The organism is Variovorax sp. Root411, assembly GCF_001425205.1.
Lineage (GTDB): Bacteria > Pseudomonadota > Gammaproteobacteria > Burkholderiales > Burkholderiaceae_C > Variovorax.
On the sequence record NZ_LMDW01000001.1, the window covers coordinates 786,026 to 841,444 of the forward strand.

The window sequence follows — 55,419 nt, forward strand, 5'->3', positions numbered from 1 at the left end:
GACGACCAGCAGCAGCAACTGCCACTGCATGCGGCGCGTGCCGAGCAGGCGGCGGCTGCGCCGGCCCGCCTCGCTCAGCAGCGCGAGCAGGTGCTCGAAGATGGCCTGGCCGTCGAAGCGATGCAGCAGCGGCGTGTGTGCGAGGCCGCCGTCCGCGCGCCGGCGGCGCTGCAGCAGGTACAGCGCTGCGCCCCCAGCCAACGCCACGAAGCTCATCGCGAGCGGCAGGTTGAAACCGTGCCACACGGCCAGGCTGTACTCGGGCAGCGTGCCGCCCACCACGGGCGTCGCGGCCGCCGCCAGCAGCGGGCCGATGGACCAGGCCGGTGCCACGCCCACGACCAGGCACAGCAGCACCAGCAGTTCGACCGGCACGCGCATCCAGTGCGGCGGCTCATGCGGCTGCCTGGGCACGTCGGGGCCGCAGGGCGGGCCGAAGAACACGTCGAACACGAAGCGGGCGGAGTAGGCCACGGTGAAGACGCCCGCGACGGTGGCGATGATCGGCAGGCTCCAGTCGATCCATGGCGTGGACTGGATGAACACCGTCTCGGCGAAGAACATCTCCTTCGACAGGAATCCGTTGAGCAGCGGCACGCCGGCCATCGAGGCGCTGGCGATGATGGCCAGCGTGCCGGTGATCGGCATCAGCCGCAGCAGGCCGCTGAGCTTGCGGATGTCGCGCGTGCCGCTTTCGTGGTCGATGATGCCGGCCGCCATGAACAGCGATGCCTTGAAGGTCGCGTGGTTCATGACGTGGAACACCGCAGCCACTGCCGCCAAAGGACTGTTCAGGCCCAGCAGCAGCGTGATGAGCCCGAGGTGCGAGATGGTCGAGTAGGCCAGCAGTGCCTTCAGGTCGCGCTGGAACATGGCGATGAAGCCGCCGAGCAGCAGCGTGACCGCGCCCGCGCCGCCCACCATCCAGAACCATTGCTCGGTGCCCGAGAGCACGGGCCACAGCCGCGCCATGAGGAACACGCCGAGCTTCACCATGGTGGCCGAGTGCAGGTAGGCCGAGACCGGCGTGGGCGCGGCCATGGCGCGCGGCAGCCAGAAGTGGAACGGGAACTGCGCGCTCTTGGTGAAGGCGCCGAGCAGCACCAGCACCAGCACGGCCGGGTAGAGCGCATGCGCGCGGATGAGGTCGCCCGAGGCCAGCACCACGTCCAGCTCGTAGCTGCCGACGATGCGGCCCAGCACCAGCACGCCGGCCAGCAGGCACAGCCCGCCCGCGCCGGTGACGGTGAGCGCCATGCGCGCGCCGCGCCGCGCGTCGCGGCGGTGGTGCCAGTAGCCGATCAGCAGGAACGAGAACAGGCTGGTGAGCTCCCAGAACAGCACCATCTGGACCATGTTGCCCGAGAGCACCACGCCCATCATTGCGCCCATGAACGCGAGGAAGAACGAGAAGAAGCGCGGCACCGGGTCGGAGGCCGACATGTAGTAGCGCGCATAGAGCACCACCAGCGCGCCGATGCCCAGTACCAGCATGCAGAACAGCCAGGCGAAGCCGTCCATGCGGAACACGAGGTTGAGGCCGAGGGCCGGCAGCCATTCGATCTCTTGCCGCAGCACGTTGCCATGTGCGACCCGCGGAAAGAGCCATGCGGTCTGTATCGCGCAGCCCAATGCGACGAGACCCGCGAGGGTCGACTCCCTGTTGCGCGCGTTGGATGGCATCAACGCGGCCAGCACGCTGGCAATGAAGGGGAGTGCGACGAGAAAGACCAGGGGCATTGGGGTCGATTCTATCGATCGACCCTTTGGGAAGCTCTATCTATAACCGCAAGACATAAGGCGCTTTTTGCCCTCTTCAAGCCGAGAAGATCCGCACGGTGCGGATGCCGAGCCAGGTGAAGAAGAGCGAGCCGCCCAGGTGGGCCGAGGCCGTCACCATGGCCACGCCCAGCCGGCCTTCGAGCAGCATGGTGGTGACCTCGACCGAGAAGCTCGAGAAGGTGGTGAGGCCGCCGAGGAAGCCGGTGATCAGCGCGAGCCGCCAGACCGGATCCAGGTCTGGCAGCAGCTGGAAGGTGGCAACGGCCACGCCGATGAGGTAGCCGCCGATCAGGTTGGCAGCCAGCGTGCCCCAGGGCATGAGGCCGCCCATGCCCAACCAGAGGGCAAGGCCCCAGCGGGCCAGGGCGCCGATCGAGGCGCCGATGCAGATGGCAAGAATCGGGAGAAGAAGCATGCGTTTATTGTCGGCGCGTTCCTTGCCGTATCAGGGCGCCATCTGCTGCGGCAGCCAGGTCACCAGTTGCGGCACGAAGTAGATGATCAGCACTGCCGCAACCATCAGGAAGAACATCGGCAGCGTGACGCGCGCGATGTAGAGCAGGTCCTTGCCGGTCATGCCTTGCAGCACGAACAGGTTGAAGCCCACGGGTGGTGTGATCTGCGCCATCTCGACCACCAGCACGACGAAGATGCCGAACCAGACCGGATCGATGCCGGCCGCCGTAACGGTCGGCATGATCACGCCCATGGTCAGCACCACCATCGAGATGCCGTCGAGGAAGCAGCCCAGCACGATGTAGAAGGCAGCGAGCGCCAGGATGAGCTGGAACTTCGACAGGCCCAGCGAGCCAATCCATTCGGCCAGGTGCCGCGGCAGGCCGATGTAGCCCATGGCCAGCGTGAGGAAGGCCGCGCCCGCGAGGATCAGCGCCATCATGCAGTACAGCCGCGTGGCTCCCAGCAGTGCTTCCCTGAAGCTTTGCCAGGTGAGCGAGCCCTGCGCGCCAGAGATGATCATCGCGCCGACCACGCCCACGGCCGCAGCTTCGGTCGCGGTGGCGATGCCCGCATAGATGGAGCCGAGCACCGACAGGATGAGCAGGGCCACCGGGATCAGCGACATCGAGGCCTTGAGCTTTTGCATGAAGGGCAGCTTCGCGTCGGCCGGCGGGACGCGGTCGGGATGGCGCAGCGCCCAGAACACGATGTAGCCGGAGAACAGCAAGGCGAGCAGGATGCCCGGGATGACGCCCGCGATGAACAGCCGCGCGATCGACACGTCCGCGCTCACTCCGTAGACGATCATGATGATCGACGGCGGAATCAAGAGGCCGAGCGTGCCCGCGCCGGCCAGCGTGCCGATGACCATGTCGTCGGGGTAGCCGCGGCGCTTGAGCTCCGGCAGGCTCATCTTGCCGATGGTGGCGCAGGTGGCCGCGCTCGACCCGGAAACCGCGGCAAACACTGCGCACCCCACCACGTTGGTGTGCAGCAGCCGGCCCGGCAGGCTTTGCATCCAGGGTGCGAGGCCCTTGAACATGTCCTGCGAGAGCCGGGTGCGAAACAGGATCTCGCCCATCCACACGAACAGCGGCAGCGCGGTGAGCGTCCAGCTCGAGGCCGATCCCCAGATGGTCACGGCCATGGCGTCACCGGCGGAGCGCGACGAGAAGATCTGCATGGCGATCCATGCCACGCCCGAGAGGGTGAGACCGATCCAGACGCCGCTGCCGAGGATGAGGAACAGCGCGGCGATCAGGAAGCCCGCGACGGCGATGTCACTCATGGCGAAGAGCCTCCGTCTCGACAGTCTTGGCGGGCCGGCCGCGCCACTCGATCACGAACTCGTCCAGCGAAGCGATGGCGAAGACGATGGCGCCGAGTGCCATCGACAGCTGCGGTATCCACAGTGGTGTGGCGTCGTTGCCGGTGGAGATGTCATGGTAGCCGAGCGACTGCCAGGCCAGGCGCACGCTGTACCAGGCAAAGAGCAGCGCGAGCAGCGCCGCAGCGCCCATGGCCCAGCGTTCGAGCCAGCGCTGCGCCGCGGGCGGCAGGTTCTGCAGCACCAGCGTCACGCGGATGTGCTCTGCGCGCTTGAGCGTGTGCGCCAGCGCCATGAATCCCGCGCCGGCCATCAGGTAGCCGGCGTAGGCATCGATGCCGGGAATGTTGAAGTGAAGCTGGCGGCCGAGGATGGACAGGAGCACCATCGCCAGCAGGCCGACCATGAAAAGCGCCGCCAATGCGGCGGCGCTCATATAGAGAAGATCAAGCGTCTTGCGCATCGGATGCAGTTCGAGTCCGCCTCACATCTTCTTGTAGGCATCGACGACGGCCTGGCCCTCGGCACCGGCCTTCTCGGTCCACTCCTTGAGCATGGTGTCGCCGACCTTCTTCATGTCGGCCTTGAGTTGCGCCGAGGGAACATGCACCGTCATGCCGTTCTTCTTGAGCAGGTCCAGGTATTCGACGTTCTTTTTCTTCGACAGGTCCCATCCGCGCTTCTCGGCGTCGGCCGCGGCCTTGAGCACCGCGTCCTGCGTGGGCTTGTCGAGTGCATCGAAGGCCTTTTTGTTCATGAGCACCGCGTTCTTTGGCAGCCAGGCCTGGGTGTCGTAGAAGTTCTTGATGTATTCGTAGGTCTTTGTGTCGTAGCCGGTCGACCCCGAGGACATGTACGACTCGATCACGCCGGTGGCCATGGCCTGCGAGAGCTCGGCCTGCTGCACCGTGACGGGCTGTGCGCCGACGAGTTCCCCGATGCGCGCGGTGGCGGGGCTGTAGGCACGCCACTTCACCCCCTTCAGGTCGGCGGCCGATGCGATTTCCTTCTTCACGAAGATGCCTTGCGGCGGCCAGGCGACCGTGTAGAGCAGCACGATGCCTTGCTCCGCCAGCTTCTTCTCGAGCACCGGCTTCTGTGCCTGGTAGAGCTTCCAGGCGGCGTCGTAGCTGTCGGCCAGGAACGGGATGCCGTCGGCGCCGAACAGCTGCCACTCGTTCTGATAGTTCACGAGGAGGATCTCGCCGAGCTGCGCCTGGCCACCTTGCACTGCGCGCTTGATCTCGGGTGCCTTGAACAGCGAGGCGTTGGCGTGCACCGTGATCTTGAGCTTGCCGCCGCTGCCCTTGTCCACGTCGCTCGCGAACTGGGTGATGTTCTCTGTGTGGAAGTTGCTCGCCGGGTAGGCGGTGGGCAGGTCCCATTTGGTCTGCGCGAAGACTGCGGCGCCAAGGGTCAGACCTGCGAGGGCAATGCCGAACTTGTGATTCATGAGCTCTCCGGAACGTATGAAAGTGAAAACGAAAACGAGCATACGAGCAAAATCCGGACCATCCCTGAGGCATTTCCCTGCCTTGGTGCATGCATGAAAAAGCCGCCCACAGGCGGCTTGCTTGCTATAGGGCCGGGTAGGAAATCAGGGTTTGGCGGCCTTGGCTACCTTGCCCGTCTTGCCCTCCTTGGGAGCGGCAGGCGCCGCACCACCGAAGGCCTGGCCATTGACCGTCAGGCCTTCGGCCGACAGCTTGGCGGCCTTCTTTTCCTTGACGCCCTTCACGCGCTGCATGAGGTCGGGCCAGTCCTTGAACTCGCCTTCCTTGCGCGCGTCGAGAATGCGCTTGGACATGGAGGGGCCGACGCCCTTGACGCCGTCGAGATCGGCGGCCGTGCCCTTGTTGACATCGACGGCGGCGAACGAAACGGCCGCGAACAGCATGGCCGTGGCGGCCAGGATTTTCTTGAACATGATGAGAACTCCCTTTGTCTTGTTGATATGACTGACAGCCGGCAAGAGCGCCGGCCCAGGCTCAACGAGGCACAAAAGCAGGGCGTTGACGCGTGGAAGCCGCACCGGCCGCCACGTGACCATTGTTCAAAAATGTGATCAGAGTTCTTCGACGCGGCGCGGCGGATAGCTGTCCCAGGCCTGGCAGCCGGGGCAGTGCCAGAAGTACTGGTGCGCCTCGAAGCCGCAGGCGGCGCAGCGATAGCGCATGAGCGGCCGGGTTGCCTGGTCGAGAGCGCGTTGCACCTGCGGGTGGAACTGCTGATGCTCGAAGTGTTCGCCCGCGAGCCAGCGCGAGGCAGCGACCAGTGAGGGCTGCTGTGCAAGATGTGCGATGTAGCCGTCGCGCGGCGTGGGGTTGGGCTCTTCGGTGGTGGCGGTCGGTGTGCCGCCGAGCGCCATCAGTGCTTCGAGCACGTCGATCGACGGCGACTCCACGTAGCGGCGTTGCAGCAGCGCAAGCGCTTCGCCCTGGCGGTGCGCGGCCACGGCGGCCTGCTGCAGTGCGGCGGCATAGAGCGGCAGCGCCAGCGGTGCCGTGTCGCTCAGGGCCACGAGCGTGTCGAAGGCCGCGGCCGCTTCGCCTTTGCGCAGCTGCAGGTTGGCCGTGTCGATGGCGGGCCGCGGCGCTTGCGGCGCAAGTTCAACGGCCTGCGCGAGCAGCTTCGCCGCGCTGGACAGGTCGCCTGCCGCCACGCGCTCGGTCGCCTGCTCGCAGAGGTGATGCGCGCGGCGCGTGCTGTAGCTGGCCTGGTCGGACTCGTCGAGTTTCTGCGCCACGTCGGCGGCTTGCGCCCATTCGCGCGAGCGTTCGTAGATGGCCAGCAAAGACAGCAGCGCCTCGTTCTCGTAGCGCGTGCCTTCGAGCTTCTGCAGCGCGGCTTCGGCGCGGTCGAGCAGGCCGGCGCGCAGGAAGTCCTGCGCCAATGCGTGCTGCGCGCGTTCGCGGTCGCTGCGGCTCAGGTCGCCGCGGCCCAGCAGGTGCTCGTGCACGCGCACCGCGCGCTGGTACTCGCCGCGGCGGCGGAACAGGTTGCCGAGTGCGAAATGCAGCTCCTGCGTGTCGGGGTCGTTCTGCACGGCCTCGATGAAGGCGTCGATGGCCTGGTCCTGCTGCTCGTTGAGCAGGAAGTTGAGGCCGCGAAAGTAGGCCTTTGGTGCCTGGCGGTTCTCGAGCTTGAGTTGCCGGATGTCGAAGCGCGATGCGAGCCAGCCCAGCACGAAGGCGACGGGCAGGCTGATCAGCAGCCAGCTGGGATCAAAGTCCATGTTGACGTACGGCGGGAAGGTCGGTGGCGGAGATGGATGGCGCCGATGCGGGAGTGCTCGTGGCGATCGACGGCGCGGATGGCTGGGCCTCGGAGGCAGCGGGCAGTTGCGCCGCGGCGGTGCGATGCTTCCACCAGCCCGGCAGCATGCCGAGCGCGCCCACCACAAGCCCACCGGCGAAGGCCGCAAGCACGACGAGCACCAACGGCGCGCGCCAGTAGGTGCCGAAGAAGAAATAGACGGTCGCGTCGTGCTGGTTGTTCAGCGCGAAAGCAAAGAGCGTAAAAAAAATGGCTGCCTTGAGCAGCCACAGGAGGTATTTCATGCACGTTCCCGTTGGCGGGACGATTCTACGTTTGCAACCGTCGGGACGGACCGCCGGTCAGGCCTTGCGGCCCTTGGCTTCCTTGCCGGCGTCGAGCTCCGCGGTGCGGGCATCCACGGCCTCGCGCAGCGCCTTGCCGGGCTTGAAGTGCGGCACACGTTTCTCGGGAATCTGCACGCTCTCGCCCGAACGCGGGTTGCGGCCGATACGCGGCGGACGCCGGTTGACCGAGAAGCTGCCGAAGCCGCGGATCTCGATGCGGTGCCCGCGCACCAGCGCGTCGCTCATCGCGTCGAGGATGGTCTTGACGGCGTATTCGGCATCGCGGTGCGTGAGCTGGGCAAAGCGCGCTGCGAGTTCTTCGACGAGGTCTGAGCGGGTCATAGGCCGAACATAAACGAAAAACGTGGACGAAAAAAAAGACAGAGCGGCCCCACGGCCTGCTCTGTCTTCGGACTCAGCTTACTTGCTGTCGTTGTTGTCGAGCTTGGCGCGCAGCAGGGCGCCCAGGCTCGTCGTGCCCGCGTTTTCGCGTGCCGACTGCTGGCTCAGGCTGGCCATGGCGCCTTGTTCGTCGACCATGTCCTTCTGCTTGATCGACAGCTGGATGTTGCGGGTCTTGCGATCCACATTCACGACGATGGCAGTGACTTCGTCGCCTTCCTTCAGCACGTTGCGGGCATCTTCGACGCGGTCGCGCGAGATTTCCGAAGCACGCAGGTAGCCGATGATGTCTTCGCCGAGGTCGATTTCAGCGCCGCGGGCGTCCACGGTCTTGACCTTGCCGGTCACGATCTGACCCTTGTCGTTCACGGTGGTGAACGTGGTGAACGGATCGCTGTCGAGCTGCTTGATACCCAGGCTGATGCGTTCGCGGTCGACGTCCACAGCCAGCACGAGCGCTTCGACTTCCTGGCCCTTCTTGTAGTTGCGAACGGCGGTTTCGCCGGCTTCGTTCCACGAGAGGTCCGAGAGGTGAACCAGGCCGTCGATGCCGGCAGCCAGACCCACGAACACGCCGAAGTCGGTGATCGACTTGATCGGGCCCTTGACGCGGTCGCCACGCTTCGTGTTTTGCGCGAACTCTTGCCACGGGTTGGCCTTGCACTGCTTCATGCCCAGGCTGATGCGGCGCTTGTCTTCGTCGATCTCGAGGACCATGACTTCGACTTCGTCGCCCAGCGAGACGATCTTGTTCGGAGCGATGTTCTTGTTGGTCCAGTCCATTTCGGAGACGTGCACCAGGCCTTCGATGCCGGGTTCGAGTTCGACGAACGCGCCGTAGTCGGCAATGTTCGTGACCTTGCCGAACAGGCGGGTCGATTGCGGGTAGCGGCGCGAAACGCCCATCCACGGGTCGTCACCCATCTGCTTGAGACCCAGCGAGACACGGTTCTTTTCGGTGTCGAACTTGAGGATCTTGGCGGTGATTTCCTGGCCGGCCTGAACGACTTCGCTCGGGTGGCGAACACGGCGCCATGCCATGTCGGTGATGTGCAGCAGGCCGTCGATGCCGCCGAGGTCCACGAACGCACCGTATTCGGTGATGTTCTTGACCACGCCGCGCACGACTGCGCCTTCCTTCAGCGTTTCCATCAGCTTGGCGCGTTCTTCGCCCATGCTGGCTTCGACTACGGCACGGCGCGACAGCACGACGTTGTTGCGCTTGCGGTCGAGCTTGATGACCTTGAATTCGAGGGTCTTGTTCTCGTACGGGGTCAGGTCCTTGATCGGACGCGTGTCGATCAGCGAGCCCGGCAGGAATGCGCGGATGCCGTTGACGAGCACGGTCAGGCCGCCCTTGACCTTGCCGCTGGTGGTGCCGGTGACGAAGTCGCCCGATTCCAGGGCCTTCTCCAGGGCGAGCCACGAAGCCAGACGCTTGGCGGTGTCGCGCGAGAGGATGGTGTCGCCGTAGCCGTTTTCAACGCTGCCGATGGCAACGGAAACGAAATCGCCGGCCTGGACTTCGAGTTCGCCCTTGTCGTTCTTGAACTCTTCGATCGGCACGTACGCTTCGGACTTCAGGCCGGCGTTGACCACGACGTGGTTGTGTTCGACACGCACGACTTCGGCCGTGATGACCTCGCCGGTGCGCATTTCGGAACGCTTCAGGGACTCTTCGAATAGGTCGGCAAAAGATTCAGACATTTATGGTTCCTTCCGTCAGGCAGGGTTGGCAGGCGCTCTTGCGAGATTGCGTGCGGCTGCTGTGGGTCTGGAGACGGCGGTTTTGTGGGCTGGTGCCCGGGTTGGTTGAACAACCAGAAGGCCGGTGCGCTGTCGCGCGAGAAGAGCCTGCTGGAGCGGTATGCGCCCCCCGGAACACCCGGTTGGCGCGAGCCTTTCAAGCGGACTTGAACGGCTGTACTTGCTGCCACCAGTTCAATACCGTATCGATCGATTGCTCGATGGACAGCTGGGAGTTGTCGAGGTGGCGGGCATCCTGCGCCGGCTTCAGCGGAGCGACGCTGCGGGAAGAGTCCCGGGCGTCACGTGCTTCCAAGTCGGAGCGAAGACTGTCGAGTGTAGCCGAAATCCCCTTTGAAATCAACTGCTTATGGCGCCGTTCGGCACGCTGGGCGGCGCCGGCCGTGAGGAACACCTTGAGCGCCGCGTCGGGGAAGATCACGGTGCCCATGTCGCGTCCGTCGGCCACCAGCCCGGGCAGGCGGCGGAAGCGATGCTGCAGGTCTTGCAGCGCCTCGCGCACGGCGGGCAACGCGGAGACACGCGAGGCGTCCATGCCGGCGGCTTCGGTGCGGATGTCGTCGCTCACGTCTTCCCCGGCCAGCAGCACCTTCCCCTCGGTGAACTGCAGGGGCAGCGCGGCGGCGAGGGTGGCAATCTGCGGTTCGTTTGCGGTATTGGCGTCCAGGCCGGCGCGGCGCATGGCGAGGCCGGTCACGCGGTACAGCGAGCCCGAATCGAGGTAGTGGTAGCCCAGCAGGCGCGCTACCTCGGCCGCCAGCGTGCCCTTGCCGGAGGCGGTCGGGCCGTCGATGCAGATCACCGGCACCTCGGCGGCCTCGGCGACCGAGAACAAGGTCTCGAAGTAATCGGGGAAGGTCTTGGCGACGCAATGCGGATCGAGGATGCGCACCGGCACGCCGGCCGGGTTGAACGCCGCCAGCGAGAAGCACATGGCCACACGATGGTCATCGTAGGTGCGGATACTTGCCGGGCGCCAGCCGGCCTGCGCGAGTGGATGCACGCGGATGAAGTCGGGGCCGGCCTCGACTGCGGCGCCAAGCTTCTTCAGCTCGTTGGCCATGGCATCGATGCGGTCGGTTTCCTTCACGCGCCAACTCGCGATGTTGCGCAGCGTGCTCGGGCCGTCGGCGTAGAGCGCCATCACGGCCAACGTCATCGCGGCGTCGGGGATGTGGTTGGCGTCGAGGTCGATGGCCTTGAGCGGCCACGCCCCGCGGCGTACTTCGAGCCAGTTCGGGCCGCTGTCGACCAGCGCGCCCATCTGGCGGGCGGCGTCGATGAAGCGGATGTCGCCCTGGATCGAATCGGCTCCCACGCCCTCGATCCGGATGCCGTCCTTGCCGGATACGCCCGTCGCGATGGCGCCCAGAGCTATGAAATAGCTGGCGGAGGAGGCGTCGGCCTCGACGTGGATGTCGCCCGGCGAGCTGTAGCTGCTGCCGGCGGGAATGGTGAAGCGCTCCCAGCCGTCGCGCTGCACGTGGATGCCGAAGCGCGCCAGCAGGTTCAGCGTGATCTCGATGTAGGGCTTGGAGATCAGCTCGCCGATCACCTCGATCACGATGTCATTGGCCGCCGCCAGCGGCAGCGCCAGCAACAGGGCAGTGAGGAACTGGCTGGACACGTCGCCGCGCACGCGGATCGGCGCGTCGAGCGCGAGTTCGCCGTGCGGCACGGGGTGGATACGCAGCGGTGGATAGCCCGGATTGCCGAGGTAGTCGATGCGGCAGCCAAGCTGGGTCAGTGCGTCGACGAGGTCGCCGATCGGGCGCTCGTGCATGCGCGGCACGCCGCTGAGCTCGAACTCGCCGCCCAGCAGTGACAGCGCCGCGGTCAGCGGGCGCATCGCGGTGCCGGCATTGCCGAGGAACAGCGGCAGCAGCGTTTCGTTGGGCTTCAGCTGGCCGCCCAGGCCGGTGATGCGCAGCGTGCTGCCTGCAGGGTCGATGCCGCAGCCGAGCGCGCGCAGGGCGTCGAGCATCACGCGGGTGTCGTCGGAGTCCAGCAGGTCGTGGATGGTGGTGGTGCCGCTCGCGAGCGCGGCGAGCAGCAGCACGCGGTTGGAAATGCTCTTGGAGCCCGGCAGCCGGACCGTGCCGGCCGCGCCTGCGAGAGGCGGGAGATCGAGGAAGGCCGTCGAGAACATCTCAGTTGTCCTGCTGCTGCGACGAGGTGTCGGTAGCCGGCTTCCAGGCCGAGCGGGCCTTGCTGGCGGTGGCGATGGATTGCTCCAGTGCCTGCAGGTCGCCTGCGGTCATCAGTGCTTCAAGGTCTTCCAGCGCCTTGCGGAAGGCCTGCGACTGCTGGAGCACCTGTTCGCGGTTGGCCAGCAGCACATCGCGCCACATGACAGGGTCGCTGGCGGCGATGCGCGAGAAGTCGCGAAAGCCTGGGCCTGCGAGGCTCAGGAAGCGGTCGCCCTGCGGCTGGCTGGCGATGGCATTGGTGTACGCGAAGGCCAGCAGGTGCGGCAGGTGGCTCACGGCGGCGAAGGCGGCGTCGTGCTCATCGTGCGTCATGGTGACGACGTGCGCGCCGATGCCGCTCCATACCTGCGAGGCCCGCTGCACATTGGAGCGCAGCGTGGTCTTCACGGGCGTCAGCACGACCTGGCGGCCGGCGAAAAGCGAAGCCTCGGCATGCTCGATGCCCGAGAGTTCCTTGCCGGCAATCGGATGCGCCGGCACGAAGTTCGCGAACTGCTTCTGCAGGCCGTTGCGCGCGGCCTCGATCACGTCGCCCTTGGTCGAGCCCACGTCCATCACGAGCGTTTCGCTCGAAATGCCATGACGGATCGCCTTGAACGTGGCTTCCGATGCAGCCACCGGCACCGCCAGCAGCACGATGTCGGCGCCCGATACCGCCAGCAGCGCTGAAGGCGCCACCACGTCGATCACGCCCAGTTGGCGTGCCCGCTCGGTAGTGGAGGGCGACTTGCTGTAGCCCACCACGCGTTTCACCAGCTTCGCGCGCTTGAGTGCGAGCGCGAAGGAGCCGCCCATCAGGCCGCAGCCGATCAGTCCCAGTTGTTCGAACATGCTTCTGCTTGCCTGCCGCTCAGGCCTTGACGGGGTAGGCGCCCAGCACCTTGTAGAAGGCGCAGAGTCCGCGCAGTTCGGCCAGCGCCGCGGCCACGTTGGGCTGCGAGGGGTGGCCGTCGAGGTCGATGTAGAAGTAGTACTCCCACTGGCCAGTGCGCGCCGGACGCGACTCGAAACGCGTCATCGACACGTTGTTGGCCTTCAGCGGCACCAGCAGGTCGTGCACCGCGCCGGGCCGGTTGGGTACCGAGACGATCAGGCTCGTGCAGTCACGGCCCGAGGCCGGCGGCATGGCCAGCGTCTGCGGCAGGCAGATCACCGAGAAGCGGGTGCGGTTGTACGAGTCGTCCTGGATGGCATGCGCCACGATGTGCAGGCCGAAGCGGGTGGCAGCGCGTTCGCCGGCCAGCGCGGCCCAGGCCGGGTTGGTGGCCGCGAGGCGGGCACCTTCGGCGTTGCTCGACACGGCGCGCCGCTCGGCGTTGGGCAGGTGCTTGGACAGCCAGGTCTGGCATTGCGCGAGCGCCTGTGGATGGGCCAGCACGGCTTCGACGCCTTCGAGCGAATTGCTGCTGCGCAGCAGGTGGTGGCGCACCAGCAGGCTGACTTCACCGACGACGTGGGTGGGCGAATGCAGGAACAGGTCGAGCGAGCGCGTGACCACGCCTTCGGTCGAGTTCTCGACGCCGACGACGCCGTACTGGGCGCTGCCCGCGGCGGTGGCATGGAACACCTCGTCGAAGCTGGCGCAGTAGATCAGGTCGGCGGCGCCACCGAAGTACTCGATGGCCGCCTGCTCGCAGAAGGTGCCTTCGGGACCAAGCACGGCCACGCGTTGCGGCGATTCGAGCGCCAGGCAGGCCGACATGATTTCGCGCCAGATAGCCGCCACATGCAGGTCCTTGAGCGGACCGCCATTGCTCTTCTTCATCTTCTCGATGACTTGCGCCACGCGGTCGGGGCGGAAGAACGGCGTGCCCTCGCGCTTCTTGACCTCGCCGACCAGTTCGGCCACATGGGCCCGTTCGTTGAGCAGGCTCAGCAGTTGCTGGTCGAGCGAGTCGATCTGCACGCGCAGATCGGCCAGGCTTTCGGATTTGTCGGAAGGAGAAGAGGGCGTTGTGGGTGTGGAGTCGGTCATCGTGCGAGCAGCTAGGGCATGCGCCTAGGCATGCGATCGCTCGAATTCTCGCATGTAGCTCACAAGTTCCTGTACGCCTTCCAGCGGCATGGCGTTGTAGATGCTGGCGCGCATGCCACCCACCGACTTGTGGCCCTTGAGCTGCAGCAGCCCGGCCTCGCGCGCGCCGGCCAGGAAAGCCTCGTTGCGGCTTTCGTCCGCCAGGAAAAACGGCACGTTCATGCGCGAGCGGCAGCCCGGATCGATGCGGTTGGCGTAGAAGTCGGAGCCGTCGATGAAGCCGTACAGCAGCTTCGCCTTGGCTATGTTGCGCTGCTCCATGGCGGCGATGCCGGTGTGCGTGCCTTCGGCCTGCTGCTGCAGCCACTGGAACGTGAGCCCCGCCATGTAGATGCCCCAGGTCGGCGGGGTGTTGTACATGGAGTTGTTGTCGGCCACGGTCTTGTAGTTGAACGCGCTCGGGCAGATCTCGAGCGCGTGGCCCAGCAGATCGTCGCGCACGACCACGATCGTCAGGCCGGCGGGGCCGAGATTCTTTTGTGCGCCGCCGAAGGCAAGGCCCACGCGGCTCCAGTCGACGCTGCGCGAAGCAACGTGCGAGGAAAAATCGATGACCAGCGGGGCATTGCTGCCGAGCGCGGCCAGGTCGGGCAGTTGCTGGAATTCGATGCCGTTGATGGTCTCGTTGGAGCACACGTGCACGTACGAGGCATCCTTGGAGAGTTGCCAGGTCGAGGGATCGGGCAGCTTCGTATGCTGGTCCTCGGCATTGCTCGCGGCCACGCGCGCCGTGCAATAGCGCTGCGCTTCCTTGTGCGACTTGATGCTCCAGCTGCCGGTGAGGACGAAATCAGCGGTTTTGCCGCGCGACAGGTTCATCGGCACGATGGCGTTTTCACCAAGGCCGCCACCCTGCATGAACAGGATGTGGAAGTGCGAGGGCACGGCCAGCAGCGTGCGGAAGTCGGCTTCGGCTTGCGTGCAGATGGTGCCGAATTCCTTGCCGCGATGGCTCATTTCCATCACGCTCATGCCGCTGCCCTGCCAATCGAGCATTTCGGCGGCAGCGCGTTGCAGCACCGCCTCCGGCATGGCAGCCGGACCGGCCGAGAAGTTGTAGGGGCGCTTGCCGGCCGGCGTCTGCTGCTGGGTCACGTTGCTTTTACTTCTTGGCTGGAGCCTTGGCAGGTGCCTTGGCGGGAGCGGAACCTTGGGCGGCACCATCGGTCGGCGCGCCGAGAGCCTTGGCGACGGCGGTGTCGAGCGCGCGCATTTTGGGTTCGACCGTGGCGCGCGTGTCGGACACGAGTTTTTCCGTCAGTGCAGTCTGCATCTTCGGGTTCAGATCCTGGTACTTCTTGCTCAGAGGCGAGTTGATCCAGGCCAGCAGTTGCTTGAGCTCGTCTTCGCTGAAGTTCTGCTCCAGCAGCGGGGTGAGGGCGCCCGGGGCCAGTTGAATGGCCTTGTCGCGAACGATTGGATAGGTCTCGTCGAAGTACTTCTTCAGTTCGGCGTCGGCAGCCTTGGCAGCGGCTTCGCGCTTGGCTTCAGGCACTTGCGTCTGGAGGTACTGCGAACCCGCCTGTGCGATCGGAGCGCTCGATTGCTCGACCAGACCGCGTGCCAGCGATTCGATGCCGGGGCGCTGAATGTCGATGAACTGCTTGATGAGCGTGGCCTTGTCCTGGGCCATCGCGGCCATCGAACTGCCAGCCAGGGCGACCGTCAGAAGTGCGAGTTTGATTTTTTTCACTGAGGATTCTCCGTTGAAGATGTGGAAGTATCGTCCGCGTCCGGCTCGGTTTCGCCGTTCGCGTCGTTTTCGACGATACGTTGTAGTCCGCTGAGTTTGGCGCCTTCGTCGAGCCCGATCAACGTAACGCCCTGCGTCGCGCGACCAAGTTCACGAATTTCGGCAACCCGGGTGCGCACCAGCACGCCCTTGTCGGTGATGAGCATGATCTCATCATCCGCATGCACGAGAGTGGCGGCAACGACCTTGCCGTTGCGCTCACTCTGTTGAATAGCGATCATGCCTTTGGTTCCCCGGCCGTGGCGGGTGTATTCGGTAATGCTTGTCCGCTTTCCGTAACCATTTTCCGTGGCAGTGAGCACGCTTTGCTGCTCGTCCTCGGCCACCAGCATGGCGATCACGCCCTGGCCCGGCTCCAGCGACATGCCGCGTACGCCTCGGGCATTGCGGCCCAGCGGCCGGACGTCTTCCTCGTCGAAGCGCACGGCTTTTCCGTTGTCGCTGAAGAGCATCACGTCGTGCTTGCCGTCGGTGAGTGCCGCGCCGATCAGGTAATCGCCTTCATCGAGGTTCACGGCAATGATCCCGCCTTTGCGCGGATTGTTGAACTCGTCGAGCGCCGTCTTCTTGACCGTGCCCATCGAGGTCGCCATGAATACGTACTGGTCGGCCGGGAAGTTGCGCTTCTCGCCGGTCAGGGCCAGGGCGACGTTGATCTTCTCGCCTTCCTGCAGCGGGAACATGTTGACGATGGGGCGTCCGCGCGAGCCGCGCGAACCCGCCGGCACTTCCCAGACCTTGAGCCAATACAGCCGGCCGCGGTTCGAGAAGCACAGGATGTAGTCGTGCGTGTTGGCGATGAAAAGCTGGTCGATCCAGTCGTCTTCCTTCGTTGCCGTGGCCTGCTTGCCGCGGCCGCCGCGCTTTTGCGCGCGGTACTCGCCCAGCGGCTGGCTCTTGATGTAGCCGCTGTGCGAGAGCGTGACGACCATGTCGGTCGGCGTGATCAGGTCTTCGGTCGAGAGGTCGTAGGCGCTGTGCTCCACCAGGCTGCGGCGCGCGCCGATCTTCGACTGGCCGAACTCCTGCTTGATGGTGCCGAGTTCTTCGCCAATGATGGTCGAGACGCGTTCGGGCTTGGCGAGGATGTCGAGCAGGTCGTCGATCTCGGCCATCACGTCCTTGTACTCGGCCACGATCTTGTCCTGCTCCAGGCCGGTCAGGCGCTGCAGGCGCATCTGCAGGATTTCCTGGGCTTGCGTTTCCGACAGGCGGTAGAGGCCGTCGCCGCCCATGCCGAACTCGCGCTCGAGGCCTTCGGGGCGGTAGTCGTCCGCGTTGATCACGCCGCCGTCGGCGCGCGTGCGCGTGAGCATTTCGCGCACCAGCTTGCTGTCCCAGCTGCGGGTCATCAGCTCGGCCTTGGCAACGGGTGGCGTGGGCGATTCGCGGATGATGCGGATGAATTCGTCGATGTTGGCGAGCGCCACCGCCAGGCCTTCGAGCACGTGGCCGCGTTCGCGGGCCTTGCGCAGCGTGAAGACTGTGCGGCGCGTGACCACTTCGCGGCGGTGCTGCAGGAAGACCTGGATCAGGTCCTTCAGGTTGCACAGCTTGGGCTGGCCGTCGACCAGCGCCACCATGTTGATGCCGAAGGTGTCCTGCAGCTGCGTCTGCTTGTAGAGGTTGTTGAGCACCACCTCGGGCACTTCGCCGCGCTTGAGCTCGATGACGAGGCGCATGCCCGACTTGTCGGACTCGTCCTGGATGTGGCTGATGCCTTCGATCTTCTTCTCGTGCACCAGCTCGGCCATGCGTTCCTGCAGCGTCTTCTTGTTGACCTGGTAGGGGAGTTCGTCGACGATGATCGCCTGGCGCTGGCCGCGGTCGATGTCCTCGAAATGGCACTTGGCGCGCATCACGACCTTGCCGCGGCCGGTGCGGTAGCCGTCCTTCACGCCGTTGATGCCGTAGATGATGCCGGCGGTGGGGAAGTCGGGCGCCGGCACGATCTCCATCAGCTCGTCGATGCTGGCTTCGGGGTTGCGCAGCAGGTGCAGACAGGCGTCGACAACCTCATTCAGGTTGTGCGGCGGAATATTGGTTGCCATGCCGACCGCAATACCGCCGGAGCCATTGACCAGCAAATTCGGCAACTGGCTGGGCAGCACTTTCGGTTCTTTTTCAGAGCCGTCGTAATTGTCCTGAAAGTCGACAGTTTCCTTGTCGATATCGGCCAGCATTTCGTGCGCAATTTTGGCCAGCCGAATTTCCGTATACCGCATTGCGGCCGCGTTGTCTCCATCGACCGACCCGAAGTTGCCCTGGCCGTCGACCAGCATGTGGCGCATCGAGAAGTCCTGGGCCAGTCGCACGATGGTGTCGTAGACCGACTGGTCGCCGTGCGGGTGATATTTACCGATCACGTCGCCGACGATACGGGCCGACTTCTTGTACGGCCGGTTCCAGTCGTTGTTGAGCTCGTGCATCGCGTACAGCACGCGGCGGTGTACGGGCTTGAGGCCGTCGCGGGCGTCGGGGAGCGCTCGGCCCACGATCACGCTCATGGCGTAATCGAGATAGCTGCTGCGCATTTCCTCTTCGAGACTGATGGGCAGGGTTTCTTTTGCGAAGGAGGTCATGAGCAAGGGGCTGGCGGCAGGAAGGCGAAATTTTACGCTGTGAGGGGTGTCGCACCGCCGCAACACAAGGGGGCTATTCCGCCTCCGTCCTACGCTTCCGGGCTGTCCAGCGGCCTGTTTGCCAAAGACCCTATGGCACAATCGCCTCAACGTTTTGGGTGGTGGTCACTTAAAGCGTCCTTGATTCGCAGCGCGGCTGCGGCTTTTTCCCCAAGAGGAGAACCATGAAGAAACTGAATAAAGTGGCGATGATGTTTGCAGTCGCTGCGCTCGCCACTGCCGCCGGCGCGCAGACCCGTGTCACCGCTGCGGACGGCGGTCCTACGATCGACAACTGGCAAAACGGCACCGGCGAACTGGTTTGGAAGAACGGCACGAACGAACTGTGCTGGCGCGATGCCAACTGGACGCCGGCTACGGCTGCTGCTGGTTGCGACGGCGCTCTGGTTCCTGCTGCTCCGGCTGCTGCTGCTCCGACCCCTGCTGCTCCGGCCGCACCGGCCGCGCCGCAAGTCGCTGCCAACAAGGTGACCTTCGCTGCTGACGCCTTCTTCGACTTCGACAAGTCGGTTCTGAAGCCCGAAGGTCGCGCCAAGCTGACCGACCTGGTCGAGAAGATCCGTGGCGTGAACCTCGAAGTCATCATCGCTGTGGGCCACACCGATTCGATCGGTACGGACGCCTACAACCAGCGTCTGTCGGTGCGTCGCGCCGAAGCCGTCAAGGCCTTCCTGGTCTCGAAGGGCATCGAACGCAACCGCGTCTACACCGAAGGCAAGGGCGAGAAGCAGCCTGTGGCTGACAACCGCACCAAGGAAGGCCGCGCCAAGAACCGTCGTGTGGAAATCGAAGTGGTCGGCACCCGCGCCAACTAATCAGTCGATTCCATCGATCATGAAAACCCCGCCCAGGCGGGGTTTTTTTATGGCCGTCGAATTCGCGATTGATCTTTTGTCGGCAAAGCCGACTCGGTGCTTATCGGTCATTGCTCGTTTCATAATCGCTGTATGACAGAAAATGTGAATGCGGATCCCGCCGAACTGGCCAAGTTTTCAGAACTCGCACATCGCTGGTGGGATTTGGAGAGCGAATTCCGCCCGCTGCATGAAATCAATCCGCTGCGCCTGGACTGGATTGACGGAATTGCGCCAATTTCGCAGCGCCGCGTGCTTGATATCGGCTGCGGCGGCGGCATCCTGGCCGACTCGATGGCCCGCAAGGGCGCCGAGGTGCTGGGCATCGACCTTGCGGGCAAGGCGCTCAAGGTCGCGCAACTGCATGCGCTCGAGGCCGGCACCCGGGGGGTTAAGTACCGCGAAATCAGTGCCGAAGCGCTGGCCGCCGAGCAGCCAGGCAGCTTCGACGTTGTCACCTGCATGGAGATGCTCGAGCATGTGCCGCAGCCGGCCTCGGTGATCCAGGCCTGCTCAGCGCTCGTCAAGCCGGGCGGTTGGGTGTTCTTCTCGACGATCAACCGCAATCTGAAGTCGTTCATGTTCGCGATCGTGGGCGCCGAGTACGTCCTCGGCATGCTGCCGCGCGGGACCCATGAATATGCAAAGCTGATCCGGCCAAGCGAACTGGCCGGCTACTGCCGCGCGGCGGGCCTGGATCTGCGGCACACCCGTGGCATGGAGCACAACCCATTGACCCGGCGCTACTGGCTCAGCGGTGACACCAGCGTCAACTACATGTTCGCCACGCAGAAGCCGGCCTCGCCGGATTCAAGGGAATGATGGGCGCGCAGACCCGGGCTGTGCTGTTCGACCTCGACGGCACGCTGATCGACAGCGCGCCCGACCTGGGTGCTGCAGCCGACAAGATGCGCACCGATCGCGGCCTCGACCCGTACCCGCTGGAGCGCTACCGCCCCATGGCCGGAGCAGGCGCGCGCGGCATGCTCGGTGTTGCATTCGGCATCACGCCGGATTCGCCCGAATTCAATGAGCTGCGCGAAGAGTTCTTCGTGGCTTATGAGCGCCGCATGCTGCTCAACACGCATGTGTTCGACGGCATCCACGCGCTGATCGAGGCGCTGCGCGAGCTTGGGTTGCTGTGGGGCGTCGTCACCAACAAGTCGATGCGCTTCACCGACCCGCTGACGCGCGCCATTCCGCTTTTCGCGAGTGCGGGTGCGGTAGTGAGCGGCGACACCACGCCATTTGCGAAGCCGCATCCCGAGCCCTTGCATGAGGCGGCGCGCCGCCTCGGCGTGCCATCGGAGGCGTGTGTCTACGTCGGCGACGACGAGCGCGACATCATCGCGGGCCGGGCTGCAGGCATGCGCACAGTTGCGGCGACCTATGGCTACATGGGGCCGCAGGCCGATTCGACGCTCTGGCAGGCCGATGCTTCAATCTCTTCGCCCATGGAGCTCTTGCAGTTACTCAATAGCGCCTAAAATACGTCGCTTGGGGCTGCACTGGTTTCGACGTGGGTTCGGAGTCGCAGCGGGGCATGTCGAGCTGAATGCGCTCGTAAAACAGATTCAAACAAACTAACTGCAAACGACGAACGTTTCGCACTCGCTGCTTAATTGCCAGTGAGCCTTGCAACAGTTGGCCGATGGGCTGGGCAAGGGGGTCTGGAGCAATCCTGACCTCCCGGCTGCAAGGATAATTACATGGGCTGGCTCCGATCCGGGTACCTTGGGTCGGGGCGAGAAAATAGGGTGCTGGCGTCCGGTTTAGCGTGTGACTGCGCGACTCCGGAAGCGAGACTCAAATCAGATCACTAAACATGTAGAACTGCGCGATGAAGGCTTGCGGACGGGGGTTCAAATCCCCCCAGCTCCACCACATTTCTCAACGCGGGCCTCACTGAACAAGGCCTTGCAGATGCTGGACCATGTCCAGCGACCCAGACTCAGTTGCACTGGAACAGGACGCCCTGTTCTGCAGGCGCCTTGCCGAGCCAGCGCGGCGTCTTGCTTTGCGCGTCGCAATAGTCCGAGGCCTGTACGTACGTCTTGGCCCGCAGCACGCCGTCGCGAACCTGCGTCACTTCGTTGGGTGGTGTCGAGCAGCCGGTGAGGACCAAGGCAAGCGGAAGCAGTGTGCGCCAATTCATCGGGTCATTCTAAGACCGGCGATCGCTGGAGCCGGGCCCGCGCTCGGGGTAGAGATACTTGAAGTATTCACCGGACTTGCCGAACAACTGGCGCGCCAACTGCACGGGATCTTCACCCTTGTGCTTCTCGTAAAGCGCAGGCCCCCAGATGATGAAGCCGTCGATGCTGAGGCTTCTCGGCGAAGGCTCGATGGCCTTCCACGCGTGCGCGAACTTCGAGATCCAGGCCAGCGCTTCCTTGAGCGCGTGATTGGGCGCAGCGGTTGTTTCTTCGGTCGGAGACATGGCAGGTATCCTTTTTGAAAAGACTGTACAAATATACAGTAAACTGTGTCCCAGTCGAAATTTCTCCTTGACGGGTAACCGTCCCCCGCTGGTCAACCTGTGCGGGGACCTCGATGCATGCCAAGCAGAGAGGCTTTCAAGCCCAGCCCTCGAGGCTGGGCTTTTTTCTGTGCCATTCGCGCAGCCTGCGCGGGCTCGTTTTTTTGCCCGAACGCGGGCTATAGTCGGCCAGCGTTGCCACTTTGCATTTGCTGCAATCCATCGCTGCCCGCGGTGCCCGTACCAAGGCACTGCCGCTTGCCCAGATCCCGAAAAGGACGCTCGTGCCGGATTCGCTGACTTCAGAGTTGACCACTTACTACGACACGGTGCCCTATGACTCGCATCCGTTCCCACAGTCGGCGATGGAGCATCTGGAAGCGCTGGCATTTCTCTTCGGGCTCGACGTTCCGTCCCCTGCAACGGCCCGTGTGTTGGAGCTCGGCTGCGCGGCCGGCGGCAACCTGATTCCCTTTGCGGCGCGCCACCCCGAGGCTTCTGCGATCGGCGTCGATCTCTCGCCGGTGCAGGTGGCGCAGGGCATGGCGGCCATCGGGCGCGCCGGGCTGTCTAACATCGAGCTCAAGGCCCTCAACCTCGCGGACATCGACGCCTCGTTCGGCCAGTTCGACTACATCGTGTGCCACGGCGTCTACAGCTGGGTGCCGGGCCCGGTGCAGGACGCGATCCTGCGCATCTGCTCGGAGAACCTCGCGCCGAATGGCGTGGCCTACGTGAGCTACAACGTGTACCCCGGGTGGAAGGCGCGCGAGATCGTGCGCGACGCAATGATCCTGCGCGGCGGCCCACGCGATACGCCCGGCGAAAAGCTGTCCTATGCACGCGGCATGCTCGATTTCCTCGAGCAGTCGGCCCGCGCCGACAGCGTGCTCAAGAAGACGCTCGAGGAGGCGATGCCGATCGTGCGCAGCGCCAACAGCTCGTACCTGCTGCATGAGTTCCTCGAGCCTTGCAATGCCCCGTGCTATTTCAAGGAGTTCGTGGCGCGGGCGGGCGTACATGGCCTCGCCTACCTGGCCGATGCGGAGCCGTCGACGATGTTCGTGCAGAACTACGGCGACAAGGTGCGCGATCCGCTGCTGCGCGAATGCGGCGGCAGCCAGGTCATGATGGAGCAGTACCTCGACTTCCTGGTCAATCGCACCTTCCGCCAGACCCTGCTGGTCAAGCAAGGGCAAGCCACGCATATCCGCTACAAGCTGGAGCCTGCGCGCATCCGCTTGCTCGAATTCGCCGGCATCTTCAAGGCCGACGGCGGCGAGGCGCTCGTGCTCGATGCCCGCGAACAGCCGTGCAGCGCGATCCAGGGCCGGAAGGTCACGCTGCGGGTACCGGTGCACAAGGCGGTGGCGCATCTGCTCGACACGCGCTATCCGGCGTCGATGTCGGTGCCGAGCCTCATCGAAGCCGCTTCCGGAATCACGGGGCAACCGCCCGCCGCCATCGAATCGACCGTGCTGGCCACGCTCGAGGAGCTGCTGATCCTCGGCGCCCTGCGCATCCGCCGCACTGCGGTGCCAGCGGCCGACGCGATTTCCGATCTGCCGCGGGTCCTGCCCGCTGTCCGGGGTGCTTCCGGCCTTGGGTCCGACGCCGGTGCCACAGCCAACACCTGCAATCAATGGCACGAGCCCGTGGTGCTGACGCTGCTCGAGCGAAGCCTGCTGCCGCTGCTCGACGGCACACACTCGCACGATGCGCTGGCTGAGCATCTCGAAGCGGAAGTGCGCAGCGATCGCCTGCGCTTCGTCAAGGACGACAAGCCGCTGACTGACCCGCCGGCAGTCAAGGAATTCGCCCGCCAGCAGGTCGCGCTGGCGCTTGACGCCCTGCGCCGCAAGGCGCTGCTGACGGCCTGAACTTCATTCTTCATCACGCCCAAGAGGAGACTTCCCATGCAACAAATCCAATGGACCCCGAAGCTGCGCGGCGCCGTCGCGGCGGTGCTCGCGCTGGCGGCCGCCGGCGCGTCGAATGCCGCATCGGTGGCGCCCGTCGCATCCGAGCACGGCATGGTCGTGAGCGCACAGCACCTGGCCAGCAAGGTCGGCGTCGACGTGCTCAAGCGCGGCGGCAACGCGGTCGATGCGGCGGTGGCCGTGGGCTATGCGCTCGCGGTGGTGTATCCGGCCGCCGGCAATCTCGGCGGCGGTGGCTTCATGACCGTGCAGCTGGCCGATGGCCGCAAGACCTTTCTCGACTTCCGCGAGAAAGCGCCGCTGGCCGCTACGGCCAACATGTACCTCGACAAGGACAGCAACGTCATCAAGGGCCTGAGCACCAACGGCCATCTCGCCGTGGGCGTGCCGGGCTCGGTCTCGGGCATGGAGTACGCGCGCGAAAAGTACGGCACGATGAAGCGCGCCGACCTGATCGCCCCGTCGATCCAGCTGGCCGACAAGGGCTTCGCGCTGGAGCAGGGCGACATCGACATGCTGCTCACCGCCACCAACGATTTCAAGAAGGACCCGGTCTCCGGCGCGATCTTCCTGAACAAGGGCGAGCCTTTCGCCGTCGGCCAGAAGCTGGTGCAGAAAGACCTCGCCAGGACGCTGAAGGAAATCAGCGCCAAGGGCACCGACGGGTTCTACAAGGGCTGGGTGGGTCAGGCCATCGTGGCTTCCAGCCAGGCCGGCAAGGGCATCATCACGCAGGCCGACCTCGACCAGTACAAGACGCGCGAACTCGCGCCGGTCGAGTGCGACTACCGCGGCTACCGCGTGGTGTCGGCGCCGCCGCCGAGTTCGGGCGGCGTGATCATCTGCGAGATGCTCAACATCCTCGAGGGCTATCCGCTCAAGGACCTGGGCTTCCGCTCGGCCCAGTCGGTGCACTACCAGATCGAAGCCATGCGCCATGCCTACGTGGACCGCAACAGCTACCTGGGCGACCCCGACTTCGTGAAGAACCCGCTCGAGCGACTGCTCGACAAGGGCTACGCCGAGAAGATCCGCGCCGTCATCGATCCGAAGAAGGCCGGCGTCTCGAAGGACATCAAGCCCGGTGTGGCGCCGCATGAGGGCAGCAACACCACTCACTATTCGATCACAGACCAGTGGGGCAACGCGGTGTCGGTCACCTACACGCTGAATGACTGGTTCGGCGCCAAGGTCACGGCTGCCAAGACCGGCGTGCTGCTGAACAACGAAATGGATGACTTCACCGCGAAGGTGGGTGTGCCCAACCTCTACGGCCTGGTGCAGGGCGAGGCCAACAAGATCGAACCGGGCAAGCGTCCGCTGAGCTCGATGAGCCCGACCATCGTGTCGAAGGACGGCAAGCCGGTGTTCGTGGTCGGCACGCCGGGCGGCAGCCGCATCATCACGGCCGTGCTGCACACCATCCTGAACGTCGTCGATTACGGCATGAACGTGCAGGAGGCCGTCGATGCGCCGCGCTTCCACCAGCAATGGCTGCCCGACGTCACCAACGTCGAGAGCTTCGCACTGAGCCCCGACACGCGCAAGATCCTGACCGACATGGGCCACAACCTGGGCGTGCCGCAGCCGGCCAACCACCTGGCGGCGATCATCGTCGGCGCGCCGTCGCTGGGCGGCAAGCCGGTCGGCGCCAACCGCTTCTACGGCGCCAACGACCCCCGCCGCAACACCGGCCTGGCCGCCGGCTACTGATACTGCGGCAAACTAGAAGGCGGTCGTGCCCTTGTGGGCACGGCCGCTTTTTCATTTTTCATGCACCTGCAAGACATCCTCTACACCCAGGGCTTCGGCACGCGCCGCGTGTGCGCGGGCCTGGTCCAGCAAGGCCACGTGACCGTCGCGGGCCAGGCCGTGACCGACCCCTTTGCCGATCTCGATCCCGAAGGCCTGCTTTTCACCGTCCAGGGCACCGCGTGGGCGTACCACGAGAAGGCCTATCTGATGCTGCACAAGCCGGCCGGCACCGAGTGCTCCCAGAAGCCCTCGACCTACCCGAGCATCTACACGCTGCTGCCGTCGCCGCTGCGCCTGCGCCCCAACAAGGGGGCGGTGCAGGGCGTGCAGGCGATCGGCCGGCTCGACCAGGACACCACCGGCCTGTTGCTGATGACCGACGACGGCCAGTTCATCCACAAGATGGGCTCGCCCAAGCATCATGTGCCGAAGGTCTATGAAGTGACGGCCAAGCACCCGGTGGACGAGGCGCAGATCGCGAAGCTGCTGGCCGGCGTCGTGCTCGACGACGACCCGAAGCCCGTGCGCGCGGCCGCCTGCGAATCCGACAGCCCGCTGCACCTGCGGCTCACACTCACCGAAGGCAAGTACCACCAGGTCAAGCGCATGCTGGCTGCGGTCGGCAACCGGGTCGAGGGGCTGCACCGCTCGCGCATCGGCAACTTGGCGCTGTCCGACGACCTGGCGTCGGGGCAGTGGCGGTGGCTGACGGCCGAAGAGGTCGCAGCGCTGCGCGCGCCGGCCAAGCCAGCGAAACCGGCGAAATAGAGGGAAAAAGCGAGCGAAAGAGCGTATTCCCGGTCAGCCTGCCATAAGACCTGGCCGTTAAGATTCGCAGCTCTCTCTCGGAACCTTCCCTTGCGACTCCCTGCTCGACCGAACGGCCGCACCGCGGCCTTCCTGCTTTCCTGTCTGACGGCCTTGGCGGTACACACCGCTGCCGCCGCGCCGGCCGAACCTCCGCCGATCTTCGTGCTCAACTCGCTGGATGCCAACGTGAGCGTGATCAATCCGGTCGACTGGACGGAAAAGCAGCGCATCGCCACCGGCAAGGAGCCGCACCACCTCTACATGACGCCCGACGAGAAGTCGGTCATCGTGGCCAACTCGGCGGGCGATTCGCTGACCTTCCTGAACCCTCGCACGGCGGAAGTGCAGCGCGTGGTCTACGGCATCATCGATCCGTACCAGCTGCAGTTCTCGCGCGACATGAAGTGGTTCGTCACGGCGGGCAACCGCTTGAACCACGTCGACATCTACCGCTGGGACGGCAAGGACCTGAAGCTGGCCAAGCGCATCGCCAGCGGCAAGACGCCCAGCCACATCTGGATCGACAACACCAGCACCATCGCCTACGTGACGATGCAGGACAGCGACGAGATGATCGCCATCGACCTGCCCACGCAGGCCGTCAAGTGGCGCACCGCCACCGGCACCATGCCGGCCGACATCTTCGGCGTGCACAACGACAAGACCCTGCTGGTGGGCCTGACCGGCAGCGACGGCGTGCAGGTGTTCGACGTGGCCGGCGCCGAGCCGAAGCTGGTCGGCAAGATCCCCACCGGCAAGGGCGCCCACGCCTTCCGCTCGGCCGGCGACGGCAAGAGCGTGTTCGTGAGCAACCGCGTAGCCAACAGCATCAGCCGGATCGACCTGGCGACGCTGAAGGTCATCGCGAACTATCCCGTGCCCGGCGGCCCCGACTGCATGGACGTCTCGGCCGATGGCAAGACGCTGTACGTGACCTCGCGCTGGGCCAAGAAGCTCAGCGTGGTCGACCTGGCCAGCAACAAGGTCGTGCGCCAGGTCAACGTCGGCCGTTCGCCGCACGGCGTCTGGACGCTCGATCATGGCAAGCGCATCTAGCCGCATCGGCGCGGCGCTCGCGCTGTCGATGGCCGGGGCCCTGGCTCCCGTCGCCTGGGGCGCGCAGCCGGGCACCACCTGCGAAAAGCCCGTCTACCTGACCTTCGACACCGGCCACATGGGCGTTGCCCCGCTGGTGGCCGACGTGCTCAAGCGGCAGGACGTGCGCGTCACTTTCTTCGCTGCCGCCGAGCGCACCCAGAGCGACGGCGACAGCCTCGACGACCGTTGGGCGCCGTGGTGGAAGGCGAGGGCGGCCGAGGGCAACGAATTCGGCTCCCACACATATGACCACGCGTACTGGCGTGCCGACGTCAAGGGCACGCCGCCGAGCTTCCGCATCAAGCCTTCGGCGGGCCCGCAGGATGGCAAGGAATCGACCTGGAGCGCGGCCGAGTACTGCGCCAACATCCGCAAGTCGTCCGACCGCCTGGCGGCCATCACGGGCAAGAAGCCGCTGCCGCTGTACCGCGCGCCGGGCGGCAAGACATCCCCTGCGTTGCTGGCCGCCGCCGAGGGTTGCGGCTACAAGTACGTCGGCTGGGCACCCGCCGGCTTCCTCGGCGACGAACTGCCGAGCGAGAAGTTCAGCAACGCCAGGCTGCTGACGCAGGCGCTCGACACCATCCGCCCTGGCGACATCCTGCTCGCGCACCTGGGCATCTGGTCGCGTAAGGACCCGTGGGCGCCGGCCAACCTCGAGCCGCTGATCGTCGGTCTCAAGGCCAAGGGCTTCTGCTTCCAGACGCTGCGCCAGCATCCGGACTTCCGCGCCTGGATCGCGTCCCACCCTTGACTGAGTTCCCGCCATGATCGATTGGCTGACAGACGCTTTTTCCGCCCTGCAGGGCTGGTTCTTCGAGACCGCCGTGCAGCCGCTGGTGTATGCCGTCGGCCTCGGCGGCTGGACCGAGGACGCCTTCGACGCCACCGGCTGGCTGCTGGTCGGCGTCGTCCAGATCCTGGTGCTGATCGCGATCATCGGGCCGCTGCAGCGCTGGCGCTCGGTGGAGCCGGTGGTCGACCGCCATGCGATCCGCATCGACGTGCTCTACACGCTGATCCACCGTCTCGGCCTGTTCCGGCTGGCGCTGTTCTTCACGCTGCAGCCCTTCTTCGACGATGCGCTGGGCAGCTTGCGCACGGCGGGGTGGGGCACCTTTCATCTCGACGAGGTGTGGCCCGGCGTGACCGACGTGCCGGTGGTGGCCTTCGCCATCTACCTCGTGGTGCTCGACTTCGTCGGTTACTGGATCCATCGCGGCCAGCACCAGTTCAACTGGTGGTGGGGCCTGCATTCGCTGCATCATTCGCAGCGCCAGATGACCATGTGGAGCGACGACCGCAACCACCTGCTCGACGACATCGTGCACGACACGCTGATCGTCATCGTGGCGCAGCTGATCGGCGTGGCGCCGGGGCAGTTCATTGCCTTCGTCGCCTTCACTCAGCTCAGCGAAAGCCTGCAGCACGCCAACCTGCGGCTGAGCTTCGGCGCCATCGGCGAGCGGCTGTGGATCAGCCCGCGCTTCCACCGGTTGCACCACAGCATCGGACTCGGTCACGAGTCGAACGGCAAGAGCACGCTTGGCGGCCACAACTTCGGCGTGCTGCTGCCGTGGTGGGACATGCTGTTTCGCACCGCGAACTTCGAGGACCGCTACGACCCGACCGGCATCCGCGACCAGGTCGAGCCCGACGCGGATGGACGCGTGCGCGACTACGGTCGTGGCTTCTGGGCCCAGCAGTGGCTCGGCCTCAAGCGGATGGCGGGTCGCGGCTGAGGGGCTCCGGGCCCTGAAAGGCGCGTCCGACGCGTTATCCTCGCTGCCTCATGCGCCTGCTCCTCGACTCCTTCTGGCGCGCGGTCGCCTATTGCATGCTGCCGCGCGTGATCGTGCTGTCGCTGCTGCCTTTGGGCCTGATGGTGGTGCTGGCCGCGGGGCTCGGTTACTTCTACTGGGACGACGCGGTTGTATGGACGCGCGGCGCGCTCGACGCCTGGCCGCTGCTGGCGAGCTTCTGGGCCTGGATCGGCCGTCTTTTCTCGGGTGACGTCACTTCTGCGCTGGCGTCCCTGGTCGTGGTGTTTGCCGCCACCCCGTTGCTCGTGGTGCTTTGCCTGCTGATCGTGGCCGGCTTCATGGCGCCCGCGCTGACCAAGCTGGTGGCCCAGCGGCGCTTTCCCTCGCTCGAACAGAAAAAGGGCGCTTCGTTCTTCGGCAGCGTCGCGCGTTCGTTGGGCGTCACCGTCTTGGCGCTGATCGCCCTCGTGGTGTCGATGCCGCTGTGGCTCATTCCGCCACTGGTGCTGATCCTGCCGCCGCTGATCTGGGGCTGGCTCACCTACCGCGTGATGAGCTTCGATGCGCTGGCCGAACATGCCAGTCCCGAGGAGCGTGCCGCGCTGCTGCGCGCACACCGGCTGCCGCTGCTATGCATCGGCGTGCTCTGCGGATACCTGGGCGCCGCGCCCAGCATCGTCTGGGCATCGGGCCTGCTGTTCGCTGCCGCCTTCTTCGTGCTGGTGCCGATCGCCATCTGGATCTACACACTGGTCTTCGCCTTTTCGGCACTCTGGTTCGCCCACTACTGCCTCGACGCGCTCGCGCAGCTGCGCGCCCAGCGCGCCATGGCCGAAGCATCGACCGCCGGCGGCACCGCGTCGGCCCTCGAAGCCGAGGAAGCCAGCAAGGCCGCACTCTCTCAATGGGGTTCACCATGACACGCGCATTCGGTCTCATCGTCGTCGGCGACGAGATTCTCTCCGGCAAGCGGGCCGACAAGCACATGGCCAAGGTCATCGAGCTGCTCGCTGCGCGCGGCCTGCAGCTCGGCTGGGCGGAATACGTGGGCGACGAGCCCGCGCGCATCACGGCCGCGCTCGCACGCGCGTTCGCCTCGGGCGACATTGTGTTCTCGACCGGCGGCATCGGCGCCACGCCCGACGACCATACCCGCCAGTGCGCTGCCCAGGCGCTGGGCGTGCCGCTGGCGCTGCACCCCAAGGCCGAGATGCTGATCCGCGAGCGCATGCAGGACACCGCGCGCGAGCAGGGCGTGCCCTACGAGCCCGACCGGTCCGACAACGTGCACCGGCTCAACATGGGTGTGTTCCCGCAGGGCGCCGCGCTCATCCTCAACCCGTACAACAAGATCCCGGGCTTCAGCGTCGGCGACGTGCATTTCGTGCCGGGCTTCCCCGTCATGGCCTGGCCGATGATCGAGTCCGTGCTCGACAGCCGCTACGCCGATCTGTTCACCCGCAATGCCGTCGCCGAGAAGTCGGTGATCGTTTTCGGTGCCATGGAGGCCACGCTGACCCCGCTCATGCAGGCCATCGAGGCCACGCACGTCGGCATCAAGGTGTTCAGCCTGCCCAGCGTCGATCACCCTGAATATGGCCGGCACATCGAGCTGGGCGTCAAGGGCGACCCGGGCCGAGTCGATGCCGCCTATGTCCAGCTGATCGAAGGGTTGCACACCTTTGATGCCAAGCTTGGCCCAGAATTGGTGCGTTAATAGCAATGGCACCAATTTGGTGAGTTTCCGCCTCTAATTGGGGTTTGCAGCGTTTGCCAAAGCCTCGTCCGGTGAGGCGACAATGGCACAGAAACTGCATCCCTTGTCCCTGTATTCCTAACCACCATCCAACTCAGGAGAAACTGATGGCAAAGACCGTCGCCGATGTACTCAAGCTCGTCAAGGAAAACGAGGTCAAGTTCGTCGACTTCCGCTTCACCGACACCCGTGGCAAAGAGCAGCACGTGACCGTGCCGGTCTCGGCTTTCGATGAAGACAAATTCACCTCGGGCCACGCGTTCGACGGTTCGTCCATCGCTGGCTGGAAGGGCATCGAAGCTTCGGACATGCAGCTCATGCCCGACCCCAACACCGCCAACATCGATCCCTTCTTCGAAGAAACGACGCTGATCCTGACCTGCGACGTGATCGACCCTGCCGACGGCAAGGCCTACGAGCGCGATCCGCGTTCGCTCGCCAAGCGCGCCGAAGCCTACATGAAGGCCTCGGGCCTGGGCGACACCGCTTTCTTCGGTCCGGAACCCGAATTCTTCGTGTTCGACGGCGTCCGATGGAAGAACGACATGTCGGGCTGCTTCGTGAAGATCGACTCCGAAGAAGCCTCGTGGAACACCGACAAGGAATACGAGCACGGCAACACCGGCCACCGTCCCGCAGTCAAGGGCGGCTACTTCCCGGTTCCCCCGGTCGACAGCTTCCAGGACATGCGCTCGGAAATGTGCCTGGTGCTCGAATCGCTCGGCATCCCGGTCGAAGTGCATCACCATGAAGTGGCCAACGCCGGCCAGATGGAACTCGGCACCAAGTTCAGCACGCTGGTCCAGCGCGCCGACTGGGTCCAGCTGCAGAAGTACGTGATCCACAACGTGGCCCACGCCTACGGCAAGACCGCCACCTTCATGCCCAAGCCCATCGTCGGCGACAACGGCTCCGGCATGCACGTGCACCAGTCGGTCTGGAAGGACGGCAAGAACCTGTTCGCAGGCGACGGCTATGCCGGCCTGAGCGACTTCGCGCTGCACTACATCGGCGGCATCATCAAGCACGCCCGTGCCCTGAACGCCATCACGAACCCCGGCACCAACAGCTACAAGCGCCTGGTGCCCGGCTTCGAAGCCCCGGTGAAGCTGGCCTACTCGGCCAAGAACCGCTCGGCCTCGATCCGCATTCCGTTCGTGGCCAACCCGAAGGGCCGCCGCGTCGAAGCGCGCTTCCCCGATCCGCTGATGAACCCGTACCTCGGCTTCGCTGCGCTGCTGATGGCCGGCCTGGACGGTGTGGAAAACAAGATCCATCCGGGCGAAGCCGCCAGCAAGGACCTGTACCACCTGCCGCCGGAAGAAGACGCGCTGATCCCGACCGTGTGCCACAGCCTCGACCAGGCCCTGGAATACCTCGACAAGGACCGTGCGTTCCTGACCAAGGGCGGCGTGTTCACCGATGCGTACATCGACGCGTACATCGAACTGAAGATGCAGGAAGTCACGCGCTTCCGCATGGCGACGCACCCTGTCGAATTCGATATGTACTACTCGCTGTAAGGCGAGCCCCTGACGGGGGATTCAAGACAAAAGGACGGCCTCGGCCGTCCTTTTTGCTTGGCGTGGAACATTTGGTCACGGTTGGCATCGAATTGCAGGAAAATGCACCTTTGTCGCCGCCCTCCACCGATACACATGAAGACTGCTTCCCTCATTTTTCTGGCCGGTTCATTGATCGTGCTGCCGGTGCTCGCGCAAGAGCGCGTCTGGCGCTGCGGCAACGAGTACACCAACAATTCCACCATCGCCCAGCAGAAGGGCTGCAAGGTCATGGAAGGCGGCAACGTCACGGTCGTGCAAGGCACGAAACCTTCGGGCGGTGGCTCCGCGTCGTCCGGCGGCTCCTCCGCGGCGCGTGCACCGGCGGGCAGCCCGCGCGTCGAAGGGGTCGACCAGCGCGCGCGCGACGGCGAGGCGCGTTCGGTGCTCGAAGCCGAGCTCAAGAAGGCCGAGGCGCGCCAGGCCGAGCTGCAGAAGGAATACAACAACGGCGAGCCCGAAAAGCAGGGCAGCGAAGGCCGCAACTACCAGAAGTACCTGGACCGCGTCTCCGAAATGAAGGCCGAGCTGGCGCGCAACGAAAGCGACATCGCAGGCATCCGCCGCGAGATCGGCCGCCTGCCGAACAAGCAGCAGCCGCAATAGCCATATGGTGTTCGGGAAGAAGGCGAGCGGCGCCAATCCGCGCTTTCAGTCCTTCGACCTGCTGTCCACGCTGATCGCGGTGGTCAACAGCAACGGCTCGGTGCTGTTTGCCAATGCAGGCCTCGAAGACGCGCTGGGCACATCGCGGCGCACCCTCGAAGGTTCGCAGTTCGGTGCTTGCTTTCACGAGCCGCAGGTGCTGCGCACTGCGATCGACGGCGCGAGCAGCAACGACTTTGCAACGCTGCGCTACGAAGCCTTCCTGCGCCGCGTCAACCACGAGCTCATGCCGGTGCAGGTCACGCTCGCGCATGGCGACAAGAAGGGCGAACTCATCATCGAGATGTCGCCGCTCGAGCATCAGGTGCGGCAGGACCGCGAAGAGCGCCTCATCGACCAGGCGCAGGCCAACAAGGAACTCATCCGCAACCTCGCGCACGAGATAAAGAACCCGCTCGGTGGCATCCGCGGCGCGGCACAGCTGCTGCAGATGGAGGTCGAGTCGCGCGACCTCATCGAATACACCCAGGTCATCATCCACGAGGCCGACCGGCTGCAGACGCTGGTCGACCGCCTGCTCGCGCCTCACCGCCGGCCGCACGTGGTGGGCGACGTCAACATCCACGAGGTGTGCGAGCGCGTGCGCTCGGTCATCCTTGCGGAGTTTCCGCGCGACCTGCACATCGAGCGCGATTTCGACGTGTCGATTCCCGAGTTCCGCGGCGACCGCGAGCAGCTCATCCAGGCCACGCTCAACATCACGCACAACGCCGCGCAGGCGCTGGCCGAGCGCCGCGCGGCCGGCGATGCGCAGATCACTTTCAAGACACGCATCGCTCGTCAGGTGATCTTCAACAAGCAGTGGTATCGACTGGCACTGGAATTGCATGTCATCGACAATGGACCGGGTGTGCCGGACACGATCAAGGACCGCATCTTCTATCCGCTGGTATCGGGCAGGGAAGGCGGGACCGGGCTGGGATTGACGCTCGCACAGACTTTTGTGCAGCAGCATCACGGCGTGATCGAGTGCGACAGCGTCCCGGGCCGAACCGATTTCAAGATATTGATACCGCTGCCCTAGCAGCCCGGCAACAAGGAGATGCATGAAGCCGATCTGGATAGTTGATGACGACCAATCGATTCGCTTCGTGCTCGAGAAGGCTCTGCTGCGCGAAGACTTGCCCACGCGCAGTTTCACGAACACGCGCGAGGTGCTCGCCGCACTCGAACAGGCCGCCGACGACGATCAGCAAGGTCCCCAGGTTCTGGTGAGCGACATCCGCATGCCCGGCGGTTCCGGGCTCGACCTGCTCGACAAGATCAAGGCCAAGCACCCCGGCCTGCCCGTCATCATCATGACGGCGTTTTCCGACCTCGACAGCGCCGTTTCGGCCTTCCAGGGCGGTGCCTTCGAGTACCTGCCCAAGCCCTTCGACCTGCCGCGCGCGGTCGAGCTCATCCGCCGCGCCGTCGACGAAAGCCAGCGCGAAGAAGTCGCCGAAGAACGCATGGTCGCGGCGCCCGAAATGCTCGGCCAGGCGCCGGCGATGCAGGACGTGTTCCGTGCCATCGGCCGGCTCTCGCAAAGCAACGTCACGGTGCTCATCACCGGCGAATCGGGCTCGGGCAAGGAACTGGTGGCGCGTGCGCTGCACAAGCACTCGCCGCGCGCCAACGGCCCCTTCGTGGCCATCAACACCGCGGCCATCCCGAAGGACCTGCTCGAGAGCGAACTCTTCGGCCACGAGCGCGGCGCCTTCACCGGCGCGCAGACCATGCGCCGCGGCCGCTTCGAGCAGGCCGAGGGCGGCACGCTGTTCCTCGACGAAATCGGCGACATGCCCTTCGACCTGCAGACGCGCTTGCTGCGCGTGCTGAGCGACGGCCACTTCTACCGCGTGGGCGGGCACAACTCGGTGAAGGCCAACGTGCGCGTGATCGCCGCCACCCACCAGGACCTGGAGCAGCGCGTCAAGCTCGGCGGCTTCCGCGAAGACCTGTTCCACCGCCTCAACGTGATCCGCCTGCGCCTGCCGGCGTTGCGCGAACGCGGCGAAGACGTGCCTGCGCTCACGCGCCACTTCCTGCAGGTGAGCGCGCGCCAGCTCGGCGTCGAGCCCAAGCGCATTTCCGACGCGGCGCTGGCCAGGCTCGCGGCCTTCAGCTTCCCGGGCAATGTGCGACAGCTCGAGAACATCTGCCACTGGCTGACCGTGATGGCGCCGGCCCAGCTGATCGAAGCGAAAGACTTGCCGCCCGAGGTGATGGCCGTCGGTGCAGGCGCCGAGGCCCACGTGCCCGAAGCCGTGGTCGCCGCCCCAACTGCAACGGCCCAGCCCGCCGCATCGCTGCCGGTTGCGGCCAGCGGTGAATCAGCGTCCGTCCATGCCGTCTCCGAACCCGCTGAAGCCCATCCAGGCGTGAGCAGTTGGGAAAACGGCCTGGAGGTCGAGGCGCAGGCGCTGCTGGCGGCCGGCCGCACCGACGTCTGGGACGTGCTCACGCGCCGCTTCGAATCGAGGCTGATCCTCACGGCCCTGGCCAACACGCGAGGCCGTCGCATCGAGGCCGCGCAGAAGCTCGGCATCGGGCGCAACACCATCACCCGGAAGATCCAGGAACTCGGGATCGAATGAAAAGGCCCTTCGGGGCTTTTTTCTTTACCTGCTCCGCTGGCCGAGCGTCAGCGAGTCGATCTGGAATTTTCCGCTCTTGTCCCAGAGCCAGGTGTCCACGTACGTATGACCGCCCAGCTTGCCCGGATTGGGCAGCGGCGACGTGGCCTTGATCAGATCGGCAATCATCGGCGGCACCTCGGGTGCGTGGCTCGGCGTGCGGCTGAACGTCACGTTCACCACCTTGCCGGTGGCGTCGATCTCGGTCTCCACCACCACCACCGCATACACCAGCGGCGGGATCTTGCCCTTGTAGATGCGGCTCGCGTACTTGTTATAGATGTGGCGCGCGCCGATCTTGCGGTACGTGCGCACGGCCGGCGTTTGTGCAGTGATCAGCCGAACAGTCGGCACGTCGCGGCCGGTCGTGGCCTCGTCGGTGGGCGCGGTCGCGGCGCCCTTGCTGCCTTCTGCCGCCTTGTCGGAGGGCTTCAGCAGCGAACAGGCCGCGAGCGCCAGCGCGACAGCCACGACCGCCAGGTTGCGGCCCGCCCGAAGCAGTGTGGGGTGGAGGGAGAGTGTGCGCATGGTCATCGGCTCAGGCGTTCCAGTCGAGATCGAGCACCACCGGCGCATGGTCGCTCGGCTTTTCCCATTTGCGCGGCACGCGGTCGATGACGCAGCCCTTCACGCGCGGCACCAGCGGCTGGCTCACCAAGACGTGGTCGATGCGCAACCCGCGGTTCTTCTGGTAGCCCAGCATGCGGTAGTCCCACCACGAGTAGCTTTTCTCGGGCTGCTCGAACATGCGAAAGCTGTCTGTCAGGCCCAGGTCGAGCAGCGCCTTGAAATGGTTGCGCTCCTCGGTCGTGTGATGGATTGTTTCCTTCAGACCCACCGGATCGAAGCTGTCGCGGTCTTCCGGCGTGATGTTGAAGTCGCCCAGCAGCACGAGGTTCGGGTTCGACGCCATCTCCTGGCGCAGCCAGTCTCGCAGCGCTTCGAGCCACTTCAGCTTGTATTCGAACTTGTCGGTGCCCGGCGCCTGGCCGTTCACGAAGTAGCCGTTGACCACACGCAGCGGACCCGACGGCGTTTCAATGGTGGCCGCGATCACGCGCGACTGTTCGTCGGTGAAGCCGCCGATGTTCTTCACCACGTCGCGCATCGGCGCAAGGCTGAGGATCGCCACGCCGTTGTAGGTCTTCTGGCCAAACACCGCCGCTTCGTAGCCGGCCGACTTGAGCACGTCGAGCGGGAACTTGTCGTCGGTCATCTTGAGCTCCTGCAGGCACAGCACGTCGACCGGGTTGGCAATGAGCCAGTCGAGCACGTGCTGCAGGCGCGCGGTGAGGGAGTTGACGTTCCAGGTGGCAATCTTCATAAAATATTGTAAGTCGTTGATTTTTAATGTATTTTTATGGAATTCTTAGCGATTTTTGCATCCCGTACTGTTGGGGTACCCGTTTTGCGCCTCGCTATGCCTCGGTTGAGGTGCAAACAGCTGGTCAGCTTAGCAAAAGCACCCCAGCTTCCACTGCTTCTCGGGTAAGCGGGCGCAACAGCAGTTGGGCCAAGCCCTGTTGCTTGCCGGGGTTGAGCGCCCGCTTTCGGGCATCGCGTTCAGCGAGTCGAAATACCGCAACCGCTGCATAGCTGCTGCGCGGGTAGCGATGGAGCAAATCTTGTGGGCGGCCAAGCCGTCGCGCTCTACCGCAATTTCGCTGCGTCGAAGATCCGTCGCTTGGCGTTGAGGATATGGAGCCGCGTTGCCTCGGCGGCGTCGGCCGGGGATCGCTTCTCGATGGCATCGAGGATCTGCTGGTGCTCCATCTGGACCAGTCGGACACGCTCGACTGTCATCTTCGATCGCACGCTGCGCGCCAGTTCCATGAATTGCCTGATGGGCGCGACACTCGTTTCGACGGCGGCCACGAAGAACTGGTTGTGCGAGGCCCTCGCGATCGCCCTGTGGAAGCGGACGTCGTCTTCGATGCCCTTGTTTCCACCCTCCATGGCCAGGGTCTGCGCTTCCAGGCAGGCTCTGATCGTCGTCAGGTCGTCGGCAGTGCGGAACTCCGCTGCAGCGGCCGCCGCCCCCGATTCAACAACTGTGCGGTAGGCGTAATACCGCTCGATGTCCGAATAGTTCCTGATGGAGGGCATGCTCGATGCCGGTGTACCGGGGGCGCGCACGACCTGGCTGCCGGAGCCGCGGCGGGACTCGATGATTCCGTCCGATCGCAGCCTCGACAGTGCCTCCCGGACGGTCGGCCGCGAGACCCTGAATTGCGAGGCCAGGTCGCTTTCGGTCGGCAGCTTTTTCGAGTCGACGTAGTCCCCGCGCAGGATGGCTTCGACCATCCGGGCGTAGATCTGGTCGGGCAGTGTGCCGCCATTGACGTCTAGCAAGTGTTCCGCCATCGAACCGATACCCGAGAGTCTTTGTCAGACAACTATAGCAAATCTCCCGAACTTGCGAGAGCAGGGAGTGGCTTTCCCGCAGCGTCCTCGCTTCCCCCAGAGGTGGTGGTGTATCCGCGGGCTCAGCGAAAACCCGGATGACAACTCGAAAGTTGTCTTACAAGATCCCGCCTGCCAAGCCCATCCATCAGGAGATTCCGAATGCGCCAAGTTTCCTTCTCGCGGCATCGCCACGCCATCATTGCGGCCGTTTTCGGGGCGGCGAGCTGTGCCGGCATCGGCCTGGTCCAGGCGCAGGAACTGCCGAAGTCGCCGGTGGTGATCAACGTGATCGACGCCGCCGGCAACCTGGCGCTGACGCAGGGGGCGTTCGAGGCCTACCAAGCGCAGAACCCCAAGCTGGTCTCCAAGTTCACTTTCACCAAGGCGCCCGCCCCCGAGATCCCGGCCAAGATCAAGGCGATGCAGAACGCGGGCCGCAGTGACATCGACATGATCATTGTCGGCACCGATGCGCTCGCCGCCGGCCTCGAGATGAACCTGTGGGTCAAGTTGTTCCCCGACTACGCGGCCAAGTTCCCCAAGCTGCAGGAGAACTACCTTCCCAACGCCTACAAGATGCACGCGCTCGCGAAGGACCATGGCCTGGCCATCGTCTTCATGCCTGCCGGCCCGCTGGTCGAGTTCAACCCCGACAAGGTCAAGACGCCGCCGACGACGCCCCAGGACCTGCTGGTCTGGTGCAAAGCCAATCCCAACAAGCTGATCTATGCACGGCCCGCCAACTCCGGTCCGGGTCGCACCTTCCTGATGGGGCTGCCCTATCTGCTGGGCGACAAGAATCCTGCCGATCCGATCAACGGTTGGGACAAGACCTGGGCCTATCTGAAGGAACTCGACGCCTGCATCGAGTACTACCCGACGGGAACTGCCGCCGTGATGAAGGAACTGGGCGAAGGCTCGCGCGACATGACGCTGACGGTGACGGGTTGGGACATCAACCCCAGGGCACTGGGCATCGTGCCGAAGAACTTCCAGGTGCTGCCGTTCAAGGGCATGACGTGGGTCAACGACGCGCACTACATCGTGATTCCCAAGGGCGTCCCGCAGGAGAAGCAAGCGGTGGTGCTCGACCTGATGGCTTTCCTGCTCAAGCCGCAGCAGCAGGCGATGACCTATGACAAGGGCTATTTCTATCCGGGCCCCGCGGTCAAGGACGTGCCGCTGTCGCTCGCACCCAAGGACAGCCAGGACGTCATCAAGGAGTTCGGACGGCCTGACTACGACAAGTGGCTGGCCCAGTTCCCTCATGCCGTGCCGCTGGAGCCCAAGGCCATGGTTGATGCCTTCCGCCGCTGGGACCAGGACATCGGCAGCCGCAAGACCAAGTGATGCGCGGCGCGCACTGCGCGCCCGACCGATGCTGCAAGCGCCCATGCGGGCGCTTGCAGGCTGCTTCTTTTCCAGGATTGTGTCTCCATGACTTCAGACTTTTCCGAGTTGCGTCTCGATGGCGTCACGCGCCGCTTTGCCGCGGGCAAGGGCGTGCAGAGCTTCACCGCGCTCAATGCCTTGACCATGACGGTCAAGCGCGGCGAGTTCATCGCGCTGCTTGGACCTTCGGGCTGCGGCAAGTCGACGGCCCTCAATTGCCTGGCCGGGCTGCTGCCGTTGACGGATGGAGGCATCTGGCTCGACGACACCCGCATCGATGTGCTGCCGCCTGAAAAACGGGGCTTTGGCATGGTCTTCCAGAACTATGCGCTCTTTCCGCACATGAGCGTGGCGCGCAATGTTGCGTTCGGGCTGGCGATGCGCGGCGTGCCTGCCGCCGAGTCGGCGCAGCGCGTGAAGCGGGCGCTCGACCTGGTGCAGCTGAACTCGCAGGCGCACAAGCTGCCCGGCCAGTTGTCCGGCGGACAGCAGCAGCGGGTCGCGATCGCCCGGGCGATCGTCATCGAGCCGCCCCTGGTGTTGATGGACGAGCCCTTGTCGAACCTCGACGCCAAGTTGCGGCTGGAGATGCGCGCCGAGATCCGGCGCATTCACCGCGAACTGGGACGATCGACGATCTACGTCACCCACGACCAGGATGAGGCGCTGTCGCTGGCCGATCGCGTCGTCGTCATGAAGGACGGCGTGGCACAGCAGATTGCCGAACCACAGCGCATCTACGCGGAGCCGGCCAACCTGGACGTGGCCCGCTTCATGGGCTATCGCAACCTGGTGGAGCTGAACGTGCGCTCGGAGGGCGGCGCGTCGGTGCAGCTCGCCGGCAGCGGCCTGGCGCTCAACGCGCGGGCGATGCAGCCACTCGCCAACGGCAAGGCGATGCTCGCGATCCGGCCCGAGGAATTCGACGTCGTCTCTTCGCCGATGGACAACAGCTTCGCCGCCCGGGTGCTCAATGTCGAATACTGCGGCCACGACAACATCGTCGACGTCGAGGTGGCCGGCGGGCTCAAGCTGATCGTGCGCACGACGGCGCGCCTGCGAGCCGGCGATCCGGTCACGTTGGCCATTGCGCCAGGCAAGGCGCTGGCCTATCCCGTCGATGCGGCCGCGGGCATGGTGCAATGACCAGCGCCGCGCCGTCTTCTTTCGACCGGTCCCTGCTGCTGCTGGTGCCGGCGACGCTCTTCATGGTGGTGCTGTTCGTCTATCCGTTCCTCTACGGCTTGCAGCTGTCGTTCCGTCCGATGGAAGGCAACTGGCTGGCGAACTACACGCAGTTCTTCACCACCGACAACCTGCGCGACACGGTGTGGACCACGCTCAAGCTGGCCATTCCCGCCACCGTGATCAACGTCGGCGTGGCGCTGCCGATCGCCTATCAGATGCGCCGCAGCAGCCGCTTCCAGAAATCGATCACCACGTTGCTGGTGATTCCGTTGACGCTGGGCACCGTCCTGATCGCCGAGGGCATGCTCGGCTACTTCGGGCCCAAGGGCTGGCTGTCGCAGTCGCTCCAGTGGCTGCACATCTACGAAGGCCCGATCCGGCTGACGCACAACTACTGGGGCGTCCTGATTTCGCTCGTCATTTCGGGTTTCCCGTTCGCGTTCCTGCTCACGCTGTCGTACATCACCGGCATCGACCCCAACCTGCCACGCGCTGCCTCGACCCTGGGCGCATCGCCGTGGAACCAGTTCCGGCATATCTATCTGCCGCTGCTGGTCCCGGGACTGGCGATGGCCTTCGCGCTGTCGTTCGTGCAGGCCTTCTCGGTGTTTCCGTCGGCGGTCCTGCTCGGGTCGCCGGCCGGTGCCACCCGGGTGATCTCGATCGCGGCGTATGAGGCCGCCTTCGAGCGCTACGACTATTCCATGGCTTCGGCCGTCGCGATGCTGATGGGCGTGGTGCAGCTGTTCGTCGTTGCCGCGGTCCTGGGCGCGCGCGGGATGTTCTATCGGGGCCCCGTCTCCGGCGGCAAAGGTTGACCATGGATACGCATCGCCTGCTGATGAAACTCTGGAAGTCGCTGGTTGCACTGGTGATGGGCTTCTTCATCGTCAATGTCGCACTCATGGTGGCCGCGGTCGGCACCAGCTCGGTGGCCCGCCGCTGGCTCGGCACCTGGCTGCCCGATGGCTACACGTTCAACTGGTACCAGACCGCCTGGAAGGAGTTCCAGCTCGACAGCGTGCTGTGGGTCACGATCGAGGTGGTCGCCGCCGTCGTGTTCCTGTCGATCCTGATCGGCGTGCCGGCGGCCTACGCGCTGGCGCGGCGCAACTTCCGCGGCAAGAACCTGCTGATGGGGCTGTTCCTGCTGCCGCTGATGATCCCGCCGATCACCTACGGCATTCCGCTGGCGACCGTGATGTACCAGGCGCACATCGCGGGCACCATCTTCGGCGTGATCCTGGCGAACATGATTCCGGCAGTGCCGTTCATGATCCTGGTGATGACGCCGTTCATCGAGCAGATCGATGCCAACCTCGAATCCGCCGCCCGCGTGTTCGGCGCCAACACCTTCCAGCTGTTCTGGCACGTGCTGTTGCCGCTGCTGGCGCCGGGCATTCTGGCGGCCTCCCTGCTGGTGCTGGTGCGCACCATCGGCATGTTCGAGCTGACCTTCCTGACGGCTGGCCCGGATTCGCAGACGCTGGTGGTGGCCCTGTACTACGCGGTCTTTGCGGCGGGCGTTCGTGCGCCGCAGTCGGTCGATGCGATGGCGATGGTCTACATGGCGGTCACGCTGGCCTGGCTGCTGATCGCGCTGCAGTTCGTCAATCCGACGCAGCTGGTCAGCCGCGTCAAGGAACATCCGAAGACGGCCTGAGGCCGACCCCCATGAAGATCACGCAAGTCGATACGGTCCACGCGGCCGCCTATCCCAACATCCTGTGGGTGCAGATCCACACCGACACCGGCCTGGTGGGCCTGGGGGAAACCTTTCGTGGCGCCCAGGCCGTGCAGGCGCAGATCCATGAACTGACCGCGCCCTACCTGCTGGGAAAGGATCCGCTCGCCATCGAAGCCCACAGCCAGCACCTGCTGTACGGCTATGTCGGCTTTGCCAGCAGCGGCGCCGAAACGCGCGCCGCTTCGGCGGTCGACATCGCGCTGTGGGATCTGTTCGGCCAGGTCACGCAACAGCCGCTCTACCAGTTGCTCGGCGGCGCCGTGCGCGAACGCGTCCCGGTCTACAACACCTGCGCGGGCTACACCTACAACAAGGCCCCACAGCGTCGCTCGGTGACACAGGCCAGCGCCGACGTCGCGCCGGAAGGGCCTTACGAGGACCAGGTTGCATTCGTCAAGCGCCCGGCGGCGTTGGCCGAAAGCCTGCTGTCCGAGGGCTACAAGGCAATGAAGATCTGGCCCTTCGATCCCTTCGCCCAGGCCAGCGGCGGGCAGGCGATTTCGGCCCGCGACCTGGACACCGCGCTCGAGCCATTCCGCGAAATCCGGCGCGCTGTCGGCCACGAGATGGACATCATGGTGGAGCTCCATTCGATGTGGAACCTGCCGATGGCCGTTCGGATCGCGCAGGCGCTCGAGGAGTTCAAGCCCTACTGGGTTGAGGACCCGATCCAGATGTCCAACCTGGACACGATCGCCGAATTCCGTTCGCGCACCCGCATTCCGGTCTGCGGCAGCGAGACGCTGGCCACCGTCCAGCCATTCATCCAGCTGCTCAAGAACAACGCGGTGGACTATGTGATGCTGGACCTGGGCTGGGTCGGGGGTCTCTCCGAAGCCAGAAAGATCGCGGCCCTGGCGAAGGCCTTTCACAAACCGGTCGCGCCGCATGACTGCACCGGCCCGGTCGCGCTCGCGGCGTCGCTCCACCTGGCGATGAGCACGACCAACGTGGTGCTGCAGGAAGTGGTGCGCGCTTACCTGGGGGGCTGGTATCGCGAGCTCGTGACGCAGTTGCCCGATGTCCGCGCCGGCCATGCGACGGTTCCGCCCGGCGCGGGCCTGGGCCTGGCGCTGTCGCCGGCGCTGCTGCAGCGGCCTGACGTCACCATCCGCAGTTCGAAGTCGTGAGCGGATGGCGATGCATCTGAACGTGACGCCCGACACCACGCTGCGCAGCGGAGCGCTGACCGCGACGCTGGCGCCGGCTGCCGGCGGACGCGTCACCAGCCTCAGTTCCCGCGCATCCGCGGGCGAACGGATCGACTGGCTGGTGCCGCTCGACGCCGCCGTCCGCGCCGGCGGTTTCGAATCCACCCAGTGGCCCAAGGCCGGCTGCTATCCCCTGGTTCCGTTCTCGAACCGCGTCCGCGATGGCCGCATCGCCGGCACGCAGGGCAGGGTGCAGCTGCCGCTTCATCCGGGGGAGCGGCACGCGCTGCACGGCGTCGCCCAGCAGCGTCCATGGCACCTCGAGCAACACGCAGCGGACCGCGCCACCATGACCTATGTCCACGTGCCGGGGGATCACGGCTGGCCATGGGCTTTTCGGGCCGAGCAGGGGGTGGAGCTCGACGCCGCAGGCATCACGCTGAGCCTGCGGGTCACCAACGACGACCGGGAGCCGATGCCAGGCGGGTGCGGCTTCCATCCCTACTTCCCGGCCCGCTTCGCGCACGGCCTGCAGTTCGATGCGCGCACCGTCTGGCCGGCGGACGCCGAATTCCTCGCTAGCACGCCGGTGCCGACCGGTCCGGCGGACGACTACGCGTCGGCGAAGGCCTTGCCCGATGTCGAATGCACCCGCTACTACGGCGGGTGGAACGGACAAGCGCGGATGGCGGCGACCGATGGTCCCGCCATCGAACTGCTGGCCAGCTCCGCGCTGCAGCACCTGGTGTTGCATCGGCCGGGCCCGGGAGCGTACTTCTGCGTGGAACCGGTCTCGCATGTCGCGGACGCCGCCAACCTGGCTGCGGCGCGCGCCGACACTGGCTGGCGGGTGATCGCGCCCGGCGAGGCGATGACATGCAGCCTGCGCCTGTCCGTCTCTTCTCTGTCGAGGCAGGCCAATGACAACACCCGCGCAACTACACGAGACCGGCGACATGACTGAACCGACGACCCCCCTCAGGACCGCCCTGGACGGCATCTCAGGCATCCTGGTGACGCCCTTCGACGAGGCGGACCACATCGCGCCCGATCGCCTGGGGCCGGTCGTCGACCGCGCCATCGAGGCGGGCGTCCATGTGCTGGTGGCCAACGGCAACACCAGCGAGTTCTTCGGCCTGACCATGGCGGAGGCCGAGCGCATGGTGCATGCCGCGGCGGAGCTTGTCCGTGGCCGCGTGCCGTTGCTGGGTGGCGTGGGGCGCAGCGTCCACGACGCCTGCACCCTGGCGCGCGCCTCACGCAAGGCAGGTGCCGCTGCCCTGATGGTGCATCAGCTGACGGACCCCTTCGTCGCGCCCAGCGGTGTGGTCACGTATGTGCGCCGGGTTGCCGACGCGGCGGACGGCCTGCCTGTCGTGCTCTATTTGCGTGACGACGCGATCGGCCTGCCGGTGATCGAAGCCCTGTGCCGAATTCCGCAGGTCATCGGCGTGAAATGGGCGTCGCCCACGCCCTTGCGCCTGGTGCAGGCCATGGCCCAGGTGGCCGATCGCGACCTGGCCTGGGTGTGCGGACTGGCCGAGCCCTGGGCCCCGCCGATGTATGCGGTGGGCGCCCGCGGCTTCACCTCGGGGCTGATCAACGTGCGGCCCGACCTGTCCGTGCGCATTCACGCCGCGCTGGGGACGGGGGATCACCAGCTGGCGATGGAATTGATAGGCGGCATCGCGACCTTCGAGGAGTTGCGCACGCATGAGCGCAACGGCTCGAACGTGAGCGTGGTGAAAGCGGCGCTGCAATACGCCGGGCGAGACTGCGGCGCGGCGCGGCCGCCCAGCACCTGGCCGCTGCCGGAAGCGGACCTGGCGCAGCTCAAGCAGCTGGTCGACGGCTGGCATACCGCACGCGCACCGTGAATAAGCAAAGTGCGAAGGTAGGTGTCGCCCCGCTTGGAGATCCCCAGCAGAGTCACCCGGCCACCTGTGCCCCGTTGCTTGGGCACCAGACCCAGCCAAGCACAGAATTCGCGCCCAGACTTGAATGCCTTGGCTTCTCCCATCGTGGCGATGGCCGCTGTAGCCGAGAGCAGGCCTACTCCGGGTATCGCTGCCACACGCTTCATGTCCACGTCAATGCGCAGAACCTCAGCAAGCCTCACCTCGATGGCCTTAATGTCTATCGCCAGTTGCTTGATGCGCTGGGCCTGCTCGCGCAGGCTGTCGGCGACATACTGAGGAATGCTGTTGGCAAGCGCCTCCAGCGCGAGCTCCAACTCGCCCAACAGAGCCTTCTTGCCTCTCGCGAAGGTGGCCCCAAACTCATAGAGCAGCCCCCGTAACGCATTGATCTGCATGATCTTCATCCGCATCAACATCTCGCGCTGACGATGCAAGGTGAGCGTGGCTTGTTGCGCCAGCGTCTTCACGCCTACGAATTTGGTGCCCGGCTGCTGGATCGCCAGCCAGATGGCGCGTGCGTCTGTAGCGTCGGTCTTGTTGCCGTTCACGAATGGGCGCACGGCTTTGGCATGAATCAGCCGCACGGCATGGCCCTGCGCCGTCAACTCACGTGCCCAGTGGTGTGCTCCGCCGCAGGCTTCGATGCCGATCAGGCAAGGCGCACGGTTGGCGAAGTGCCCTAAAACCTTGGAGCGCTTGAGTTGCACGTTGACGATCTCGCCAGTGCCCATGTCCACGGTGTGAAGCTGGAACACATTCTTGGCAATGTCCATCCCATTGACCTGCAGGCCGCTCATCTGGCCGATGATTTGCCCCGCGCTTTGTGCAGTACGACGATGCATGACGGAACCTCGCTGGTATATGTGAAGACATCGGTCTATCACGACGCCATGGGCACTTTGATGCCGTATCCAGTCGAGGGTCCAGCTTGTCTAGCGGGCAAGCCACACGCCCACAACGGTCGCGCTGTTCATCTCGGTACTCCTGGCGGCGTTTGTGCTGCCCGTAGGCAGGGAGGCATCCATTACATCTCCTGGTAATCCAAGTTTTCGTCCGCATCCCCCTAGGGTCAGAGATCGGTGGAATCCAACACACGAGTGCTTTGTCACGAAAGAAGACGACTTGGTGCGCGGATGAATCCGTTCGGCACATCCGGGCAAAGCCGGTGACAAGAACCGCAGCGTGAGCTGCATCAATTGCGCGATGCTCACGCAATGCGCCGTGCGAGGCCGAAGGCGCGGCTCCTACAGCTCTATGAATGCCGACGTGGCCTTGTTGAGCGCCAGCTTGCCCTTGGCGGTGATCGATTCGACCTGGGCGAGCTGGCGTATCGCGCGCGCATCGGGCGCGCGGTCCGAGGGCGGAATGAAGGCAGTTACCAACTCTGCCGCACGCAGCACGCGCAGCCTGTCGATGTCGGCTGGCGTGTGGATGACGTATGGCAATTTCTGCTCGGCGATGACCCGAAGAAATTCCATGGACATGAGCCGTCTCCTTGGGATTGAGGGCGTGGGCCCGCATTGTGCGCACAAACAATTGGCATTGTCTAAACCCTGAGCCGCGCATGCCTTTTCCGGCGCGTACCGAAGTTTTCCTTTCGCGCTGCTGGTGCGGCGAAGGTGCCAGTTTGTTTCTGGCAACGTGGCGGCCGGTCGAGCGTCTGGGCCGGCCGAATTGTCGACGCTTATCCGTTCGGGGACGCGATGCGCTCGTAGGTCACGAAGCTGAAGCCCAGGCCATCCTTGGCCGAGACATGCGATTCGCGCTGTGTCTCGCGCCACACGGCTGCGTCGAGCTCCGGAGCATAGGCATCGCCTTCGTAGTTGCGCGCCACTTCGGTCACGACCGCGCGCTGCGCAATCGGCTCGGCCTCGGCGTAGATCTGCGCGCCGCCGATCACCCATACGGCGTCGGCCTGCGATGACGATTCGCAAAGCGACAGTGCCTCCTGCAGGCTGCCCGCGCGCAGTGCGCCGTCGGCCTGCCAGCCGGGCTGCCGCGTCACCACGATGTTCTGCCGGCCCGGCAACGGCCGGAAGCGCGGTGGCAGCGAGTCCCAGGTCTTGCGGCCCATGATCACCGGCGCGCCCGCGGTCTGCTGCTTGAAGTGCGCCATGTCCTCCGCGATGTGCCAGGGGATCGTGTTGTTCGCGCCGATCACGCCGTTGGCAGCGCGGGCGAAGATGAGGTTGACGTGGGGCTTGCTCATCCCGCTCATACCGCCACGGGCGCCTTGATCGGATCGCCATGCCGGTAGTCCAGCATCTCGAAGTCTTCGTACTCGTAGCCGAAGATCGAGTCCGGCTTCCGCTTGATGTTCAGCGTAGGGTACGGGTAGGGCGTGCGGCTGAGCTGCAGCGCGACCTGCTCGGCGTGGTTGCTGTAGATGTGGCAGTCGCCGCCGGTCCAGATGAAGTCGCCTACCTCGAGGTCGCACTGCTGCGCCACCATGTGCGTGAGCAGCGCGTAGCTGGCAATGTTGAAGGGCACGCCCAGGAAGATGTCGGCGCTGCGCTGGTAGAGCTGGCAGCTGAGCCTGCCGCGTTCGCCTTCGGCTTGCGGCGGCGCCACGTAGAACTGGAAGAACGCATGGCAGGGCATGAGCGCCATCTTAGACAGCTCGGCCACGTTCCATGCGCTTACGATGATGCGGCGCGAATCGGGGTTGGTCTTGAGGGTCTTGATGACGTCGGCAATCTGGTCGATGTGGCCGCCGTCGGGCGTGGGCCAGCTGCGCCATTGAACGCCGTACACCGGGCCCAGGTCGCCGTCTTCGCGGGCCCATTCGTCCCAGATGGTGACGCCGCGCTCCTTGAGCCAGTTGTTGTTGCTCGACCCGGTCAGGAACCACAGCAGTTCCTGGATGATGGACTTCAGGTGCACCTTCTTCGTTGTGACCAGCGGGAAGCCCTCGTTCAGGTCGAAGCGCATCTGGTGGCCGAACACGCTCTTGGTGCCGGTGCCCGTGCGGTCGCTCTTGAAAACGCCATGGGTATCGACATGGCGCATGAAATCTTCGTATTGGGAGCGGACGGGGCGGGCGGGCGTGGTCATGCCGGGAATTTTACGTGGCGGGGTCCGCGCCTGGCTTGATCCGTTCGCGAGGGGGGTGATAGCCTGCCGCTCCCTTCCCCAGAAAGTACAGAACGGACCACATGACGATTCACTCGCGCCATTTCTTCCCGGACCGCGCCCCTGCGGCTCTCGCCCGCCGCTGGACGCGCACCGCCTGCCGCGGCGCCGTGCTCGCATGCGCGCTGCTGGCCGGCAATGCCATGGCCCAGAAGCCGCACCAGGGCGTGCTCGACGCGGCCACGCAAAGCAAGGAGGAGGCGCTGAAGATGCTGGAGCGCATGGTCAACATCGACTCCGGCTCGGCCGACACCGCGGGCCTCGACAAGGTCCGCGAGATGGCGGTGGAAGAGTTGCGCAAGCTCGGTGCGCGCATCGAGACCTTTCCGGCCGAACCGCATCCCGGCACCAACGTGGTCGCGACGCTGACCGGCCAGGGCAAGAAGAAGATCCTGATCCTCGCGCACATGGACACCGTGTTCAAGGAAGGCACGGCCGCGGCCAAGCCCTTCTACATCAAGGACGGCCGCGCCTACGGCCCCGGTGTGATGGACGACAAGGGTGGCGTGATCGCCGGGCTCTACGCGCTGAAGATCCTGCAGCAGATCGGCTTCAAGGACTACGGGCAGATCACCTTCCTGCTCGACACCAACGAGGAGACCGGCTCCGTGGGCACCAGCGCGCTGATCGAGCGCATCGCGAAGCAGCACGACGTGGCGCTGAACCTGGAGCCGGGCCGCCCGGCCGATGGCCTCGTGGTCGAGCGCAAGGGCTCGGCCACCGCGCTCGTCGAGGTGAAGGGGCTGGCCGCTCACGCGGGCGTGGCGCCCGAGGCCGGCCGCAATGCGGCGATGGAAGTGGCGCACCAGGTGCTTCAGCTGTCGAAGACGGCGGACGCGGCGAAGAAGACCACTGTCAACTTCACGGTGCTCACGGCCAACGGACCGACCAACGTGATTCCTGCGACGGCGAGCGCCAAGGGCGATGTGCGCGCAGCCACGCCCGAGGAACTCGACCGCGTCGAGAAAGACCTGGTCCGCATCTCACAGAACAAGCTGATCCCCGAGACCGAGGTGCGCGTGCGCCTGATCCGCGGCCTGCCGCCGATGCCGCGGTCGCCCGCGTCCGACAAGCTGGTGCGCATGGCCGAAGGCATCTACGGCGAGATCGGCAAGAAGCTCACCATCGAGAGCAGCGGTGGCGCGGCCGATGCGAGCCTGGTGGCGGGCGTCGGCGTGCCGGTGCTCGACGGCTTCGGCATCGTGGGTGGCGGCATCCACACGCCGGAGGAATACGCGGAGGTCGAGAGCGTGGTGCCACGCCTCTACCTGCTCTCGCGCATGCTGATGGACCTGAGCGCGAACTGAGCCGGCGCTCAGCCGCGCTTCGGAATGCCCAGCCCCGCCACCACGGCGGGGCGCGCCACGAAGGCTTCGAGGGCGCGTGCCACGTTCGGAAAATCCTTGAAGCCCACGAGGTCCGCCGCCTCGTAGAAGCCGATCAGGTTGCGCACCCACGGGAAGGTGGCGATGTCGGCGATGGTGTAGCTGTCGCCCACGATCCATGCGCGGTCCGCAAGGCGCTTGTCGAGCACGCCGAGCAGGCGCTTCGATTCGGCCACATAGCGGTCGCGCGGGCGCTTGTCTTCGTAGTCCTTGCCGGCGAACTTGTTGAAGAAGCCTAGCTGGCCGAACATCGGGCCGATGCCGCCCATCTGGAACATCACCCACTGCAGGGTTTCGTAGCGGCCGGCAGCATCTTGCGGAATGAACCTGCCGGTCTTCTCGGCGAGGTACATGAGGATGGCGCCCGATTCGAACAGCGCCAGCGGCTTGCCGCCCGGGCCATTGGGGTCGAGGATGGCCGGGATCTTGTTGTTCGGGTTGAGCGACAGGAACGCCGGCGACGTCTGGTCGTGGGTCTCGAAGCTCACGAGGTGCGGCTCGTAGGCCAGGCCGGTCTCCTCCAGCATGATCGACACCTTCACGCCGTTGGGCGTGGGCAGCGAGTACAGCTGCAGCCGGTCAGGATGCTGCGCGGGCCATTTTTTCGTGATGGGAAAGCTCGAGAGATCGGTCATCGGTGGGGTCCTTGAGAGGGAACTGCAAGCGCTGGATTCTGCCCGCGCCGGGCAGATTGCGCGCGCGTGCGGCCTACCCCTCGGTTGCCCCTCAGATCCCCAGCCAGTTCATCAGCGAGGCTTCGACGTCGGTAGAAGGCGTGACGAAGCCGACGTAGCTGGATGCCGCCAACGCACGCTTGCCCGCGTCGGTTTGCGCCAGGCTCAGCAACGCATCGCGTGCCGCGTTCACCGTGGCCGCATCGAGCTTGCGCGACGCGAGCCATTGCTTGATTGGCACGGCGCGCGATTCCGCGCAGACCTTGCCGCCGCCGTCTTTCCAGGTCTTGATCACGCTGGAGGCGGCCGTTGCGCCGTAGGCAGCAAAGCCGTTCTGCACGTAGAAGGGCACGGCATCCTGGAAGCGCGTGTTGGTGACCTTCACCGCAGTGCCCTGCAGGCCCTGCTCGCGCAGCATCGCGCGAGTGATCACCGCGGTGATCGAGTCGGCGTCGGGCATCACCAGCTGCTTGCCGGCCACGCTTTTCCAGTCGGAGATCGGCTGCTGTTCCTTGCACAGGAAGGACACCTTGTAGTCGGTGAAGCCAGTGGTCCAGGCGAATGCGCTGTACTGCCCGCCCTTGATGGCGCCGAGCGCCACGTGCGACGGGTGCACGAAGGCGAAGTCGACCTGCTGCTGCTTCAGCGCGTCGCGCGCACCGTTGTACGAATTGAAGATCTTGATCGTCACCGGCTGCTTGAGCGCCTTGGACAGCACCTCGGCGATGGGCTCGAAGCGGGCGGTGACCTGCGCGTCGGACACGTTGTAGCTCACGCCTTCGCTGACACCGATCACGAAGGCATGCGACGAAACGCAGGCTGCGAGAAGCAGCGCGGCCGCAACGCGGGCGATGGGGCGAGGGAAATGGAGGACGGCGCGGGGTTTCATGGAGACTTCTTCCGGAGGGTGGTGTTGTAACTAAATTATTACATTCATCCACTCGAAGGAACAGGCCCGGACCGCAGGGTTAGCACTGACGAAACAACACTTCGGCGGCCCGCGGGCCACGCGGGGGAGGCGCCGTCGCTGGGTCAGCCCCGGTGATAGAGGCCCTCGTGCGCCTTGCGCAGCTCGAACTTCTGGATCTTGCCGGTGGAGGTCATCGGCAGCGCGGGCAGGAAGACGATCTCCTTCGGCACCTCGAAGCCGCCCAGGTGCTCCCTGCAGTGCGCCGCCAGCACGGCCTCGGTGAAGTCCGTTGGCGCATCGGGCCGGCGCGTGACGAAAGCCGTGATGGCTTCGCCCCAGCGCTCGTGCGGCAGGCCCACCACCGCCGCATTGAGCACGGCGGGGTGGCGCAGCAGCACTTCCTCGACCTTGATCGACGGTACGTTCTCGCCGCCCGACTTCACCATGTCCTTCAGGCGGTCGAGGAAGACCAGCTGCCCGTCGGCATCGAACTTGCCCAGGTCGCCCGAGTGGTGCCAGCCGAAGCGCTGCGCGTTCGCTGTCGCCTCAGGATCCTTGTAGTAGCCCAGCATCACGTTGGGGCCGCGAAAGACGATCTCGCCGACCTGCTCCGGCCCGAGCAGGTCGCCCTCGTCGCCCATCACGGCGACCTCGTTCACCAGCGTGCCCACGCCCCAGTACGAGCCGAAGCGCTTGCGCTGCTCCTGCACTTCGAAGATGGTGGCGCCGGGGTACATCTCGGTCTGGCCCGAGACGAGTGCGAAGTTGGGACAGAACTCGTCGAGCAGGCGCAGCAGCAGCGTGCGCGACATCGGCGCCATCGCGTAGACGCACAGCCGCAGGCTCGACAGGTCGCGCGCGGCGCGCTGCGGGTGCGCGAGCAGCGCGCCGTACATCATCGGCAAGCCGACCATCACGGTGATCCTGTGGCGTTCGATGGCGGCGAGCACCGCGCCGGGGTCGAAGCCGCGAAGAATGACCAGCGCACCGCCCACCGCCAGCGCCGACATCAGCACCGTGTGCTGGCCGCAATGAAAGAGCGGCAGCACGCTGCTCCACACGTCGGCGCGCTCGGGGCTGCTGCCCCATTCGACCATGTTGCTCAGCAGCACCGAGTGCACCGAGGCATGCGAATGCATCACGCCCTTCTGGCGCCCTGTGGTGCCGCTGGTGTACATGATGAGCGCAAGCTGCGTGCTGTCGATGGGCACGTCGGGCAGCGTGTGCGGTCCCTGCGCGATGGCCTGCGGCACGGTCGGCAGGCTGGCGGGCGGCGCATCGCCGTCGAGCACGCAGAGCATCGGCGCGATGCCTTGCGCAGCCAGCAGTTCGCGCAGCTCGGGCTTCGCATGCAGCGCGGTGTCGATCACCAGGTGGCGCACCCCGGCATGCGCGAGGATGTAGCCGATGGCGTCCACCGCCAGCGCGGTGTTGATCGGCACCCACACCAGCCCGGCCTTCTGGATGCCCAGCATGGCGACCACCATCTGGATCGAGTTGTTGCACAGCATGCCCACGCGCTCGCCGCTCGAGAGGCCGAGGCCCAGCAGATGATGCGCGAAGCGGTTCGATGCGGCGTCGAGTTCACCGTAGGACATGCGGTGTTCGCCCTCGATCAGCGCGGTGCGCGTGCCGAAGCGGCGCGCGCTGCGGTGGATCACGTCGCCCAGCGCGATGCGCGAGATGCGCGGATGGAACTGCGACGGCGCGAGGCCGGTGGCGGCTGCAGGCATGCTCTGTGTCTCCATTCTTCGAGGATGGGCGCAGCCTAAGGCCGGCTGCCGCACCGCGTCTTGCGAAGACTGGCTACACGCAGAACGCCCCAGGGCCTAGAAGCGTGCCTTGAGGAAAGCCGAAGGCCCCTGCAGGCGGACCTTCAGGCGCGAATCGGCAGAGCCGCTCTCGCGCGTCAGGTCGATGTTCGTCACGCCATAGGCGAGCACCAAGCCCACGTTCTTCACCGGGAACCACTCCACGCCAGCGGAGGCGTTGTAGATGTTGCCGTGAAAGCGGCCGCTGCTCTTCCACACGCCCGAGGCGTCGGCGAACAGCCGCAGGTCCGGCGTGATGGCGTGGCGCACGCCCACTTCGAGCAACGGCGCCACGGCGTTGTCGCTGGAGCTATCGTTCAGCCTGCCGACCTGGCCGTTCACTCCGGCGACAGCGGTCGCGCCGAGCGTCGCACGGTAGTAGGCGGCACCGGCACCCAGGCCGAGCACGGTGTTGCCTGAGCCGATCCACCACTTGTACGAGAGCTTGGCAAAATCGAGCTTGGTGCTGACGGTGGCGTTGCCGAAAGTGTTCAGCGAACCGAAGCTGCCCAAAGACGTGGTGTTCGCGACGCCGCCGGTGTAGTCGCGCCTGTACTGGTAGTAGTCGAACGAGATGCCGTGGCTGTCGCCGATCAGCACGTCGGCCGTGATGCGCGGCATGGTCACGCGGCCCGGCTTGATGTCGCCCGATTGCAGCGTGCCATACGGCGTGCCGACCGAGGCGTTGAACTTCGGATCGGCGCTGAAGGCGCCGACCGAGAAGCTGAACCGGTCGAGCGCGGGCGAGGGGTCGGCCAGAGCCGGCGCGGCGGCAAGCAGGAGGCCGGTGCCGAACAGTGCGCCGAGGGCGGGGCGCGGGGAGAGCAGCAGCATGGATGAAATCCTTGGTGACCCGGAGGGGGAATGGATGCCGCGGGCACGCGATGAATGGACGCAGGCCGGGGGCCTTGCTGTGCTTCCGGGCGAAGCTCCCTTGAACAGCGAGGACCTTAGTGGCCCGCGCGAGCCTTCCCAATGCGCGGAATGCCGCTGTACTTGTAGGACTCCTTCTACGCTACGGCGCTACAGTGCCGCCCATGCGCCGACATCTTTCCACCACCACCGGTCCCCAGCGTCTTCTTTATGGCGCGGCCACCGGCTGCGCCGTTGCGGGCGCGCTGATGCCGCTCCCCATGAGCGGCATGGCGCGCGGGCTGGTCGGATGGTGCGTGGGCGTGGGGGTCTTCCAGCTGCTGTCGTGGTGGCTGGCCAACACCTTCGATGCGAAGCGCACGCGCGAGCGGGCTCAGTCGCTGGACCAGCCCAACGTGGTGATCCTGGTCTCGATGCTGATGGTGGTGGGCATGAGCGTGGTGGCCATCGCCATGCTGCTGCAGCAGGTGAAGGGGCTGAGCGGCTGGGAGCGCGCGGCACATGTCGCGCTGGGCCTGGTGGCGCTGGCGGGGTCGTGGCTGACGATGCACACCATCTTCGCCTTTCACTATGCGCACCGCTACTACATCGACCAGCGGGACGGCACCCCTGACGGCGGGCTCGATTTTCCGGGCGGGCACGACGCCCCCGACTACTTCGATTTTCTCTACTACTCGTACGTGATCGGCATGACCTCGCAGGTATCCGACGTGCAGGCGACGTCGAAGGAGATGCGGCGCATCACGCTGCTGCACAGCGTGCTGGCCTTCGCGTTCAACATGTTGGTGCTGGCGCTCTCGGTGAACGTCGTCGCGGGTGCCGTGTAGGCGCCCCGCAAGAAAACACGCTCAGGCCGAGGCCCTGCGCGGCAGGCCCAGCTTAACGATGCCGGTCGACAGCGCCACGCCGCAGACGATGACGGCCGCGCAGATCAGCATCCACTGCGTGATGTTTTCTCCGAGGAACACCGCGCCGTAGAACAGCGCGAACACCGGCACCAGGAAGGTCACGGTCAGCGCGCGGGCCGGCCCGGCGCGTTCGATCAGACGGAAGAACAGGATGTAGGCGATGCCCGTGCAGGCGATGCCCAGCGCCAGCAGCGCCAGCCATGCGCGCAGGCTGGGCATCTGCGCGGGCCAGAGCCAGAAGGCGGGAATGGCGAGGAACAGCGTGGCGCCGATCTGGCTGCCAGTGGCGGTGGTCAGCGCCGGCACGCCGCCCAGGTGAGCGCGCGTGGCGCTGGCCGAGATGCCATAGCACAGGCATGCGCCCAGGCAGGCCAGCACCGCGAAGAGCGCGGCATGGCCGCTGGCGCCCGCATGCAGGCCGGCGCTGCGGCTCGCGAGCATGGCGACGCCGGCAAAGCCGATCGCGAGGCCGATGAGGCGCGATCCGTTCGGGCGCTCGCGGAACCAGGCCCACGCCACGAGCGCGCCGAACATCGGCGTGGTGGCATTGAGCACGGCGGCCAGGCCGGTGTTGATGGTCAGCAGCGCGAAGCAGAACAGCGCGAACGGCATGCCCGAGTTGAAGACGCCGACCGTGAAGCTG

At 65.4% G+C, this 55,419-nt stretch carries 53 protein-coding genes, 1 other RNA gene and 1 pseudogene (2 of these 55 only partly in view); 25 read left to right on the top strand and 30 right to left on the bottom strand.

The annotated features are described in order from the left end of the window. The 16 genes from ASC92_RS03595 to gyrA form a co-directional block, all read right to left on the bottom strand. Nucleotides 1-1,740 carry the 5' portion of a monovalent cation/H+ antiporter subunit A gene (locus ASC92_RS03595; RefSeq protein ID WP_056510362.1) on the bottom strand. It extends 1,200 nt beyond the left edge of the window, so the window shows 1,740 of its 2,940 coding nt (coding positions 1-1,740); its start codon is at nucleotides 1,738-1,740; its stop codon lies off the left edge, out of view. A 76-nt stretch (nucleotides 1,741-1,816) separates the two neighbouring features. Next, a complete protein-coding gene (crcB, locus tag ASC92_RS03600) occupies nucleotides 1,817-2,197 on the bottom strand; it encodes a fluoride efflux transporter CrcB (protein ID WP_056510364.1) in 381 nt (126 codons plus the stop codon). Between the two features lie 30 nt (nucleotides 2,198-2,227). Further along, nucleotides 2,228-3,529 (bottom strand): TRAP transporter large permease, encoded by a 1,302-nt coding sequence (locus ASC92_RS03605; RefSeq protein ID WP_056510365.1) that lies wholly within the window; start codon nucleotides 3,527-3,529, stop codon nucleotides 2,228-2,230. Next, nucleotides 3,522-4,031 carry a TRAP transporter small permease gene (locus tag ASC92_RS03610; protein ID WP_056510368.1) on the bottom strand — a complete coding sequence of 170 codons (510 nt, stop codon included), beginning with the start codon at nucleotides 4,029-4,031 and terminating at the stop codon, nucleotides 3,522-3,524. Before ASC92_RS03610 ends, ASC92_RS03605 begins: the two co-directional genes overlap by 8 nt. Before the next feature lie 21 nt (nucleotides 4,032-4,052). Continuing rightward, complete coding sequence (locus tag ASC92_RS03615) at nucleotides 4,053-5,021, bottom strand: TRAP transporter substrate-binding protein (protein WP_056510369.1); 969 nt, start codon at nucleotides 5,019-5,021, stop codon at nucleotides 4,053-4,055. Between the two features lie 144 nt (nucleotides 5,022-5,165). Then, nucleotides 5,166-5,495 (bottom strand): ComEA family DNA-binding protein, encoded by a 330-nt coding sequence (locus ASC92_RS03620; RefSeq protein ID WP_056510372.1) that lies wholly within the window; start codon nucleotides 5,493-5,495, stop codon nucleotides 5,166-5,168. A gap of 138 nt (nucleotides 5,496-5,633) precedes the next feature. After that, on the bottom strand, nucleotides 5,634-6,803 hold the full coding sequence (gene lapB / locus ASC92_RS03625; RefSeq protein ID WP_056510374.1) for a lipopolysaccharide assembly protein LapB: 1,170 nt from the start codon (nucleotides 6,801-6,803) through the stop codon (nucleotides 5,634-5,636). Further along, nucleotides 6,793-7,128 (bottom strand): lipopolysaccharide assembly LapA domain-containing protein, encoded by a 336-nt coding sequence (locus ASC92_RS03630; protein WP_056510376.1) that lies wholly within the window; start codon nucleotides 7,126-7,128, stop codon nucleotides 6,793-6,795. Before ASC92_RS03630 ends, lapB begins: the two co-directional genes overlap by 11 nt. Nucleotides 7,129-7,185: 57 nt before the next feature. After that, complete coding sequence (locus tag ASC92_RS03635; RefSeq protein ID WP_056510378.1) at nucleotides 7,186-7,512, bottom strand: integration host factor subunit beta; 327 nt, start codon at nucleotides 7,510-7,512, stop codon at nucleotides 7,186-7,188. Nucleotides 7,513-7,590: 78 nt separating this feature from the next. Then, nucleotides 7,591-9,279, bottom strand: coding sequence for a 30S ribosomal protein S1 (gene rpsA, locus ASC92_RS03640; RefSeq protein ID WP_056510381.1), 1,689 nt, complete (start codon nucleotides 9,277-9,279; stop codon nucleotides 7,591-7,593). A 196-nt stretch (nucleotides 9,280-9,475) separates the two neighbouring features. Further along, complete coding sequence (locus tag ASC92_RS03645; protein WP_056510383.1) at nucleotides 9,476-11,488, bottom strand: bifunctional 3-phosphoshikimate 1-carboxyvinyltransferase/cytidylate kinase; 2,013 nt, start codon at nucleotides 11,486-11,488, stop codon at nucleotides 9,476-9,478. Nucleotide 11,489: 1 nt separating this feature from the next. Beyond that, complete coding sequence (locus ASC92_RS03650; protein WP_056510385.1) at nucleotides 11,490-12,380, bottom strand: prephenate dehydrogenase; 891 nt, start codon at nucleotides 12,378-12,380, stop codon at nucleotides 11,490-11,492. A gap of 19 nt (nucleotides 12,381-12,399) precedes the next feature. Then, a complete protein-coding gene (gene pheA, locus ASC92_RS03655; protein WP_056510387.1) occupies nucleotides 12,400-13,524 on the bottom strand; it encodes a prephenate dehydratase in 1,125 nt (374 codons plus the stop codon). Nucleotides 13,525-13,548: 24 nt separating this feature from the next. Continuing rightward, nucleotides 13,549-14,679 carry a 3-phosphoserine/phosphohydroxythreonine transaminase gene (gene serC, locus ASC92_RS03660; RefSeq protein ID WP_056510389.1) on the bottom strand — a complete coding sequence of 377 codons (1,131 nt, stop codon included), beginning with the start codon at nucleotides 14,677-14,679 and terminating at the stop codon, nucleotides 13,549-13,551. A gap of 7 nt (nucleotides 14,680-14,686) precedes the next feature. Continuing rightward, nucleotides 14,687-15,277, bottom strand: a complete 591-nt coding sequence (locus ASC92_RS03665; RefSeq protein WP_056510391.1) for a DUF2059 domain-containing protein — start codon at nucleotides 15,275-15,277, stop codon at nucleotides 14,687-14,689. Then, the gene (gene gyrA, locus ASC92_RS03670) at nucleotides 15,274-17,919 is read right to left on the bottom strand and encodes a DNA gyrase subunit A (protein WP_056510393.1); all 2,646 of its coding nucleotides are present in this window, start codon (nucleotides 17,917-17,919) and stop codon (nucleotides 15,274-15,276) included. Before gyrA ends, ASC92_RS03665 begins: the two co-directional genes overlap by 4 nt. Before the next feature lie 224 nt (nucleotides 17,920-18,143). On the opposite strand from gyrA, the gene ompA reads away from it, so the two are divergent. The 4 genes from ompA (at nucleotide 18,144) to ssrA (ending at nucleotide 20,717) form a co-directional block, all read left to right on the top strand. Beyond that, entirely contained in the window at nucleotides 18,144-18,794 is a 651-nt protein-coding gene (gene ompA, locus ASC92_RS03675) for an outer membrane protein OmpA (RefSeq protein WP_056510399.1), read from the top strand. A gap of 132 nt (nucleotides 18,795-18,926) precedes the next feature. Beyond that, nucleotides 18,927-19,655, top strand: a complete 729-nt coding sequence (ubiG, locus tag ASC92_RS03680; RefSeq protein ID WP_056510400.1) for a bifunctional 2-polyprenyl-6-hydroxyphenol methylase/3-demethylubiquinol 3-O-methyltransferase UbiG — start codon at nucleotides 18,927-18,929, stop codon at nucleotides 19,653-19,655. Beyond that, complete coding sequence (locus ASC92_RS03685) at nucleotides 19,652-20,320, top strand: HAD family hydrolase (protein WP_082519454.1); 669 nt, start codon at nucleotides 19,652-19,654, stop codon at nucleotides 20,318-20,320. The genes ubiG and ASC92_RS03685 overlap by 4 nt, the downstream gene beginning before the upstream one ends. A 12-nt stretch (nucleotides 20,321-20,332) precedes the next feature. Beyond that, nucleotides 20,333-20,717: a transfer-messenger RNA gene (gene ssrA, locus ASC92_RS27840) on the top strand. 67 nt (nucleotides 20,718-20,784) lie between these two features. Here the strand turns inward: ssrA and ASC92_RS03690 are convergent. After that, nucleotides 20,785-20,988 carry a hypothetical protein gene (locus tag ASC92_RS03690; protein WP_007829384.1) on the bottom strand — a complete coding sequence of 68 codons (204 nt, stop codon included), beginning with the start codon at nucleotides 20,986-20,988 and terminating at the stop codon, nucleotides 20,785-20,787. Nucleotides 20,989-20,997: 9 nt separating this feature from the next. Further along, nucleotides 20,998-21,273 (bottom strand): hypothetical protein, encoded by a 276-nt coding sequence (locus tag ASC92_RS03695; protein WP_056510404.1) that lies wholly within the window; start codon nucleotides 21,271-21,273, stop codon nucleotides 20,998-21,000. Between the two features lie 347 nt (nucleotides 21,274-21,620). On the opposite strand from ASC92_RS03695, the gene ASC92_RS03700 reads away from it, so the two are divergent. The 12 genes from ASC92_RS03700 (at nucleotide 21,621) to ntrC (ending at nucleotide 35,241) form a co-directional block, all read left to right on the top strand. Then, nucleotides 21,621-23,192 (top strand): methyltransferase regulatory domain-containing protein, encoded by a 1,572-nt coding sequence (locus ASC92_RS03700; RefSeq protein ID WP_235505652.1) that lies wholly within the window; start codon nucleotides 21,621-21,623, stop codon nucleotides 23,190-23,192. Nucleotides 23,193-23,228: 36 nt separating this feature from the next. Continuing rightward, the gene (gene ggt / locus ASC92_RS03705; RefSeq protein ID WP_056510406.1) at nucleotides 23,229-24,965 is read left to right on the top strand and encodes a gamma-glutamyltransferase; all 1,737 of its coding nucleotides are present in this window, start codon (nucleotides 23,229-23,231) and stop codon (nucleotides 24,963-24,965) included. 60 nt (nucleotides 24,966-25,025) lie between these two features. Further along, entirely contained in the window at nucleotides 25,026-25,775 is a 750-nt protein-coding gene (locus ASC92_RS03710) for a pseudouridine synthase (RefSeq protein WP_056511835.1), read from the top strand. Between the two features lie 90 nt (nucleotides 25,776-25,865). Then, the gene (locus ASC92_RS03715; RefSeq protein ID WP_056510408.1) at nucleotides 25,866-26,873 is read left to right on the top strand and encodes a YncE family protein; all 1,008 of its coding nucleotides are present in this window, start codon (nucleotides 25,866-25,868) and stop codon (nucleotides 26,871-26,873) included. Next, the gene (locus ASC92_RS03720) at nucleotides 26,857-27,669 is read left to right on the top strand and encodes a polysaccharide deacetylase family protein (protein WP_056510410.1); all 813 of its coding nucleotides are present in this window, start codon (nucleotides 26,857-26,859) and stop codon (nucleotides 27,667-27,669) included. The genes ASC92_RS03715 and ASC92_RS03720 overlap by 17 nt, the downstream gene beginning before the upstream one ends. Before the next feature lie 13 nt (nucleotides 27,670-27,682). After that, on the top strand, nucleotides 27,683-28,657 hold the full coding sequence (locus ASC92_RS03725) for a sterol desaturase family protein (protein WP_056510412.1): 975 nt from the start codon (nucleotides 27,683-27,685) through the stop codon (nucleotides 28,655-28,657). Between the two features lie 50 nt (nucleotides 28,658-28,707). Further along, on the top strand, nucleotides 28,708-29,598 hold the full coding sequence (locus ASC92_RS03730; RefSeq protein ID WP_056510414.1) for an EI24 domain-containing protein: 891 nt from the start codon (nucleotides 28,708-28,710) through the stop codon (nucleotides 29,596-29,598). Further along, complete coding sequence (locus ASC92_RS03735; protein ID WP_200935933.1) at nucleotides 29,595-30,395, top strand: competence/damage-inducible protein A; 801 nt, start codon at nucleotides 29,595-29,597, stop codon at nucleotides 30,393-30,395. The genes ASC92_RS03730 and ASC92_RS03735 overlap by 4 nt, the downstream gene beginning before the upstream one ends. 146 nt (nucleotides 30,396-30,541) lie before the next feature. After that, entirely contained in the window at nucleotides 30,542-31,957 is a 1,416-nt protein-coding gene (gene glnA, locus ASC92_RS03740) for a type I glutamate--ammonia ligase (RefSeq protein ID WP_007829403.1), read from the top strand. Between the two features lie 135 nt (nucleotides 31,958-32,092). Then, on the top strand, nucleotides 32,093-32,602 hold the full coding sequence (locus tag ASC92_RS03745) for a hypothetical protein (protein WP_056510419.1): 510 nt from the start codon (nucleotides 32,093-32,095) through the stop codon (nucleotides 32,600-32,602). A 4-nt stretch (nucleotides 32,603-32,606) separates the two neighbouring features. Next, nucleotides 32,607-33,686 carry a nitrogen regulation protein NR(II) gene (glnL, locus tag ASC92_RS03750; protein WP_056510423.1) on the top strand — a complete coding sequence of 360 codons (1,080 nt, stop codon included), beginning with the start codon at nucleotides 32,607-32,609 and terminating at the stop codon, nucleotides 33,684-33,686. 22 nt (nucleotides 33,687-33,708) lie between these two features. Continuing rightward, nucleotides 33,709-35,241, top strand: coding sequence for a nitrogen regulation protein NR(I) (gene ntrC, locus ASC92_RS03755; RefSeq protein ID WP_056510425.1), 1,533 nt, complete (start codon nucleotides 33,709-33,711; stop codon nucleotides 35,239-35,241). Between the two features lie 24 nt (nucleotides 35,242-35,265). Here the strand turns inward: ntrC and ASC92_RS03760 are convergent, their stop codons facing one another. The 3 genes from ASC92_RS03760 to ASC92_RS03770 all read right to left on the bottom strand — a co-directional run bounded on the left by ASC92_RS03760 (nucleotide 35,266) and on the right by ASC92_RS03770 (nucleotide 37,632). After that, nucleotides 35,266-35,808, bottom strand: a complete 543-nt coding sequence (locus ASC92_RS03760) for a hypothetical protein (RefSeq protein WP_056511838.1) — start codon at nucleotides 35,806-35,808, stop codon at nucleotides 35,266-35,268. A gap of 10 nt (nucleotides 35,809-35,818) precedes the next feature. After that, nucleotides 35,819-36,604, bottom strand: coding sequence for an exodeoxyribonuclease III (xth, locus tag ASC92_RS03765; protein WP_056510427.1), 786 nt, complete (start codon nucleotides 36,602-36,604; stop codon nucleotides 35,819-35,821). A 326-nt stretch (nucleotides 36,605-36,930) separates the two neighbouring features. Further along, a complete protein-coding gene (locus ASC92_RS03770) occupies nucleotides 36,931-37,632 on the bottom strand; it encodes a FadR/GntR family transcriptional regulator (RefSeq protein WP_235505653.1) in 702 nt (233 codons plus the stop codon). A gap of 213 nt (nucleotides 37,633-37,845) precedes the next feature. Between ASC92_RS03770 and ASC92_RS03775 the strand changes: the two genes are divergently transcribed. The 7 genes from ASC92_RS03775 to ASC92_RS03805 all read left to right on the top strand — a co-directional run bounded on the left by ASC92_RS03775 (nucleotide 37,846) and on the right by ASC92_RS03805 (nucleotide 45,041). Continuing rightward, a complete protein-coding gene (locus tag ASC92_RS03775; RefSeq protein WP_056510431.1) occupies nucleotides 37,846-39,036 on the top strand; it encodes an extracellular solute-binding protein in 1,191 nt (396 codons plus the stop codon). 87 nt (nucleotides 39,037-39,123) lie between these two features. Beyond that, nucleotides 39,124-40,224: an ABC transporter ATP-binding protein gene (locus ASC92_RS03780; RefSeq protein ID WP_056510433.1), complete on the top strand. Its 1,101-nt coding sequence runs from the start codon at nucleotides 39,124-39,126 to the stop codon at nucleotides 40,222-40,224. Further along, complete coding sequence (locus ASC92_RS03785) at nucleotides 40,221-41,084, top strand: ABC transporter permease (protein ID WP_056510435.1); 864 nt, start codon at nucleotides 40,221-40,223, stop codon at nucleotides 41,082-41,084. The genes ASC92_RS03780 and ASC92_RS03785 overlap by 4 nt, the downstream gene beginning before the upstream one ends. Nucleotides 41,085-41,086: 2 nt before the next feature. Beyond that, a complete protein-coding gene (locus ASC92_RS03790; RefSeq protein ID WP_056510437.1) occupies nucleotides 41,087-41,929 on the top strand; it encodes an ABC transporter permease in 843 nt (280 codons plus the stop codon). 11 nt (nucleotides 41,930-41,940) lie between these two features. After that, a complete protein-coding gene (locus tag ASC92_RS03795; RefSeq protein WP_056510439.1) occupies nucleotides 41,941-43,143 on the top strand; it encodes a mandelate racemase/muconate lactonizing enzyme family protein in 1,203 nt (400 codons plus the stop codon). Nucleotides 43,144-43,153: 10 nt separating this feature from the next. Continuing rightward, entirely contained in the window at nucleotides 43,154-44,128 is a 975-nt protein-coding gene (locus ASC92_RS03800; RefSeq protein ID WP_235505654.1) for an aldose 1-epimerase, read from the top strand. Continuing rightward, nucleotides 44,121-45,041 carry a dihydrodipicolinate synthase family protein gene (locus tag ASC92_RS03805; RefSeq protein ID WP_056510442.1) on the top strand — a complete coding sequence of 307 codons (921 nt, stop codon included), beginning with the start codon at nucleotides 44,121-44,123 and terminating at the stop codon, nucleotides 45,039-45,041. Before ASC92_RS03800 ends, ASC92_RS03805 begins: the two co-directional genes overlap by 8 nt. Here ASC92_RS03805 and ASC92_RS27845 read toward each other — a convergent pair. The 4 genes and pseudogenes from ASC92_RS27845 to ASC92_RS03820 form a co-directional block, all read right to left on the bottom strand. After that, nucleotides 45,011-45,880: pseudogene (locus ASC92_RS27845) on the bottom strand (IS110 family transposase); the annotation flags it as partial. The gene ASC92_RS03805 and the pseudogene ASC92_RS27845 overlap by 31 nt on opposite strands. Nucleotides 45,881-46,327: 447 nt before the next feature. Beyond that, nucleotides 46,328-46,567, bottom strand: a complete 240-nt coding sequence (locus ASC92_RS03810; RefSeq protein ID WP_007829428.1) for a hypothetical protein — start codon at nucleotides 46,565-46,567, stop codon at nucleotides 46,328-46,330. Nucleotides 46,568-46,767: 200 nt separating this feature from the next. After that, on the bottom strand, nucleotides 46,768-47,292 hold the full coding sequence (locus ASC92_RS03815) for a dihydrofolate reductase (protein ID WP_414820391.1): 525 nt from the start codon (nucleotides 47,290-47,292) through the stop codon (nucleotides 46,768-46,770). 5 nt (nucleotides 47,293-47,297) lie between these two features. Further along, nucleotides 47,298-48,137 (bottom strand): thymidylate synthase, encoded by an 840-nt coding sequence (locus ASC92_RS03820; protein WP_056510446.1) that lies wholly within the window; start codon nucleotides 48,135-48,137, stop codon nucleotides 47,298-47,300. Between the two features lie 101 nt (nucleotides 48,138-48,238). Here ASC92_RS03820 and ASC92_RS03825 point away from each other — a divergent pair, with 101 nt between their 5' ends. Then, complete coding sequence (locus tag ASC92_RS03825; RefSeq protein WP_082519455.1) at nucleotides 48,239-49,522, top strand: glutamate carboxypeptidase; 1,284 nt, start codon at nucleotides 48,239-48,241, stop codon at nucleotides 49,520-49,522. 8 nt (nucleotides 49,523-49,530) lie between these two features. Here ASC92_RS03825 and ASC92_RS03830 read toward each other — a convergent pair whose 3' ends face one another. From ASC92_RS03830 to ASC92_RS03845, 4 genes are all read right to left on the bottom strand, one after another. After that, nucleotides 49,531-50,235 carry a glutathione S-transferase N-terminal domain-containing protein gene (locus ASC92_RS03830; protein ID WP_056510449.1) on the bottom strand — a complete coding sequence of 235 codons (705 nt, stop codon included), beginning with the start codon at nucleotides 50,233-50,235 and terminating at the stop codon, nucleotides 49,531-49,533. A gap of 91 nt (nucleotides 50,236-50,326) precedes the next feature. After that, nucleotides 50,327-51,163 carry a phosphate/phosphite/phosphonate ABC transporter substrate-binding protein gene (locus tag ASC92_RS03835; protein WP_056510450.1) on the bottom strand — a complete coding sequence of 279 codons (837 nt, stop codon included), beginning with the start codon at nucleotides 51,161-51,163 and terminating at the stop codon, nucleotides 50,327-50,329. 143 nt (nucleotides 51,164-51,306) lie between these two features. Continuing rightward, complete coding sequence (locus ASC92_RS03840; protein ID WP_056510452.1) at nucleotides 51,307-52,917, bottom strand: class I adenylate-forming enzyme family protein; 1,611 nt, start codon at nucleotides 52,915-52,917, stop codon at nucleotides 51,307-51,309. 96 nt (nucleotides 52,918-53,013) lie between these two features. Beyond that, the gene (locus ASC92_RS03845) at nucleotides 53,014-53,829 is read right to left on the bottom strand and encodes a hypothetical protein (protein ID WP_056510455.1); all 816 of its coding nucleotides are present in this window, start codon (nucleotides 53,827-53,829) and stop codon (nucleotides 53,014-53,016) included. Between the two features lie 203 nt (nucleotides 53,830-54,032). Between ASC92_RS03845 and ASC92_RS03850 the strand changes: the two genes are divergently transcribed. Further along, nucleotides 54,033-54,695, top strand: a complete 663-nt coding sequence (locus tag ASC92_RS03850) for a DUF1345 domain-containing protein (RefSeq protein ID WP_056510457.1) — start codon at nucleotides 54,033-54,035, stop codon at nucleotides 54,693-54,695. Between the two features lie 21 nt (nucleotides 54,696-54,716). Here ASC92_RS03850 and ASC92_RS03855 read toward each other — a convergent pair whose 3' ends face one another. Beyond that, nucleotides 54,717-55,419, bottom strand: partial view of a DMT family transporter gene (locus ASC92_RS03855; RefSeq protein ID WP_056510462.1) — the 3' portion only. It continues 239 nt past the right edge of the window; only the last 703 of its 942 coding nucleotides appear in the window; its start codon lies beyond the right edge, outside the window — the gene reads right to left on this strand; it ends in the stop codon at nucleotides 54,717-54,719.

Bases quoted from the DNA above. Each gene is read 5' to 3' on its own strand.
- crcB (WP_056510364.1), bottom strand. From the start codon at position 2,197: ATGCTTCTTCTCCCGATTCTTGCCATCTGCATCGGCGCCTCGATCGGC.
- ASC92_RS03690 (WP_007829384.1), bottom strand. From the start codon at position 20,988: ATGAATTGGCGCACACTGCTTCCGCTTGCCTTGGTCCTCACCGGCTGC.
- ASC92_RS03610 (WP_056510368.1), bottom strand. From the start codon at position 4,031: ATGCGCAAGACGCTTGATCTTCTCTATATGAGCGCCGCCGCATTGGCG.
- xth (WP_056510427.1), bottom strand. From the start codon at position 36,604: ATGAAGATTGCCACCTGGAACGTCAACTCCCTCACCGCGCGCCTGCAG.
- ASC92_RS03820 (WP_056510446.1), bottom strand. From the start codon at position 48,137: ATGACCACGCCCGCCCGCCCCGTCCGCTCCCAATACGAAGATTTCATG.
- ASC92_RS03620 (WP_056510372.1), bottom strand. From the start codon at position 5,495: ATGTTCAAGAAAATCCTGGCCGCCACGGCCATGCTGTTCGCGGCCGTT.
- ASC92_RS03745 (WP_056510419.1), top strand. From the start codon at position 32,093: ATGAAGACTGCTTCCCTCATTTTTCTGGCCGGTTCATTGATCGTGCTG.
- ASC92_RS03645 (WP_056510383.1), bottom strand. From the start codon at position 11,488: ATGTTCTCGACGGCCTTCCTCGATCTCCCGCCTCTCGCAGGCGCGGCC.
- ggt (WP_056510406.1), top strand. From the start codon at position 23,229: ATGCAACAAATCCAATGGACCCCGAAGCTGCGCGGCGCCGTCGCGGCG.
- glnL (WP_056510423.1), top strand. From the start codon at position 32,607: ATGGTGTTCGGGAAGAAGGCGAGCGGCGCCAATCCGCGCTTTCAGTCC.
- ASC92_RS03800 (WP_235505654.1), top strand. From the start codon at position 43,154: ATGCATCTGAACGTGACGCCCGACACCACGCTGCGCAGCGGAGCGCTG.
- ASC92_RS03710 (WP_056511835.1), top strand. From the start codon at position 25,026: ATGCACCTGCAAGACATCCTCTACACCCAGGGCTTCGGCACGCGCCGC.
- ASC92_RS03810 (WP_007829428.1), bottom strand. From the start codon at position 46,567: ATGTCCATGGAATTTCTTCGGGTCATCGCCGAGCAGAAATTGCCATAC.
- ASC92_RS03735 (WP_200935933.1), top strand. From the start codon at position 29,595: ATGACACGCGCATTCGGTCTCATCGTCGTCGGCGACGAGATTCTCTCC.
- ASC92_RS03695 (WP_056510404.1), bottom strand. From the start codon at position 21,273: ATGTCTCCGACCGAAGAAACAACCGCTGCGCCCAATCACGCGCTCAAG.
- rpsA (WP_056510381.1), bottom strand. From the start codon at position 9,279: ATGTCTGAATCTTTTGCCGACCTATTCGAAGAGTCCCTGAAGCGTTCC.
- ASC92_RS03830 (WP_056510449.1), bottom strand. From the start codon at position 50,235: ATGACCGATCTCTCGAGCTTTCCCATCACGAAAAAATGGCCCGCGCAG.
- ASC92_RS03725 (WP_056510412.1), top strand. From the start codon at position 27,683: ATGATCGATTGGCTGACAGACGCTTTTTCCGCCCTGCAGGGCTGGTTC.
- ASC92_RS03850 (WP_056510457.1), top strand. From the start codon at position 54,033: ATGCGCCGACATCTTTCCACCACCACCGGTCCCCAGCGTCTTCTTTAT.
- ompA (WP_056510399.1), top strand. From the start codon at position 18,144: ATGAAGAAACTGAATAAAGTGGCGATGATGTTTGCAGTCGCTGCGCTC.
- ASC92_RS03785 (WP_056510435.1), top strand. From the start codon at position 40,221: ATGACCAGCGCCGCGCCGTCTTCTTTCGACCGGTCCCTGCTGCTGCTG.
- ASC92_RS03815 (WP_414820391.1), bottom strand. From the start codon at position 47,292: ATGAGCAAGCCCCACGTCAACCTCATCTTCGCCCGCGCTGCCAACGGC.
- ASC92_RS03835 (WP_056510450.1), bottom strand. From the start codon at position 51,163: ATGAAACCCCGCGCCGTCCTCCATTTCCCTCGCCCCATCGCCCGCGTT.
- ubiG (WP_056510400.1), top strand. From the start codon at position 18,927: ATGACAGAAAATGTGAATGCGGATCCCGCCGAACTGGCCAAGTTTTCA.
- ASC92_RS03825 (WP_082519455.1), top strand. From the start codon at position 48,239: ATGACGATTCACTCGCGCCATTTCTTCCCGGACCGCGCCCCTGCGGCT.
- ntrC (WP_056510425.1), top strand. From the start codon at position 33,709: ATGAAGCCGATCTGGATAGTTGATGACGACCAATCGATTCGCTTCGTG.
- ASC92_RS03720 (WP_056510410.1), top strand. From the start codon at position 26,857: ATGGCAAGCGCATCTAGCCGCATCGGCGCGGCGCTCGCGCTGTCGATG.
- ASC92_RS03635 (WP_056510378.1), bottom strand. From the start codon at position 7,512: ATGACCCGCTCAGACCTCGTCGAAGAACTCGCAGCGCGCTTTGCCCAG.
- ASC92_RS03630 (WP_056510376.1), bottom strand. From the start codon at position 7,128: ATGAAATACCTCCTGTGGCTGCTCAAGGCAGCCATTTTTTTTACGCTC.
- gyrA (WP_056510393.1), bottom strand. From the start codon at position 17,919: ATGACCTCCTTCGCAAAAGAAACCCTGCCCATCAGTCTCGAAGAGGAA.
- ASC92_RS03760 (WP_056511838.1), bottom strand. From the start codon at position 35,808: ATGCGCACACTCTCCCTCCACCCCACACTGCTTCGGGCGGGCCGCAAC.
- lapB (WP_056510374.1), bottom strand. From the start codon at position 6,803: ATGGACTTTGATCCCAGCTGGCTGCTGATCAGCCTGCCCGTCGCCTTC.
- ASC92_RS03685 (WP_082519454.1), top strand. From the start codon at position 19,652: ATGATGGGCGCGCAGACCCGGGCTGTGCTGTTCGACCTCGACGGCACG.
- glnA (WP_007829403.1), top strand. From the start codon at position 30,542: ATGGCAAAGACCGTCGCCGATGTACTCAAGCTCGTCAAGGAAAACGAG.
- ASC92_RS03840 (WP_056510452.1), bottom strand. From the start codon at position 52,917: ATGCCTGCAGCCGCCACCGGCCTCGCGCCGTCGCAGTTCCATCCGCGC.
- ASC92_RS03790 (WP_056510437.1), top strand. From the start codon at position 41,087: ATGGATACGCATCGCCTGCTGATGAAACTCTGGAAGTCGCTGGTTGCA.
- ASC92_RS03845 (WP_056510455.1), bottom strand. From the start codon at position 53,829: ATGCTGCTGCTCTCCCCGCGCCCCGCCCTCGGCGCACTGTTCGGCACC.
- ASC92_RS03615 (WP_056510369.1), bottom strand. From the start codon at position 5,021: ATGAATCACAAGTTCGGCATTGCCCTCGCAGGTCTGACCCTTGGCGCC.
- ASC92_RS03780 (WP_056510433.1), top strand. From the start codon at position 39,124: ATGACTTCAGACTTTTCCGAGTTGCGTCTCGATGGCGTCACGCGCCGC.
- ASC92_RS03605 (WP_056510365.1), bottom strand. From the start codon at position 3,529: ATGAGTGACATCGCCGTCGCGGGCTTCCTGATCGCCGCGCTGTTCCTC.
- pheA (WP_056510387.1), bottom strand. From the start codon at position 13,524: ATGACCGACTCCACACCCACAACGCCCTCTTCTCCTTCCGACAAATCC.
- ASC92_RS03805 (WP_056510442.1), top strand. From the start codon at position 44,121: ATGACTGAACCGACGACCCCCCTCAGGACCGCCCTGGACGGCATCTCA.
- ASC92_RS03795 (WP_056510439.1), top strand. From the start codon at position 41,941: ATGAAGATCACGCAAGTCGATACGGTCCACGCGGCCGCCTATCCCAAC.
- ASC92_RS03730 (WP_056510414.1), top strand. From the start codon at position 28,708: ATGCGCCTGCTCCTCGACTCCTTCTGGCGCGCGGTCGCCTATTGCATG.
- ASC92_RS03775 (WP_056510431.1), top strand. From the start codon at position 37,846: ATGCGCCAAGTTTCCTTCTCGCGGCATCGCCACGCCATCATTGCGGCC.
- ASC92_RS03650 (WP_056510385.1), bottom strand. From the start codon at position 12,380: ATGTTCGAACAACTGGGACTGATCGGCTGCGGCCTGATGGGCGGCTCC.